Genomic DNA, 57,671 nt, shown 5'->3' on the forward strand with positions numbered 1-57,671 from the left:
AAACTGCTGGCTGACCAGGGAGAGATCGAGGGAAAAGAGCGAAGAGAGTGACTGGTTCAGATGAAAGGAAACCACCGCAAAAGCGTCCGGCGGCAGGCCGTCCACTTCCAGTGTGAAACGTAATCCGGTTGACATAGCAACCTCCAGTAAAATGAATAATGATCCGTACCGTACAACTGCGGATAATGTGATAAGCGGGACGACTTCAGACGTTATTAGGGAAGGAACAGAAAATGCTATGGTTATGTGAGAATTTTGTTTAAATATTACTTTACAGAAACGGGTGTCTGTTCAGTCAAAAAAATAATCACAAGCTCAACCTCTTGTTTCTTGGCGTTATTCAGGACAGGTACGCATATCACAACGAGTAACAAAAACGTAAAGTTAAACCAATATTCATAATATATTTTTATTCACAGCAATAAATAATCCAATTAACATTATTAAAATGAATGATTGCATAAGAAATATATGCTACCGCTCCACCCTGATAACATGATCTGCACATTGCACATCTTAACGTTGTTAAATACTGGCTCAATAGTGGATATTTTAAATTAGGAATTTATCAAATTCACTTGATAAATAGATTGAGTGAATAATATAACAATTAATGATGATTAATCGCGATTAAATTATTCATTGCTTTATATGATAGATGGCTTGTTTATAACGATGAAAATTTAGAAAGGGCATTGTGATCTACAATTGGAAGAAACACAGATTTAACTAAGTTTCATATACAAACATCTCGTGAAACTTTGAAAAATAAAAGCCTTCGATATTTCATATGTTTAATAAGTTTTTCTCTAATTTGTTGATCAACAATACCAGGAGGTGATGCACCACGCCCTGAATTTGAACTTAATAATCACTCTCTCTCCGGCAGCATAATCACAAACCTTGTCCCCCGCGCATCTGACGTTACTGCAACCGTGCCTTTATGCGCGACAACAATCGATTTCACTATCGCCAGCCCAATGCCGCTACCTTCGCCTTTTCGCTGGCGGGAAGGGTCAACGCGGTAGAAACGGTCAAACAATCGCGGTAAGTGCTCGGGCGCAATGGGCGTACCGGGGTTTTCGACGGTAACTTGCACCTGGTGATCGACCGTCTGGCAGCGCACTACAATTGCCTCTCCGGGCGGCGTATAACGCAGGGCATTAGAAAGCAGGTTGCTTAACGCCCGACGCAGCATCAGCGGATCGCCCGCAACCTGACATTCGTCGCCAACAAATCGCAACTCCACGCCGCGATCTTCCGCTAACGCCTCGAAAAAATCGAACACTTTGCCGACTTCATCCGCCAGGTTGAGCATTTTCTTTTCGGGGATTAGCTGGTTGTTATCGGCCTGAGCGAGAAACAGCATATCGCTGACCATTTTCGCCATTCGCGTCAGCTCTTCGAGATTAGAGTAGAGCACATCTTCCAGCTCCTTCTGGCTGCGAGACTGGCTGAGGGCGATTTCCGTTTGCGTGATGAGATTGGTAATCGGCGTGCGAATTTCGTGAGCGATATCCGCTGAGAAATTGGACTGGCGGGTAAAGACATCCTCAATACGCTCGATCATATGGTTGAACGACAGTACCAGCTGTTCCAGCTCAATGGGCACGGTCTGCGGGTCAAGGCGAACGTCGAGATCTTTCGAGGTGATATTCTGGATTTGACGGCTGACGCTGCGGATCGGCGCGTGACCTTTATGTACCGCCAACAGTACGATAAAGACGATCAGGATGCTGATTACCGATGCGGTCATAATAAGTTTATTCATCAAATCATTTATGTAATGAAGATGAAAATCGATCGAAAGCGCGATGTAGAGCGTATAAATCGGTTTGCCGTCCACCAACGGGCCAACCGACAAGTTAATCATCCGCCAGTTGCTGTGTTCCATATGCCCGTGACCGTGGCCTGGCATCATAATCGTCGGGCCGGAAAGGAGATACACCTCGCCACCCCGCGCGTCTTTATCGGGTATGGCATCACGTGCAAACTCGCGGATATCAGGCGCACCGGGGGAGTGATACACCGTTTTGCCGTGGCTATCTGCCAGGGAAATCAACACGTTGGAATAACCACTGACGATATCTTCCAGCGTCATTAAGCGTCGGGCTTGCGTTTCGTCAGGGTGATTAAGTACCCGTTCAAGCGTGGCGCTAATCTCTTTTAAATCATTAATATCCTGCTCGGCAAAATGCACTTTTACTGAGTGGATCATGATCCATGCAAAGGCGAAAAACGCCGCGATGGTGGCCAGGCTGATAAAAAAGGTCAGGCGGGTTGCCAGCGAAAACGGGCGCTGAAATGGCTTACTGACCATCCGGCACCTCAAGCATGTAGCCCACGCCGCGCACGGTCTGAATTAGCTTCGGCTCAAAGTCGTTGTCGATTTTGCCGCGCAGCCGCTTCACCGCTACATCAATGGCGTTAGTGTCGCTGTCGAAATTCATGTCCCACACCTGCGAGGCGATAAGCGAGCGGGGCAGCACTTCGCCCTGATGGCGGAGGAAAAACTCCAGCAGAGTAAACTCTTTACTGGTCAGAGTGATGCGCGTGCCGCTGCGGGTGACTTTGCGGCTGACGAGATCGACCATCAGATCGGCAACCTGAAACTGACTTTCGATAATCACCGCCGCCCCGCGCCGCAGGAGAGTGCGCACCCGCGCCAGCAGTTCAGCAAAAGCGAACGGCTTCACCAGATAGTCATCCGCCCCCAACTCCAGCCCCTTGACGCGATGTTCAATGGTGCCAAGCGCGGTAAGCAACAGAATCGGCATCCCTTTATTGGCGGAACGCAACATGCGCACGATATCCCAGCCGTTCACGTCCGGCAGCATAATATCGAGGATTATCAGATCATAATCACCGGTCATCGCCAGATGGTAGCCATTCAACCCGTTGTCGGCCAAATCGACCACAAAACCGGCTTCGGTTAACCCTTTGGTCAAGTATTCTCCGGTTTTCTTTTCATCTTCGACAATCAACAGTTTCATATTTCCTCCGCATGTTGCCCGGGCAATTCTAGAGTAGCGGGATCAGATGGCAATCGCTTATTGGCAAAATGACAATTTTGTCATTTTTCTGTCACCGGAAAATCAGAGCCTGGCGAGTAAAGTTGGCGGCATAAAATCACCAGAAATTATGAGCCTATGTCTCCTTGTAAACTTCTGCCATTTTGTGTGGCCCTTGCGCTAACCGGTTGTTCACTGGCACCGGATTATCAGCGTCCGGCAATGCCCGTGCCGCAGCAGTTCTCACTCAGCCAGAACGGCCTGGTTAACGCAGCAGATAACTATCAGAACGCGGGCTGGCGCACCTTTTTTGTTGATAATCAGGTGAAGACGCTGATTAGCGAGGCGCTGGTGAATAATCGGGATTTGCGCATGGCGACGCTGAAAGTGCAGGAGGCACGGGCGCAATATCGTCTGACCGATGCCGACCGCTACCCACAGCTCAATGGCGAGGGCAGCGGCAGCTGGAGCGGTAATCTTAAAGGGAATACCGCCACGACACGGGAGTTTTCGACCGGCCTTAACGCCAGCTTTGACCTCGATTTTTTCGGTCGCTTAAAGAACATGAGCGAAGCCGAGCGACAAAATTATTTAGCCACTGAGGAAGCTCAGCGCGCGGTGCATATTCTGCTGGTTTCTAATGTCGCGCAAAGCTATTTCAATCAGCAACTGGCGTATGCGCAATTGCAAATAGCCGAAGAAACGCTGCGTAATTATCAGCAGTCATATGCGTTTGTCGAAAAACAACTGTTGACCGGTAGCAGCAATGTTCTGGCGCTGGAACAGGCTCGCGGGGTGATAGAAAGTACCCGCAGTGACATCGCTAAACGTCAGGGGGAACTGGCGCAGGCGAATAATGCATTGCAACTGTTATTGGGAAGCTACGGCAAGCTGCCGCAAGCGCAGACAGTAAACAGCGACAGCCTGCAAAGCGTTAAATTACCGGCGGGCTTGTCGTCGCAAATCTTATTGCAGCGCCCGGATATTATGGAAGCTGAACACGCGTTAATGGCGGCTAATGCTAATATTGGTGCTGCGCGTGCGGCATTTTTCCCCTCTATCAGCCTGACCAGTGGAATATCAACCGCCAGTAGCGATCTATCCTCATTATTTAACGCCAGCAGCGGGATGTGGAATTTTATTCCTAAAATTGAGATCCCCATTTTTAATGCCGGACGCAACCAGGCCAATCTGGATATCGCCGAAATTCGCCAGCAGCAGTCGGTAGTGAATTATGAACAGAAAATCCAGAACGCCTTTAAAGAAGTGGCAGATGCGCTGGCATTACGTCAAAGCCTGAACGATCAAATCAGCGCCCAGCAGCGTTATCTGGCGTCGCTGCAAATTACTTTGCAACGGGCGCGGGCATTATATCAGCACGGCGCGGTAAGTTATCTGGAAGTGCTGGATGCCGAGCGTTCTTTATTTGCAACCCGACAAACCTTACTTGACCTGAATTATGCCCGTCAGGTCAACGAAATTTCTTTATATACCGCACTTGGTGGCGGTTGGCAGCAATAATTTTTAACTCCAGGAGAGAATAAATGAAAAAAGCACTGCAAGTCGCAATGTTCAGTCTGTTTACCGTTATTGGCTTTAATGCCCAGGCTAACGAACATCATCATGAAACCATGAGCGAAGCACAACCACAGGTCATTAGTGCCACCGGCGTGGTAAAAGGTGTTGATCTGGAAAGCAAAAAAATCACCATCCATCACGATCCGATTGCTGCCGTGAACTGGCCGGAGATGACTATGCGCTTTACCATCACTTCGCAGACGAAAATGAGTGAAATTAAAACTGGCGACAAAGTGGCGTTTAATTTTGTCCAGCAGGGCAACCTTTCTTTATTACAGGATATTAAAGTCAGCCAGTAACCCAGGTTTAATGAGATGAAAAAAATCGCGCTTATTATCGGCAGCATGATCGCGGGCGGTATTATTTCTGCGGCAGGTTTTACCTGGTTTGACCGGGCTGAACCGCCCGCAGAAAAAACGTCGACCGCAGAACGTAAAATCTTATTCTGGTACGACCCGATGTATCCCAATACGCGGTTCGATAAACCAGGTAAATCGCCGTTTATGGATATGGATCTGGTGCCGAAATATGCCGATGAAGAGAGTTCTGCGTCTGGTGTGCGCATTGACCCGACTCAGACGCAGAATCTGGGGGTGAAAACGGCTACCGTCACGCGCGGACCGCTGACTTTTGCCCAGAGTTTCCCGGCGAATGTCAGTTACAACGAGTATCAGTATGCCATTGTGCAGGCTCGCGCTGCCGGGTTTATCGACAAGGTGTATCCGCTTACCGTGGGCGATAAAGTACAAAAGGGCACACCGCTTCTCGACCTGACCATTCCCGACTGGGTGGAAGCGCAGAGTGAGTATTTACTGCTGCGCGAAACGGGCGGTACGGCGACCCAGACTGAAGGCATTCTTGAGCGGCTGCGACTGGCGGGAATGCCGGAGGCGGATATTCGCCGCCTGATCGCCACGCAAAAAATCCAGACTCGCTTTACGCTCAAAGCACCCATTGATGGTGTGATCACCGCGTTTGATCTGCGCGCGGGAATGAATATCGCCAAAGATAACGTGGTAGCGAAAATTCAGGGTATGGACCCGGTGTGGGTCACTGCTGCGATCCCGGAGTCTATCGCCTGGCTGGTGAAAGATGCCTCGCAGTTTACGCTCACCGTTCCGGCACGACCGGATAAAACACTCACCATCCGCAAATGGACGCTGCTACCCGGCGTGGATGCCGCGACCCGCACGCTGCAGCTGCGTCTGGAAGTCGACAACGCCGACGAGGCGCTAAAACCGGGAATGAACGCCTGGTTGCAACTCAATACCGCCAGCGAACCGATGCTGCTCATTCCGTCACAGGCGCTGATTGATACCGGCAACGAACAGCGGGTGATTACCGTTGATGCCGACGGACGCTTTGTACCGAAACGCGTTGCCGTTTTCCAGGCATCGCAAGGCGTCACCGCGTTACACTCTGGTCTGGCGGAAGGTGAAAAGGTGGTTTCCAGCGGCCTGTTCCTGATTGATTCCGAAGCCAATATTTCTGGCGCACTGGAGCGGATGCGCTCTGAAAGTGCTACCCATGCGCATTGAGGGAATAACCAATGATTGAATGGATTATTCGTCGCTCGGTGGCGAACCGTTTTTTGGTGCTGATGGGCGCGTTGTTTCTGAGCATCTGGGGCACCTGGACCATCATTAATACGCCAGTGGATGCGCTGCCGGATCTCTCCGATGTGCAGGTTATTATTAAAACCAGCTATCCCGGTCAGGCACCACAAATCGTTGAAAATCAGGTGACTTATCCGCTAACCACCACCATGTTGTCGGTGCCTGGCGCGAAGACTGTGCGCGGTTTCTCACAGTTTGGCGACTCTTATGTGTATGTCATTTTCGAAGATGGCACCGATCCGTACTGGGCGCGTTCGCGGGTGCTGGAGTACCTCAACCAGGTACAGGGTAAGCTGCCTGCGGGAGTCAGCGCCGAGCTGGGGCCAGATGCCACGGGTGTTGGCTGGATCTATGAATATGCACTGGTGGATCGCAGCGGTAAGCACGATCTGGCCGATTTACGCTCATTACAGGACTGGTTTCTCAAATATGAGCTGAAAACCATCCCTGACGTTGCGGAAGTGGCGTCGGTGGGCGGTGTGGTGAAAGAGTATCAGGTGGTTATCGATCCCCAGCGCCTGGCGCAGTATGGCATCAGTCTCGCCGAAGTAAAAAGCGCGCTGGATGCTTCAAACCAGGAAGCGGGCGGTTCGTCGATCGAACTGGCGGAAGCGGAATATATGGTGCGCGCCAGCGGCTATCTGCAAACGCTCGACGACTTTAATCACATCGTTTTAAAAGCCAGTGAAAATGGCGTGCCCGTTTATCTGCGCGATGTTGCGAAGGTCCAGATTGGCCCGGAGATGCGCCGGGGCATTGCCGAACTAAACGGCGAAGGCGAAGTGGCGGGCGGGGTGGTGATCCTGCGATCCGGCAAAAACGCCCGAGAAGTGATCGCCGCCGTGAAGGACAAACTGGAAACGCTGAAAAGTAGTCTGCCGGAAGGCGTGGAGATAGTTACAACATACGATCGCAGCCAGCTCATTGACCGCGCCATCGACAACCTCAGCGGCAAGTTGCTGGAAGAGTTTATTGTGGTGGCGGTAGTCTGTGCGCTGTTTCTCTGGCATGTGCGCTCGGCGCTGGTGGCGATTATTTCGTTGCCGCTGGGGTTGTGTATTGCTTTTATTGTCATGCACTTCCAGGGACTGAATGCCAATATTATGTCGTTGGGCGGCATTGCGATTGCCGTCGGGGCGATGGTCGATGCCGCTATCGTCATGATCGAAAATGCACATAAACGGCTGGAAGAGTGGCAGCACCAGCATCCTGACGCCACGCTGGATAATAAAACGCGCTGGCAGGTGATCACCGATGCGTCTGTTGAAGTGGGGCCGGCGCTGTTTATCAGTCTGCTGATTATCACGTTGTCGTTTATCCCGATCTTCACCCTGGAAGGGCAGGAAGGGCGTCTGTTTGGCCCGCTGGCGTTCACTAAAACCTATGCGATGGCGGGTGCGGCGCTGCTGGCGATCGTAGTGATCCCTATCCTGATGGGTTACTGGATCCGTGGCAAAATTCCGCCGGAAAGCAGTAACCCGCTCAATCGCTTTTTGATTCGTGTTTATCATCCGCTGTTGCTGAAAGTACTGCACTGGCCGAAAACCACGCTGTTGGTGGCAGCGCTTTCGGTGCTGACGGTTCTCTGGCCGCTCAATAAAGTTGGCGGGGAATTTTTACCGCAGATCAATGAAGGCGACCTGTTGTATATGCCATCGACGCTGCCGGGGATTTCCGCAGCAGAGGCGGCGAGTATGCTGCAAAAAACCGACAAGCTAATTATGAGCGTACCTGAAGTGGCGCGGGTATTTGGCAAAACCGGGAAAGCGGAAACCGCCACCGATTCTGCTCCGCTGGAGATGGTAGAAACGACCATCCAGCTTAAGCCGCAGGATCAGTGGCGGCCTGGCATGACGATGGACAAAATCATTGAGGAACTGGATAACACCGTGCGGCTGCCGGGGCTGGCGAATCTGTGGGTGCCGCCAATTCGTAACCGTATCGATATGCTCTCGACTGGCATTAAAAGCCCCATCGGCATTAAAGTTTCCGGCACTGTGCTGGCGGATATCGACGCGATGGCGGAGCAAATTGAAGAGGTGGCACGAACGGTACCAGGCGTGGCTTCTGCGCTTGCCGAGCGTCTGGAAGGTGGGCGCTATATCAACGTTGAGATTAACCGTGAAAAAGCCGCGCGTTACGGTATGACGGTGGCGGATGTGCAGTTGTTTGTGACTTCTGCGGTGGGCGGGGCGATGGTTGGCGAAACGGTGGAAGGGATTGCCCGTTATCCCATTAATCTGCGTTATCCGCAAAGCTGGCGCGATAGTCCGCAGGCACTGCGCCAGTTGCCGATCCTGACGCCGATGAAGCAGCAAATCACCCTGGCAGACGTGGCCGACGTTAAAGTCTCTACCGGACCGTCGATGCTGAAAACCGAGAATGCGCGCCCGACGAGCTGGATTTATATCGATGCCCGCGATCGTGACATGGTGTCGGTGGTTCACGATTTGCAAAAAGCGATAGCTGAAAAAGTGCAGTTAAAACCGGGCACCAGCGTGGCATTCTCCGGGCAGTTCGAGCTACTGGAGCGCGCCAACCATAAGCTGAAACTCATGGTGCCGATGACACTGATGATCATCTTCGTGCTGTTGTATCTGGCATTCCGTCGGGTGGGCGAAGCGTTGCTGATTATCAGCAGCGTACCGTTTGCGCTGGTGGGCGGCATCTGGTTGCTGTGGTGGATGGGCTTTCATCTTTCCGTGGCGACGGGTACTGGCTTTATTGCCCTTGCCGGGGTCGCCGCCGAATTTGGCGTGGTGATGCTGATGTATTTACGTCACGCCATAGAGGCCGAGCCGTCGTTGAATAATCCGCAAACATTCAGCGAGCAGAAGCTGGATGAGGCGTTATATCACGGCGCGGTCCTGCGCGTGCGCCCGAAAGCGATGACGGTGGCGGTGATTATCGCCGGTCTGCTGCCGATTCTGTGGGGAACGGGGGCTGGTTCAGAGGTGATGAGCCGGATTGCCGCGCCGATGATTGGCGGCATGATCACCGCACCTTTGCTGTCGCTGTTTATTATCCCGGCGGCGTATAAGCTGATGTGGCTGCACCGACATCGGGTACGGAAATAAAAGCAGGATACCCCGTTTAACCGTGTGGATTGTGTCTTGCGACGATGGGCACTAAATGTTAAAAGGTGCCCCTCAACAAAAAAGACACACAGGGGAAAGGCGTGAAAAACGCGTCAACCGTATCGGAAGATACTGCGTCGAATCAAGAGCCGACGCTTCATCGCGGATTACATAACCGTCATATTCAACTGATTGCGTTGGGTGGCGCAATTGGTACTGGTCTGTTTCTTGGCATTGGCCCGGCGATTCAGATGGCGGGTCCGGCTGTATTGCTGGGCTACGGCGTCGCCGGGATCATCGCTTTCCTGATTATGCGCCAGCTTGGCGAAATGGTGGTTGAGGAGCCGGTATCCGGTTCATTTGCCCACTTTGCCTATAAATACTGGGGACCGTTCGCGGGCTTCCTCTCTGGCTGGAACTACTGGGTGATGTTCGTGCTGGTGGGGATGGCAGAGCTGACCGCTGCGGGCATCTATATGCAGTACTGGTTCCCGGATGTTCCAACGTGGATTTGGGCTGCCGCCTTCTTTATTATCATCAACGCCGTTAACCTGGTGAACGTGCGCTTATATGGCGAAACCGAGTTCTGGTTTGCGTTGATTAAAGTGCTGGCGATCATCGGTATGATCGGCTTTGGCCTGTGGCTGCTGTTTTCTGGTCACGGCGGCGAGAAAGCCAGTATCGACAACCTCTGGCGCTACGGTGGTTTCTTCGCCACCGGCTGGAATGGGCTGATTTTGTCGCTGGCGGTAATTATGTTCTCCTTCGGCGGTCTGGAGCTGATTGGGATTACTGCCGCTGAAGCGCGCGATCCGGAAAAAAGCATTCCAAAAGCGGTAAATCAGGTGGTGTATCGCATCCTGCTGTTTTACATCGGTTCACTGGTGGTTTTACTGGCGCTCTATCCGTGGGTGGAAGTGAAATCCAACAGTAGCCCGTTTGTGATGATTTTCCATAATCTCGACAGCAACGTTGTAGCTTCTGCGCTGAACTTCGTCATTCTGGTAGCATCGCTGTCAGTGTATAACAGCGGGGTTTACTCTAACAGCCGCATGCTGTTTGGCCTTTCTGTGCAGGGTAATGCGCCGAAGTTTTTGACTCGCGTCAGCCGTCGCGGTGTGCCGATTAACTCGCTGATGCTTTCCGGAGCGATCACTTCGCTGGTGGTGTTAATCAACTATCTGCTGCCGCAAAAAGCGTTTGGTCTGCTGATGGCGCTGGTGGTAGCAACGCTGCTGTTGAACTGGATTATGATCTGTCTGGCGCATCTGCGTTTTCGTGCAGCGATGCGACGTCAGGGGCGTGAAACACAGTTTAAGGCGCTGCTCTATCCGTTCGGCAACTATCTTTGCATTGCCTTCCTCGGCATGATTTTGCTGCTGATGTGCACGATGGATGATATGCGCTTGTCAGCGATCCTGCTGCCGGTGTGGATTGTATTCCTGTTTGTGGCATTTAAAACGCTGCGTCGGAAATAAGGCATTCACGCTACATCCGACAAAACGATGTCCGCTCTCATCCATTCGATGAGAGCGGTTTTTTTAATTACTGCTTAAATGCACCCGCCAGAGAGCGAATATCATTGCCGGTTGGCGACTGATGAAGTCGCAGACCAAACTCTTCGACAATCGCAAATATGTGATCGAATATATCAGCCTGAATGCTTTCATATTCCAGCCACACCACGGTGTTAGTAAACGCGTAGATCTCGAGCGGTAAACCGTTATCACCTGGAGCCAGTTGGCGTACCATTAAGGTCATATCTTTACGAATCCGCGGATGGTTACGCAGATATTCGTTCAGATAGGCACGAAAGGTTCCAATATTGGTCATTCGGCGCAGGTTTAATATCGACTCCGTAGAACCTTGCTGGCGATTCCACTCATTAATTTCCTGATGGCGGCTGGTTAAATAAGGTTTTAACAAGTGCGCTTTATTCAGACGTTGCATTTCGTCTTCATCAAGAAAACGAATACTGGTGACATCAATACTGATACTGCGCTTAATACGTCGCCCGCCAGATGCTGACATCCCGCTCCAGTTTTTAAAGGAGTCAGAAACCAGAGACCAGGTGGGAATAGTGGTAATGGTATTGTCCCAGTTACGCACTTTGACGGTGGTTAACCCAATATCGATCACCGCGCCATCCGCGCCGTATTTCGGCATCTCCAGCCAGTCGCCCAGTTTCAGCATATCGTTCGCGGAAAGCTGAATACCTGCCACCAGACCAAGAATCGGATCTTTAAAAACCAACATCAGCACGGCAGCCATTGCACCAAGACCGCTGATCAGAATCGCTGGCGACTGACCAATCAGCAGCGAGATCATCAAAATGCCGACCAGGATTGCGCCGATCAGTTTAATCCCCTGAAATATCCCTTTCAGCGGTAACTGAGATGCCGCCGGGAATTTCTGCGCCAGATTCAAAATAACATCCAGCAACGAGAAGACTGAAAGCAGCGCATACATCATGATCCACAACTGCGCGCAGGTAGTCAGAATATCTGCCGCTTCGGTGCCTTTTTGCAGCCAGAATACCGCCTGAATATTGACGATAATCCCCTGCAGGGTAAAAGCTAAACGGTGGAAGAGTTTATTCTGGGTAATGATTTGCAACCAAAGCCGTGAACTGGCGATGGCACGTTTTTCGAAGGTCCGCAGTACCACCCAATGCAAAATAATATGCACCACGACGGCGGTCAGAAAAATAATACCGAAAATCATCACCATCGAGGTGGTGTGATCGATCTCAATACCCGCTAAATCTTCAACCTGGGATATTAAATCCTGCATAACGTCTCCTTTATACAACAGCAGCCTATGATGACGGCTGAAACAGGGTTATGCAAATCAGGAGAATCTGAGGGGAAATAGCCGGGCAGATGCCCGGCAAGAGAGAATTACACTTCGGTTAAGGTTATGTTTTGCGGCAGACGAGATTTCGGCAGCGTAGCGTTAAAATCTTCAACGCTGTGATGACCTACCGGAACAACCACCAGACTGGTGTAGCCTTTCTCTTTCAGACCAAATTCTGCATCGAGGATGGCGGCGTCAAAACCTTCGATGGGTACCGCGTCCAGACCCAGCGCCGCCACGCCGAGCAGGAAGTTACCGACGTTGAGATAAACCTGTTTTGCCATCCACTCTGCATCATCATGCAGATCTTTACGGTGCATATCAGCGAAGAACTTGCGACCTTTATCGTTCGCGGCTTTCGCTTCCGGCGTGGCAAAGCGGCCATCAGCATCTTCCTGGTCAACAACCAGCTTCAGCCAGGCATCGTCCATCGCGGTTTTTGCACAGAACACCACGACGTGCGAGGCATCAAGTATTTTACGTTCGTTGAACACATAATTACCGGCAGCGGATTTGGCAACACGCGCTTTACCTTCTTCCGTGCTGGCAACAATAAAATGCCACGGCTGGGAGTTGGTGCTGGATGGGCTGTATTGCAGGAGAGTTTTGATCTGCTCGGCCTGTTCCGGGGTAAGTTTTTTACTGGCATCAAATGCCTTAGTGGAATGACGCTTTAAGGCGACAGAAATGATATCCATAAAGACTCCATGTGAAAGTAATTTTGCGTGCCAGCAGATTACAAGGTTCAACGAGAAATGGTAAGCGAGAAAAATGCGCTATAGATTTCCGCTTTAGCCTGGACGCACTCTTTTTTGATCGCGTTTAGCCAGACCATCAACCACCAGATTCCACGAATCGTTGATCAGATCGCGAAGTAACGCTTCGGAGATTTCCTCGCCGGGATACACCGAAATCCAGTGCTTTTTATTCATGTGATACCCTGGCTTAATGCTCGGGTATATCTGCTGATTTAACAGGGATTTTTGTGGATCGGACTTCAGATTGATAAAGGGGACGCCGCGCAGCTCCGACGACAGCATAAAAATTTTGCCGCCAATTTTAAAAACATCGAACTCCGGGCCAAAAGGCCAGCAAAGCTCGACAAAGGGTAACTCAAGGGCCAGGCGTTTCGCCGTTTCGTGCAGTGATTGCTTATCCATAAACGTTCCTTTAGGCGAAGGAGAATAAGCAAAGTATGCCGCGAAGTACGGCGATAATCGACGTTTAATCCGCCAGCGAGAACCAGCGTCGCCAGATAAAGCGCAGAACAAAATACTCAATAGCGCCCAGCACTAAAAACCACAGACAAAACAATAAAGTGTAAAGCTGGCTAAGATCCATCAGATGGAACATGGTCACCAGTTTTTGTGCCAGCGTCAGCCCCAGTGCGGGGGCGGGCAGCAGCAGGCAAGAGAGGAAAGCCATCAGCAAAATGCCTGCTGCGGTAGTCAAGGTTTCTAAAGGGTGTTTCATAACATTGTTAAATGTAAGTTAAAACACCATTGTCAGGGATATTCTTCTGTAAGGCAATTCCCTACTTAGTCACCGGCCCAGATCTCACAATGCTTTTTCACCAGCCCAATCAGCGAGCCACCATCGGCGACGAAATCGCGCATCAGCTGCGCTTCATTCAGACCGCTGACGACCTGGCGATGCAGGGCCTCAATCGCGCTCGATGCACCCATTTTATGTGCGGAAGGGGCGATTTTTTCCAGCAATCGCAAGGTATCTTCCGTTAGCGGTCGACGATCGCCAGTGTGCGGATCGGTAATGACGCCTTCCAGCCCATAGCGGCAGGCCTGGAAACGGTTGAATTTATACAGCAGGTAATCTTTCTCCTGATGTTTAAACGGGCGTTCCGTCAGTAACCAGTGGGCGGTGGCCTGAATTAATCCCGCCATATTTACCGCGTGGCTAAGGGTTAACGGGGTATCCATCACCCGAACCTCCACCGTGCCAAAATGAGGACTGGGGCGAATATCCCAGTGCAGATCTTTAATGCTGTCGATCATCGTGGTGTAACTCAGGCAGCGAAACAGGGCTTCAAATTGTTGCCAGTTACTGACCCACGGCATCGGGCCATTATCGGGAAAGGCGGAAAAAATATTCGGTCGTGAGGAGGCAAAACGCGTATCCGTTCCCTGCATATACGGCGACGCGGCGGAAAGGGCGATGAAGTGCGGCACAAACCGTGACAGGCCGTGCAGCAAATAAATGGCGTCATCGCCACTGGCGCAGCCAACATGGACATGCTGACCAAAAACGGTCGCCTGCTGGATGAGATAGCCAAAGTTTTCCAGCGTTCGTTGATAGCGTTCGTTGTCGCATACCTCCTGACGCTGCCATTTCTGAAACGGGTGCGTGCCACCGCCGCAAATTTCCAGATGATGGTCTGCGGCTGCCTGCAATACGACTTTCTGCATCGCTGAAAACTGCCCGGCAGCCTGGTTGATATCACGGCAAACATCCGTCGCCAGCTCCAGCATACTTTCGGTGATATCGTGCTTTACCTCTCCGGCCGTGATCTTATTTTTAACCGCGTCAATCAGCATTGAAGAGTCCTGGCTTAAGTCATAGCCCGGCGGATTAACCACCTGCATTTCCAGTTCAATACCGAGGGTAAAAGGTTCAGAAACATGAAAATCGGGTAATGGCATAGGTTTCTCTTAAGTTGGCGTTTTCTATTCAGTATAGAAGTCGGAGCGGCTGGGCGAGATGCGGAAGTTCTGGAATGTTTCTTTTTTTGGTGATGGTGACTGAAGCAATTTGGCTACTTTTGCAATGTGACAAGTTATGGCACGGCTGGCTGGTGGCGAAGAATTTTGACGATTGAGGCATGCAGAAAAAAACGGGTTCAGCTTCAGTTGATCAAATGGGGAGTGAGAAGTCCGAAACAGGACTTGCTGTATAAATAAACAGCTATTTTGCTAAGCAAGGGTAAGATAACTGCGGGTGCCTGAAGCTTTCCGGTTTCAGGTTTACTCTGAGGTCTGGAAAGATGAAGCCCCAGGACGATATTTCTATCAACCCTGGGGCTACCTACCCAAACCTGAACAATTTGGATGGTAGTCCCTTCTTCGCATGGAGGCAATATAAACATGCTGACGAAATATGCCCTTGCGGCAGTCATAGTGCTGTGTTTAACGGTGCTGGGATTTACGCTTCTGGTCGGGGATTCGCTGTGTGAGTTCACCGTAAAGGAACGTAATATTGAGTTTAAGGTTGTTCTCGCTTACGAACCGAAGAAGTAGCCGTTGTGCGGGGAGCAATCCCCGCATATCCGGTTGTCAGGTCAGGATGGTAAGGCACCTGCTTTACACTTTCGCCCGCGGTCAGTGATGGCTGCGGGCGATTTCGTTTTAAGAGCAATGATGAGTTTTGCCGACAGAAGTCCGAAACAGGATTCACTGTATAAATAAACAGCTATTTTGTTGAGGAAGGGTAAGATAACGGCGGGTGCCTGAAGCTTTCCGGTTTCAGGTTAACTCTGAGGTCTGGAAAGATGAAGCCCCAGGAGATATTTCTATCAATCCTGGGGCTGCCACTCCGAGCCTCAACAACTCGGATGGTAGTCCCTTCTTCGCATGGAGGCAATATAAACATGCTGACGAAATATGCCCTTGTGGCAGTCATAGTGCTGTGTTTGACGGTACTGGGATTTACGCTTCTGGTCGGAGACTCGCTGTGTGAGTTCACCGTAAAGGAACGTAATATTGAGTTTAAGGCTGTTCTCGCTTACGAACCGAAGAAGTAGCCGTTGTGCGGGGAGCAATCCCCGCATATCCGGTTGTCAGGTCAGAGTGGTAAGGCACCTGCTTTACACTTTCGCCCGCGGTCAGTGATGGCTGCGGGCGAATCGTACCAGATGTTGTCAATTAATCGTGTTGGCACAGAGTTATGACTATTTTTTCTTTTATCTGCCAGTGCACAGCAAACATCTCATTCTCACGATGAATGATGACCTGCTGTTTATTCCAGCTAATTATCTGATAGTCCAGAAAACCTGCATCAGTTTGGATCTCACTTGCCTTAAATGCGCTCTCTTTGGCGGAAAATGCCAGTGTCAGCGCCAGAGAAAAGGCTAAACCGCAGTCTGCGAGTCGCTCGTGTTCTGCTGGTGTAATAATGTTGTCTGTCAATTCGGTCGCTGTTTGCGCAGAAAAAATTTCTTCGATATCAACGCCAATCGGTTGACGGGAAACCACGGCCAATGCCGTAGCCCCGCAGTGGCTAATACTGCCGTATACCTCCGCAGGCCACACCGGTTGGCGTAGCTCGCCGATTGCGGGCACACATTTATAGCCATATTCCCGCAGCGCATAAATTGCAGCGATCCGCCCGGCTAAATGTTCGGCTTTGCGCTTCCGTCCAGCGTGTTGCAGTTGCGCGTAATGCGGCAGCCAGAGTAAATCCTGCTCACAAAAATTCGCCGGATCGAACTCAACAAAATGCAGCGTATGTCCGGCAAAGGGGAGGGAGGTATGCGTAGTTTTCATGTCGACCATATTAGAGACTGATGACAAACGCTAAACTGCCTGATGCGCTACGCTTATCAGGCCTACATGGTCCTGCAATATATTGAATTGGCAAGATTTTTGTAGGCCGGATAAGGCGTTCACGCCGCATCCGGCATGAACGACGCGCACTTTGTCAACAATCTGACGTTAGCATCAGAAGTGAGTGTTTACGCTCATGTACCACGTACGTCCCGGCTCGTTATAGGTATACGCCCCGGCACCCGCGATATAGTTGGCCCCTGCCAGATCGCCCGTGGTCTGGGCATTACCCGCACGCCACAAACGTTTGTCGAACAGGTTGTCCACGCCGCCGGTCAGACTGACATTCTTCGTCACATCCCAGGTCGCGCTCAGACCCACAATGCTGTAAGGACTGATTTCTTTGGTTTCCGGGCCAACCGCTGGCTGACCTTTGTAGTTGTATTTTTTCGGCTGCTGCTTACCGTACCAGGTGAAGGTCGTTTGCATCGACAAATCTTCCCGCGCCTGCCAGCTCAGCGTTGAGTTCAACGTGTACTCCGGGATGATCGACAAACGGTCGCCCGTGGTTTTGTTTTCACTCTTCAGCATATAAGTGATGTTATTGGTCCACATCACCGTTTCGCTAACTGGTACGTTTAACGATCCTTCCAGACCTTCAACCACTGCTTTCGGCACGTTATCCCACTGATAGAGATCGGTGCCGACTGCGTTTTGCCCTACAGCCACATAGCCCGCTTCAATCTTATTGCGATAATCGTTACGGAACCAGGTGACGCCCGCCAGCCAGCCGTCGCGTTTGAACTCCAGACCAATCTCTTTGTTGATGCTGGTTTCTGCTTTCAGGTCATCGTTACCTTGCAGATAGCAGCCGCCCGCGCTGGCATAGCAGCCCTGACCTTTACTGTAGAGAATGTAGTTCGGGTTAGTCTGGTACAGGCTCGGTGCTTTATAAGCACGGGCAATGCCCATTTTGAGCGTGAAGTCATCGCCTAAACCTTGCGATATGTTCAGCGCCGGGCTCCAGTTATTGCCGACAATACTGTGATGATCGAAACGCAGCCCCGGCGTTACGATGGTGCTGTCAGTCAGCTCCATGTTGTTTTCGGCAAACAGCGAGAAAATTTCTGCTTTTGAATACGGGCTACGGTCGGTGGCACTCACACCATCAATAGCGCCGCCGGTGTTCGCCCCGGTCAGCGCCTGGGTATTGGAACTCAAGTCCTTCATCCGTTGCTGATTCCACTCCGTACCCAGCGTCAGCGTCTGGTTAACGAGGAAATCAATCGGCAGGTTAACTTCGCTGTGCAGCATCACGTCATCGAGATCGATATCGACGAAATCCTGTGTCGCTTTTTCGTTAAATTTCCCTTCGGTACCGCCCGCCAGACCTTCCGGAATACGCGAGTTACGGGTGTGTTCATACTGCACCCAGTTGCTGGTGGTCACGCCGTTATCCCAGCCACCGTTCCAGGTCAGCGCGTAGTTCTGGCGATACAGGCGGTTGGTTTCATCGCCATATTTCGAGCGAGTGTAAGCGTCAGAGTTGGTGTTCTGGGTATCGCCCGCATACAGGTTACCCTGGCGGCTGTAACCCGCTTCCAGTTCCAGCGATTGCAATGGTGCGAAGTCCCAGCGCACCACGCCGTTAATATCTTTATTGATCACCCCTTCGCGCCCGGCTGGTAACGTCGTGGCATACGTTCCGGCACGCGCGGACTGATGGCCCTGGTTGATATCCCACGCGTCAGCCTGGGTTTTGTCGAGGTTGCCATACAAGCGGAAGCTGAATTCGTCGCCCAGCGGACCGGTCAGGCTGAAGTTGGTGCGTTTAGTGGCACCTTCCTCTTTATGTTCTGGTGCATTGAAATAAGCGTCCCAGGAGCCGTGCCACTCACCGCTGCCTTTTTGGGTAATGATGTTAACCACGCCGCCCGCCGCGCCGTTGCCATAACGCGCAGCTGCCGGACCACGCAGAACTTCAATACGTTCAATCATTTCAGGTGGCACCCAGGAGGTATCACCACGGGTATCGCGCTCGCCACGCCAGCCCTGACGCACCGAGTTACGGCTGCTTACCGGCTTGCCGTCAATCAAAATCAGCGTGTTTTCCGGACCCATACCGCGAATATCAATCTGTCGGTTATTCCCACGCTGACCACTGGTGGAGTTACCGGTCAGGTTAACGCCTGGCATGGTACGGATGATCTCCGACACATCGCGGGCAACGGGGTTTTTGCGGATTTCATCTGCGGTGATGGTCGAAACGCCAGGCGCCTGTAAGTTCTGCTCGGCGGCGGTAACGACAATGGTATCGTCATGTGAAACAGGAGTATCGGTCGGCTCTTGTGCCTGCGCTACCCCATAAATCCCCAGATTGACCAACAAGGCCAGGGAATGAATCTTCTTGTTCATTGTTTTATTCCTGCATTTTTGCCACGAATTGCAACTGTCGGGCATGGTCGTCATCAACACGACGCATCCCGCTACCGCGAAAACCTTTGATCCTGAAAGACACGCAGTGCAGTTGGTTAATAAATGTCCGCGCTTCCCACGGCGCGCCATTACGCTATTGCAAATGCAAATAGTTATCAATAATATTATCAATATATTTCTGCAATCAATGAAAAATTGCACAGTAAACATGGGGTTATGGTGTGACGGCGTTAAAAGTAGGAAGTGAGAGCTGGTGGCAGTCGAAACATGGCCCGGAATGGCAGCGTCTGAATGACGAAATGTTTGAGGTCACTTTCTGGTGGCGTGATCCCCAAGGTTCTGAAGAATACTCGACGATAAAGCGCGTATGGATCTACATCACTGGTGTGACCGATCATCATCAGAACAGCCAGCCCCAGTCGATGCAGCGAATTGCAGGTACTGATGTCTGGCAGTGGACGACACAACTCAATGCCAACTGGCGCGGCAGCTACTGCTTTATTCCCACCGAACGCGATGACATTTTTTCTGCACCATCCCCCGATCGCCTCGAATTACGTGAAGGCTGGCGAAAACTATTACCCCAGGCAATAGCCGATCCGCTGAATCCACAAAGCTGGAAAGGCGGGCGAGGGCACGCTGTTTCTGCACTCGAAATGCCGCAAGCGCCTCTGCAACCGGGATGGGATTGTCCGCAAGCGCCAGAAATAGCAGCCAAAGAAATTATCTGGAAAAGTGAACGGTTGAAAAATTCACGTCGTGTATGGATTTTTACCACCGGCGATGCAACAGCAGAAGAACGTCCGCTGGCAGTTTTGCTCGATGGCGAATTTTGGGCGCAAAGTATGCCCGTCTGGCCTGTGCTGACTTCGCTGACCCATCGTCAGCAACTTCCTCCCGCCGTGTATGTGTTGATCGACGCTATCGACACCACGCACCGCGCCCACGAACTGCCGTGTAATGCGGATTTCTGGCTGGCAGTACAGCAAGAGTTATTACCCCTGGTGAAAGCTATTGCCCCTTTTAGCGATCGCGCCGATCGCACCGTGGTCGCCGGGCAGAGTTTTGGTGGGCTGTCCGCGCTGTATGCCGGACTGCACTGGCCTGAACGCTTTGGCTGTGTATTAAGCCAGTCAGGATCGTACTGGTGGCCGCATCGGGGCGGGCAGCAAGAGGGCGTGTTACTTGAAAAGCTTAAAGCTGGTGAAGTTAGCGCCGAAGGTCTGCGCATTGTGCTGGAAGCGGGTATTCGCGAGCCGATGATTATGCGGGCCAATCAGGCGCTGTATGCGCAATTACACCCCATAAAAGAATCCATTTTCTGGCGTCAGGTTGACGGCGGACATGATGCGCTTTGTTGGCGCGGTGGCTTGATGCAGGGGCTAATCGACCTCTGGCAACCACTTTTCCATGACAGGAGTTGAATATGGCATTCAGTAATCCCTTCGATGATCCACAGGGAGCGTTTTACATTTTGCGCAATGCGCAGGGGCAATTCAGTCTGTGGCCGCAACAATGCGCCTTACCGGCAGGCTGGGACATTGTGTGTCAGCCGCAGTCACAGGCGTCCTGCCAGCAGTGGCTGGAAGTCCACTGGCGTACTCTGACACCGGCCAATTTCACCCAGTTGCAGGAGGCACAATGAGCCAGCATTTACCTTTGGTCGCCGCACAGCCCGGCATCTGGATGGCAGAAAAACTGTCGGATTTACCCTCCGCCTGGAGCGTGGCGCATTACGTTGAGTTAACTGGAGATGTTGATGCGCCATTACTGGCCCGCGCGGTGGTTGTCGGACTAGCGCAAGCAGATACGTTGCGGATGCGTTTTACGGAAGATAACGGCGAAGTCTGGCAGTGGGTCGATGATGCGCTGATATTCGAACTGCCAGAAATTATCGACCTGCGAACCAATATTGATCCGCACGGTACTGCGCAGGTATTAATGCTGGCGGATTTGCAACAAGATTTGCGCGTCGATAGCGGTAAACCACTGGTCTTTCATCAGCTGATACATGTTGCGGATAACCGCTGGTACTGGTATCAGCGTTATCACCATTTGCTGGTCGATGGCTTCAGTTTCCCGGCCATTACTCGCCAGATCGCCAATATTTACTGCACATGGCTGCGTGGCGAACCAACGCCTGCTTCGCCGTTTACGCCTTTCGCTGATGTAGTGGAAGAGTACCAGCAATACCGCGAAAGCGAAGCCTGGCAGCGTGATGCGGCATTCTGGGCAGAACAGCGTCGTCAACTGCCGCCGCCCGCGTCACTTTCTCCGGCACCTTTAGCGGGGCGCAGCGCTTCGGCAGATATTCTGCGCCTGAAACTGGAATTTACCGACGGGGAATTCCGCCAGCTGGCTACGCAACTTTCAGGTGTGCAGCGTACCGATTTAGCCCTTGCGCTGGCAGCCTTGTGGCTGGGGCGATTGTGCAATCGCATGGACTATGCCGCCGGATTTATCTTTATGCGTCGACTGGGCTCGGCGGCGCTGACGGCTAGCGGACCCGTGCTCAACGTTTTACCGTTGGGTATTCACATTGCGGCGCAAGAAACGCTGCCGGAACTGGCAACCCGACTGGCAGCACAACTGAAAAAAATGCGTCGTCATCAACGTTACGATGCCGAACAAATTGTCCGTGACAGCGGGCGAGCGGCAGGAGAGGAACCGCTGTTCGGTCCGGTACTCAATATCAAGGTATTTGATTACCAACTGGATATTCCTGGTGTTCAGACGCAAACCCATACCCTGGCAACCGGTCCGGTTAATGACCTTGAACTGGCCCTGTTCCCGGATGAACACGGTGATTTGAGTATTGAGATCCTCGCCAATAAACAGCGTTACGATGAGCCAACGTTAATCCAGCATGCTGAACGCCTGAAAATGCTGATTGCCCAGTTCGCCGCGGATCCGGCGCTGTTGTGCGGCGATGTCGATATTATGCTGCCAGGTGAGTATGCGCAGCTGGCGCAGATCAACGCCACTCAGGTTGAGATTCCAGAAACCACGCTGAGCGCGCTGGTGGCAGAACAAGCGGCAAAAACACCGGATGCTCCGGCGCTGGCAGATGCGCGTTACCTGTTCAGCTATCGGGAAATGCGCGAGCAGGTGGTGGCGCTGGCGAATCTGCTGCGTGAGCGCGGCGTTAAACCAGGGGACAGCGTGGCGGTGGCACTACCGCGCTCGGTCTTTTTGACCCTGGCACTCCATGCAATAGTTGAAGCTGGCGCGGCCTGGCTACCGCTGGATACCGGCTATCCGGACGATCGCCTGAAAATGATGCTGGAAGATGCGCGTCCGTCGCTGTTAATTACCACCGACGATCAACTGCCGCGCTTTAGCGATGTTCCCAATTTAACAAGCCTTTGCTATAACGCCCCGCTTACCCCCCAGGGCAGTGCGCCGCTGCAACTTTCACAACCGCACCACACGGCTTATATCATCTTTACCTCTGGCTCCACCGGCAGGCCGAAAGGGGTAATGGTCGGGCAGACGGCTATCGTTAACCGCCTGTTATGGATGCAAAATCACTACCCGCTTACAGGCGAAGATGTCGTTGCCCAAAAAACGCCGTGCAGTTTTGATGTCTCGGTGTGGGAGTTTTTCTGGCCGTTTATCGCAGGGGCAAAACTGGTGATGGCTGAACCGGAAGCGCACCGTGACCCGCTCGCTATGCAGCAATTCTTTGCCGAATATGGCGTAACGACCACGCACTTTGTGCCGTCGATGCTGGCGGCATTTGTTGCATCGCTGACGCCGCAAACCGCTCGCCAGAATTGCGCGACGTTGAAACAGGTTTTCTGTAGTGGTGAGGCCTTACCGGCTGATTTATGCCGCGAATGGCAACAGTTAACCGGCGCGCCGTTGCATAACCTGTATGGCCCGACGGAAGCGGCGGTAGATGTCAGCTGGTATCCGGCTTTTGGCGAGGAACTGGCACAGGTGCGCGGCAGCAGTGTGCCGATTGGTTATCCGGTATGGAATACGGGTCTGCGTATTCTTGATGCGATGATGCATCCGGTGCCGCCGGGTGTGGCGGGTGATCTCTATCTCACCGGCATCCAACTGGCGCAGGGGTATCTTGGACGACCCGATCTGACCGCCAGCCGTTTTATTGCCGATCCTTTTGCCCCAGGTGAACGGATGTATCGTACCGGAGACGTCGCCCGCTGGCTGGATAACGGCGCGGTGGAGTACCTCGGGCGCAGTGACGATCAGCTAAAAATTCGCGGGCAGCGTATCGAACTGGGCGAAATCGATCGCGTGATGCAGGCGCTGCCGGATGTCAAACAAGCCGTTACCCACGCCTGTGTGATTAACCTGGCGGCAGCCACCGGTGGTGATGCGCGTCAGTTGGTGGGCTATCTGGTGTCGCAATCAGGTCTGCCGTTGGATACCAGCGCATTACAGGCACAGCTTCGCGAAACATTGCCGCCGCATATGGTGCCGGTGGTTCTGCTGCAACTTCCACAGTTACCTCTTAGCGCCAACGGCAAGCTGGATCGCAAAGCCTTACCGTTGCCTGAACTGAAGACACAAGCGTCGGGACGTGCACCGAAAGCGGGCAGTGAAAAGATTATCGCCGCGGCATTCGCGTCGTTGCTGGGTTGTGACGTGCAGGATGCCGATGCTGATTTCTTTGCGCTGGGCGGTCATTCGCTACTGGCAATGAAACTGGCAGCGCAGTTAAGTCGACAGTTTGCTCGTCAGGTGACGCCGGGGCAGGTGATGGTCGCGTCAACCGTCGCCAAACTGGCAACGATTATTGATGGTGAAGAGGACAGCTCCCGGCGCATGGGATTCGAAACCATTCTGCCGTTGCGTGAAGGTAATGGCCCGACGCTGTTTTGTTTCCATCCGGCATCCGGTTTTGCCTGGCAGTTTAGCGTGCTCTCGCGTTATCTCGATCCACAATGGTCGATTATTGGCATTCAGTCGCCGCGCCCTCATGGACCCATGCAGACAGCGACAAACCTGGATGAAGTCTGCGAAGCGCATCTGGCAACGTTACTTGAGCAACAACCGCACGGCCCTTATTACCTGCTGGGGTATTCCCTTGGCGGTACGCTGGTGCAGGGTATTGCGGCGCGACTGCGTGCCCGTGGCGAACAGGTGGCATTTCTTGGCTTGCTGGATACCTGGCCGCCAGAAACGCAAAACTGGCAGGAAAAAGAAGCTAATGGTCTGGACCCGGAAGTGCTGGCGGAGATTAACCGCGAGCGCGAGGCCTTCCTGGCGGCACAGCAGGGAAGTACTTCAACGGAGTTGTTTACCACCATTGAAGGCAACTACGCTGATGCTGTGCGCCTGCTGACGACTGCTCATAGCGTACCGTTTGATGGTAAAGCGACGCTGTTTGTTGCTGAACGCACGCTTCAGGAAGGTATGAGCCCCGAACGCGCCTGGTCGCCGTGGATTGCGGAGCTGGATATCTATCGTCAGGATTGTGCGCATGTGGATATTATCTCTCCAGGGGCGTTTGTAAAAATTGGGCCGATTATTCGCGCAACGCTAAACAGGTAAATTAATAATATCTATAAACCCATAATTACAGAAAATAATTATGGGTTTTTTTATTTGTTTGATTTATAGGTTTGATGAATATTTCTCTTAAATAGAGTGAATGTTGCATTCAGTGGAAGGAATTTACAAACTTCAGCTTCGGATAATTCTCACCAACTGGTAAAGTGAGCGCCGTGGAGATTTTCCCCTATTGGACTCATTTTCAGGTTATACCCCATGTCATCATTGAATATTAAACAGGGAAGTGACGCTCATTTTTCTGAGTATCCTCTGGCGTCGCCCAGTAATAATGAAATTGATTTACTTAATCTAATCGCAGTTTTATGGCGGGCCAAAAAAACGGTCATGGCGGTCATTTTTGCGTTTGCCTGCGCAGGCTTGCTGATCTCTTTCATCCTGCCGCAAAAATGGACCAGCGCGGCGGTTGTCACGCCTCCAGAACCTGTTCAGTGGCAAGAGCTGGAGAAAACATTCACTAAGCTTCGAGTGCTGGATCTGGATATCAAAATTGATCGTACAGAAGCATTTAACCTGTTTATCAAGAAGTTTCAGTCGGTTAGCTTGCTGGAAGAGTACCTGCGTTCATCACCTTATGTGATGGACCAATTAAAAGAGGCGAAAATCGATGAACTGGATTTGCATCGCGCTATTGTTGCATTGAGCGAAAAAATGAAAGCGGTTGATGACAATGCCAGTAAGAAAAAAGATGAACCGTCACTGTATACCTCCTGGACGCTAAGTTTTACCGCGCCAACCAGTAAAGAGGCGCAGACCGTTTTGAGCGGGTATATCGATTATATCTCTGCGTTGGTGGTGAAAGAGTCGATAGAAAACGTCCGTAATAAACTGGAGATCAAAACCCAGTTTGAAAAAGAAAAACTGGCTCAGGATCGCATTAAAACGAAAAATCAACTTGATGCAAACATTCAGCGCCTCAATTATTCACTCGACATTGCCAACGCGGCGGGAATTAAAAAGCCCGTATACAGTAATGGTCAGGCCGTTAAAGATGACCCCGATTTCTCTATTTCTCTCGGCGCAGACGGTATTGAACGCAAACTGGAAATTGAAAAAGCGGTCACTGACGTTGCGGAACTGAACGGTGAATTACGTAATCGTCAGTATCTTGTTGAGCAGTTAACAAAAGCAAATATCAACGATGTGAATTTTACGCCGTTTAAATATCAGTTAAGCCCGTCATTGCCAGTGAAAAAAGACGGTCCGGGTAAGGCGATTATTGTGATCCTTTCCGCGCTGATCGGCGGGATGGTGGCTTGTGGTAGCGTGTTATTGCGCTATGCGATGGCATCCAGAAAACAGGATGCCATGATGGCAGACCACTTAGTTTAACTATTTGCGGTTGAAGGTGCCGTTCGTCCGAGCGGCACCACAAGCGGCGTTCCGGCTACCGGATCGTCAATGATCATGCATCGCAGACCATAAATGCGCTCAATCAGTTCAGCAGTGACAATCTCCTTCGGCGCTCCCTGAGCAACAATTTTCCCTTCCCGCAATGCAATCAAATGGCTGGCGTAACGACAGGCCTGATTAAGATCGTGCAGCACCGCCGCCAGGGTATAGCCTTTCTCGCGGTTCAGTTCGCTTAACAGTTCCAGTAGATCAATCTGATGACTGATATCCAGCCAGGTCGTGGGTTCGTCGAGCAGCATAATTGCCGTTTCCTGGGCCAGCACCATCGCGATCCACGCTCGCTGGCGTTGTCCGCCAGAAAGGGTATCCACGCTTTGATCTGCCAGATGAGTTATTCCCGTGGCCTGCATCGCTTTCGTTACCGCTTCTTCATCCTCTTTGCGCCAGCGGGTAAACAGCGGTTGATGCGGATAACGTCCACGCGCCACCAGCTCCTGCACGGTGATATCGCCCGGCGTGGTAGCATTTTGCGCCAACAGACCAATCCGGCGTGCAACTTCTTTACTGGCGTAATGTTGAATGTGCTCGCCATCCAGCCAGACATGCCCGTGAGCAGGCGTCATCAGGCGGCTTAAAGTACGCAGTAAAGTGGATTTACCGCAGCCATTTGGCCCGATAATTGCCGTGAAGTGACCATCAGGTATTTCTACAGTCAGATTTTCCGCAACGGTATATTTGCCATATCCGAGGGTTAACTGTTCGCCGCGCAAACGGGCTACAGATTCGTTCATTTTTTGCGAGACTCCTGAATTAACAAGACGATAAGGTAAATACCGCCGAGGCTGACGGTAACGACGCCAACCGGAAGTTGATACGGCATAAACAGTTGTTGGGCGCAGAGATCGGCCGCCAGCAGTAACAGCGCCCCGCACAGCGCCGCCTGGGTCAGCCCCCAGCGAGCGGTGCCGCTAATGCGTCGGGCAATGTGCGGCGCGACTAAAGCAATAAAGGAAATCGGCCCGGCAAGCGCGGTTGCCGCAGCGGTAAGCACCACTGCAACCAGCATCATTAACAGACGCGAACGTTCGACGCTGACGCCCAGCGCACACGCGGTATCATCGCCCATTTCCAGCAAGCGCATCCGGCGTACCAGTAAGGCGGCGGCAATGAGCATCAATATAATGATGGGTGCGGAAGGCGAGGTTTTTGCCCACGTCAGGCCGTTGAGCGATCCTGCATTCCACAAACCCGCTGTTAGCGCCGTTTCTAAAGACGCTTTCAGCAACAGCCAGGTATTAAAGGCCACCAGCATGGCACGAACGCCGATACCGATAATAATCAACCGAAAGGTGTCGATGCCGTTACGCCAGGCGAGCAGCCAGACCAACAGCGAAGTGATAATGCCGCCCACCATTGCTGCCAGCGCGATAGCCGTCAGGTCCTGACCAAACAGCACCATCGCTACCAGCACGCCGCTCCACGCCCCGGTGTTAAAGCCCATTACGTCAGGGCTGCCGAGCGGGTTACGCATCAGCGACTGAAAAATCGCGCCGCTGACGCCCAGTGCCGCGCCAATCAACAGCGCCATCAGCACGCGTGGTAAACGCCATTCGGTGACCACCATCGTCATACTGCGCGGCGCATCGCCCATCAGCGCGGCGAATACCTGCGAGGTTTCCAGCGTGACGGCACCGCTGCGTAATCCCCAGATACCTGCAACCACACAGGCGGAAACCAACAGCAAACAGGTGATGATTAATCGGCGAGAGACGTAAATCATGCGCCACCTCGCGTTTTACGTCGCACGAGGAAGATCAGCACCGGTGCACCAATAAACGCACTGACCACAGAAACGCGCAGTTCGCCGGGCACAATCACCCGCCCGATGATATCGGCAAACAGCAGCAGGGCAGGGGTAGCAAGTAGCGTGACGGGCAGCGACCAGCGATGATCGGCACCTACCAGCCAGCGCGCCATGTGCGGCATCATCAGGCCGATAAAGGCAATCGGGCCAACTACCGCCGTCGCACTACCACAAAGCACGGTAATCGCCAGCAGACCAATTAACTGTGTGCGCGCCACGCGACTGCCCAGCGCCGTCGCGGTGTCGCTGCCGAGGCTTAAACTGTTCAGCGCGCGGCTCAGTAATAGCGCGGTTGCTCCGGCGATCAGCACCGGGATCAGCACCACTTTTAAGGTATGTAGATTGCGAATATCCAGCGAACCGGCTTGCCAGAAACGCAGTTGATCGTAGACATCAGGATTAAGCAGGGCGATGCCGCTGGTCAGCCCTTCCAGCACCGCCGCCAGCGCCACGCCCGCCAGGGTTAAACGCACCGGACTTAACTGCCCGCCGCCCTGACTGCCGGTAAAGGCAACAATCAATGAGGCCACCAGCGCCCCGGCGAAGGCCATCGCCAGTTGTTCCTGCGCGGATGAGTAACCAAACAGCGCCGCACCCAGCACAATGGCAAAGCTGGCTCCGGCATTCACGCCAAGCAAGCCGGGGTCGGCAAGTGGATTTCGGGTGAGGGTTTGCATCAACGCCCCGGCAAGGCCAAGCGCGCCGCCTGCAAGTAAACCGGCAAGGGTGCGCGGCAGTCGCGCGTCGAGCACGATGGTGCAGTCGGCGCTCTGGCAGGTGCCGGAGAGGGCCTCCAGCACTACGGAAGCGGGGAGTGATTTTGCCCCAATGAGCAGGCTTAATGCCGTCGCGATAATCAGTAATAACAGCAATCCGGGCACGGCAATGGCGCGTGTCACGGCAACAGAACCAGACATACGAACTTCCATGATAATGAAATTAATTATCGTTATCGATCTTATTTGGATATGTTAGCATGTGCAGCCTAAGAATAGGTATTTAAAATATTTGATGGCAAGGCATTGTAATGAATAAACAATCCTGGCTGCTTAACCTCAGCCTGTTGAAAACGCACCCGGCGTTTCGCGCAGTATTCCTCGCTCGTTTTATCTCAATTGTGTCTCTGGGTTTGCTCGGCGTCGCGGTGCCGGTGCAGATCCAGATGATGACGCATTCTACCTGGCAGGTGGGGCTTTCGGTGACGCTGACCGGCGGCGCGATGTTTGTTGGCCTGATGGTTGGCGGTGTGCTGGCGGATCGCTATGAGCGCAAAAAAGTGATTTTGCTGGCGCGCGGCACCTGTGGCATTGGCTTCATTGGACTGTGCCTTAATGCACTGCTGCCGGAGCCGTCATTGCTGGCAATCTATTTACTTGGTTTATGGGATGGTTTTTTCGCATCGCTTGGCGTTACGGCGCTATTGGCGGCGACACCAGCACTGGTAGGGCGTGAAAACTTAATGCAGGCCGGGGCGATCACCATGTTGACCGTGCGTCTGGGGTCGGTGATTTCGCCCATGATTGGCGGTTTATTGCTGGCGACCGGTGGCGTAGCCTGGAACTACGGGCTGGCGGCGGCGGGCACGTTTATTACCTTGCTACCGTTGTTAAGCCTTCCGGCGTTGCCACCGCCACCGCAGCCGCGTGAGCATCCGTTGAAATCATTACTGGCAGGATTTCGTTTTCTGCTTGCCAGCCCGCTGGTGGGCGGGATTGCGCTGCTGGGTGGTTTATTGACGATGGCGAGCGCGGTGCGGGTACTGTATCCGGCGCTGGCTGACAACTGGCAGATGTCAGCGGCACAGATTGGTTTTCTCTACGCGGCGATCCCGCTCGGCGCGGCTATTGGTGCGTTAACCAGCGGGAAGCTGGCACATAGTGCGCGACCAGGGTTATTGATGCTGCTCTCCACGCTGGGATCGTTCCTCGCCATTGGTCTGTTTGGCCTGATGCCGATGTGGATTTTAGGCGTGGTTTGTCTGGCGCTGTTCGGCTGGCTGAGCGCGGTTAGTTCGTTGCTGCAATATACAATGCTGCAAACGCAAACCCCGGAAGCGATGTTAGGGCGGATTAACGGTTTGTGGACGGCGCAGAACGTGACGGGCGATGCCATAGGCGCGGCGCTGCTGGGTGGTTTGGGCGCGATGATGACACCGGTTGCTTCCGCAAGCGCAAGCGGTTTTGGTTTGTTGATTATCGGCGTGTTGTTATTGCTGGTGCTGGTGGAGTTGCGACGTTTTCGCCAGACGCCGCCGCAGGTGACAGCGTCTGACAGTTAATGCTTAAAACAGCGCCTTAAGTCGTTCCAGCACTTGCGTGGCGCTGTAGTAATCCAGACGGAACGTCTCGGTTCCCAGCGCATAAACCTGCTTGTTTTGTACTGCGGGAAGGTGCGCGAGCAGTGGATTGGCATAAATCGCATCGGCATCTTTCTGATCACCGGCGAACAGGAATAGTGACTCGCCATTTAACCCAGCAGCCAGATTTTCCCCACCAAGCTGAATGATGTCATGGCGTTTGCCCTGGCTTTGGCTGGCGTTTAACCCTGCGGGCAACTTCGCCAGCGTAAAGCCGAGTTGTTCCAGCATCTGCCCTTGTGCTGATTCCGGCGTCCAGAGATTGGCACTGTGTGCAGCGGCGGTATAGACAATGGCAGTGACCGGCTGCGGCGGTAATTTGATTTGCTCTTTCGCCGCTGCCAGTTGCTTATCAAACTGTGCAATCCGCTCTGCCGCTTGTTTCTCATGCCCGGTAATTTCGCCAAGCTGCGTTAACAGCGACTGCCAGCTTTTGTCGTCGTAATTGATGATTAATGTCGGGGCGATGGTGGAAAGCTGATCATACAGTGCCAGCGCCGAATCCCCGCCGGTTGCGCTAATTAAAATCAGATCCGGCATTTGCGCGGCAACGGCTTCGGCGCTCGGTTCGCCGATATAGAGCCGTTGCAGTTTGCGTTCTTTCGCCACCTTGCTCCACTGGCGTAAAAAGCCCTGGTCATCCGCGACGCGGTTATTCGGCGTGGTCGCGCCGCTGGCGATCACCGGAGCATCAATCGCCAGCAGTGAGCCGGTCAGGGTGACGCTGGTGGAAACAATACGCTGCGGCTGGCTTTCCAGTGTATGTGTGCCACGGCTGTCAGTAATCTGACGCGGCCAGTCAGCGGCCTGAACTGCGGCTATTCCTGAAAGCAAAAGTCCTGTTAATAGAAGGGCGTTGCGGTAGAGCGGGGCGAGTCTCACAAATCAGCTTCCTGTTATTAATAAGGTTAAGGGCGTAATGACAAATTCGACAAAGCGCACAATCCGTCCCCTCGCCCCTTTGGGGAGAGGGTTAGGGTGAGGGGAACAGCCAGCACTGGTGCGAACATTAACCCTCACCCCAGCCCTCACCCTGGAAGGGAGAGGGGGCAGAACGGCGCAGGACATCATATTGCGCTTATGCGAATCCATCAATAATGCTTCTCATTTTCATTGTAACCACAACCAGATGCAACCCCGAGTTGCAGATTGCGTTACCTCAAGAGTTGACATAGTGCGCGTTTGCTTTTAGGTTAGCGACCGAAAATATAAATGATAATCATTATTAAAGCCTTTATCATTTTGTGGAGGATGATATGGATACGTCACTGGCTGAGGAAGTACAGCAGACCATGGCAACACTTGCGCCCAATCGCTTTTTCTTTATGTCGCCGTACCGCAGTTTTACGACGTCAGGATGTTTCGCCCGCTTCGATGAACCGGCTGTGAACGGGGATTCGCCCGACAGTCCCTTCCAGCAAAAACTCGCCGCGCTGTTTGCCGATGCCAAAGCGCAGGGCATCAAAAATCCGGTGATGGTCGGGGCGATTCCCTTCGATCCACGTCAGCCTTCGTCGCTGTATATTCCCGAATCCTGGCAGTCGTTCTCCCGCCAGGAAAAACAGACCTCAGCCCGCCGTTTTACCCGCAGCCAGTCGCTGAACGTGGTGGAACGCCAGGCAATTCCTGAACAAACCACGTTTGAACAGATGGTTGCCCGCGCCGCCGCACTTACCGCCACGCCGCAGGTCGACAAAGTGGTGTTGTCACGATTGATTGATATCACCACTGACGCCGCCATTGATAGTGGCGTATTGCTGGAACGGTTGATTGCGCAAAACCCGGTTAGTTACAACTTCCATGTCCCGCTGGCTGATGGTGGCGTCCTGCTGGGGGCCAGCCCGGAACTGCTGCTACGTAAAGACGGCGAGCGTTTTAGCTCCATTCCGTTAGCCGGTTCCGCGCGTCGTCAGCCGGATGAAGTGCTCGATCGCGAAGCGGGTAATCGTCTGCTGGCGTCAGAAAAAGATCGCCATGAACATGAACTGGTGACTCAGGCGATGAAAGAGGTACTGCGCGAACGCAGTAGTGAGTTACACGTTCCCTCCTCTCCACAATTGATTACCACGCCGACGCTGTGGCATCTCGCAACTCCCTTTGAAGGTAAAGTTAATTCGCAAGAAAACGCACTGACTCTGGCCTGTCTGCTGCATCCAACCCCCGCGCTGAGCGGTTTCCCGCATCAGGCCGCGACCCAGGTTATTGCTGAACTGGAGCCATTCGACCGCGAACTGTTTGGCGGCATTGTGGGTTGGTGTGACAGCGAAGGTAACGGCGAATGGGTGGTGACCATCCGCTGCGCGAAGCTGCGGGAAAATCAGGTGCGTCTGTTTGCCGGAGCGGGGATTGTGCCTGCGTCGTCACCGTTGGGTGAGTGGCGCGAAACAGGCGTCAAACTTTCTACCATGTTGAACGTTTTTGGATTGCATTAAGGAGCGAGGATGAGCATTCCATTCACCCGCTGGCCGGAAGAGTTTGCCCGTCGCTATCGGGAAAAAGGCTACTGGCAGGATTTGCCGCTGACCGACATTCTGACTCGCCACGCTGCGAGTGACAGCATCGCGGTTATCGACGGCGAGCGACAGTTGAGTTACCGGGAGCTGAATCAGGCGGCGGATAACCTCGCGTGTAGTTTACGCCGTCAGGGCATTAAACCTGGTGAAACCGCGCTGGTACAACTGGGTAACGTCGCTGAATTGTATATTACCTTTTTCGCGCTGCTGAAACTGGGCGTTGCGCCGGTGCTGGCGCTGTTCAGCCATCAGCGTAGTGAACTGAACGCCTATGCCAGCCAGATTGAACCCGCATTGCTGATTGCCGATCGCCAACATGCGCTGTTTAGCGGGGATGATTTCCTCAATACTTTCGTCACAGAACATTCCTCCATTCGCGTGGTGCAACTGCACAACGACAGCGGTGAGCATAACTTGCAGGATGCGATTAACCATCCGGCTGAGGATTTTACTGCCACGCCATCACCTGCTGATGAAGTGGCCTATTTCCAGCTTTCCGGCGGCACCACCGGCACACCGAAACTGATCCCGCGCACTCATAACGACTACTACTACAGCGTGCGTCGTAGCGTCGAGATTTGTCAGTTCACACAACAGACACGCTACCTGTGCGCGATCCCGGCGGCTCATAACTACGCCATGAGTTCGCCGGGATCGCTGGGCGTCTTTCTTGCCGGAGGAACGGTTGTTCTGGCGGCCGATCCCAGCGCCACGCTTTGCTTCCCATTGATTGAAAAACATCAGGTGAACGTCACCGCGCTGGTGCCACCGGCAGTCAGCCTGTGGTTGCAGGCGCTGACCGAAGGTGAAAGCCGGGCGCAGCTTGCCTCGCTGAAACTGTTACAGGTCGGCGGCGCACGTCTTTCTGCCACCCTTGCGGCGCGTATTCCCGCTGAGATTGGCTGCCAGTTGCAGCAGGTGTTTGGCATGGCGGAAGGGCTGGTGAACTACACCCGTCTTGATGATAGCGCGGAGAAAATTATCCATACCCAGGGTTACCCAATGTGTCCGGACGATGAAGTGTGGGTTGCCGATGCCGAAGGAAATCCACTGCCGCAAGGGGAAGTTGGACGCCTGATGACCCGCGGTCCGTACACCTTCCGTGGCTATTACAAAAGCCCGCAGCACAATGCCAGCGCCTTTGATGCCAACGGTTTTTACTGTTCCGGCGATCTGATCTCTATTGATCCAGAGGGGTACATCACCGTGCAGGGGCGCGAGAAAGATCAGATCAACCGTGGCGGTGAGAAGATCGCTGCCGAAGAGATCGAAAACCTGCTGCTGCGCCATCCGGCGGTGATCTACGCCGCACTGGTGAGCATGGAAGATGAGCTGATGGGCGAAAAAAGCTGCGCTTATCTGGTGGTGAAAGAACCGCTGCGCGCGGTGCAGGTGCGTCGTTTCCTGCGTGAACAGGGTATTGCCGAATTTAAATTACCGGATCGCGTGGAGTGTGTAGATTCACTTCCGCTGACGGCGGTCGGGAAAGTCGATAAAAAACAATTACGTCAGTGGCTGGCGTCACGCGCATCAGCCTGAAGGAGAGAACACGATGGCTATTCCAAAATTACAGGCTTACGCACTGCCGGAGTCTCACGATATCCCTAAGAATAAAGTCGACTGGGCCTTTGAACCGCAACGTGCCGCGTTGTTAATCCATGATATGCAGGACTATTTTGTCAGCTTCTGGGGCGAGAACTGCCCGATGATGGAGCAGGTGATCGCGAATATTGCTGCGCTGCGCGACTACTGCAAACAGCACAATATCCCGGTTTATTACACCGCCCAGCCGAAAGAGCAGAGCGATGAAGATCGGGCGCTGTTGAATGATATGTGGGGGCCGGGCCTGACCCGTTCGCCGGAACAGCAAAAGGTGGTGGATCGCCTGACGCCAGATGCCGACGACACGGTGCTGGTGAAGTGGCGCTACAGCGCGTTTCATCGTTCTCCGCTGGAGCAAATGCTCAAAGAGAGTGGACGTAACCAGCTGATTATTACCGGGGTATATGCCCACATTGGCTGTATGACCACCGCAACCGACGCATTTATGCGCGATATTAAACCGTTTATGGTGGCGGATGCGCTGGCCGATTTCAGCCGTGACGAGCATTTGATGTCGCTGAAATATGTGGCCGGGCGGTCTGGCCGGGTGGTGATGACTGAAGAATTACTGCCAGCACCTGTCCCCGCCAGCAAAGCGGCGCTGCGTGAGGTTATCCTGCCGTTGCTGGACGAGTCCGATGAACCGTTCGATGACGACAACCTGATCGACTACGGTCTGGATTCGGTGCGCATGATGGCGCTGGCGGCGCGCTGGCGCAAAGTGCATGGTGATATCGACTTTGTCATGCTGGCGAAAAACCCGACCATCGACGCCTGGTGGAAGCTACTCTCCCGCGAGGTGAAATAATGGATTTCAGCGGTAAAAATGTCTGGGTAACCGGCGCAGGTAAAGGTATCGGCTACGCCACGGCGCTGGCGTTTGTTGAGGCGGGAGCGAAAGTTACAGGTTTTGATCAAGCGTTCACTCAGGAGCAATATCCCTTTGCGACCGAAGTAATGGATGTTGCCGACGCCGGGCAGGTGGCGCAGGTATGTCAGCGACTGTTAGCTGAAACGGAGCGACTGGACGTGCTGATCAATGCGGCGGGAATTTTGCGCATGGGCGCGACCGATCAGCTCAGTAAAGAGGACTGGCAGCAGACTTTTGCGGTTAACGTCGGCGGTGCGTTTAACCTGTTCCAGCAAACCATGAACCAGTTTCGCCGTCAGCGGGGCGGGGCGATTGTCACTGTGGCGTCCGACGCCGCACACACGCCGCGTATTGGTATGAGTGCTTATGGCGCATCGAAAGCGGCGCTGAAAAGCCTGGCGTTGAGCGTCGGGCTGGAACTGGCGGGTAGCGGCGTGCGCTGTAATGTGGTTTCGCCTGGCTCCACCGACACCGATATGCAACGCACGCTGTGGGTGAGCGATGACGCCGAAGAACAGCGTATTCGCGGCTTTGGCGAGCAGTTTAAACTCGGCATTCCGCTGGGGAAAATCGCCCGTCCACAAGAGATCGCCAACACGATTTTGTTCCTCGCCTCTGACCTCGCCAGCCATATCACCCTACAGGATATTGTGGTCGATGGCGGCTCAACGCTGGGGGCATAAGCATGATCTGGAAACGCCATTTAACGCTCGACGAACTGAACGCCACCAGCGATAACACAATGGTGGCGCATCTGGGAATTGTGTATACCCGTCTGGGAGATGATGTGCTGGAAGCCGAAATGCCGGTTGATACCCGTACTCATCAGCCGTTTGGCCTGCTGCATGGCGGCGCGTCGGCGGCGCTGGCTGAAACGCTGGGATCGATGGCCGGATTTATGATGACCCGTGACGGGCAGTGTGTGGTGGGTACGGAACTTAACGCCACCCATCATCGCCCGGTGTCTGAAGGCAAGGTACGCGGCGTCTGCCAGCCGCTGCATCTTGGGCGGCAAAATCAGAGCTGGGAAATCGTCGTTTTCGATGAACAGGGGCGGCGTTGCTGCACTTGTCGGCTGGGTACGGCAGTTTTGGGATGAGCCCGACAGAATTAAATGAGATTGCAGGAAAACTCGGTTAACGGAGTGATCGAGTTAACATTGTTAAGTTAAATATTGGTTTCAACTCCGATTTACATGGTTACCGTGTTGTTAAATCGTACAAAGATGTTATAGAAACAAAATGTAACATCTCTATGGACACGCACACGGATAACAACTATGAACAAATCAGGGAAATACCTCGTCTGGACAGTGCTCTCTGTAATGGGAGCATTTGCTCTGGGATACATTGCTTTAAATCGTGGGGAACAGATCAACGCGCTGTGGATTGTGGTGGCGTCGGTCTGTATCTATCTGATCGCTTACCGTTTTTATGGGCTGTATATCGCCAAAAATGTGCTGGCGGTTGACCCGACGCGTATGACGCCAGCGGTGCGCCATAACGACGGGCTGGACTATGTGCCGACGGACAAGAAAGTGCTGTTCGGTCACCATTTTGCGGCCATTGCCGGAGCAGGTCCGTTGGTTGGGCCGGTACTGGCGGCGCAAATGGGTTACCTGCCAGGGATGATCTGGCTGCTCGCCGGGGTGGTTCTCGCTGGTGCGGTGCAGGATTTCATGGTGCTGTTTGTTTCTACGCGCCGTGACGGTCGATCGCTGGGTGAGCTGGTCAAAGAAGAGATGGGGCCAACTGCCGGGGTGATTGCGCTGGTAGCCTGCTTTATGATCATGGTCATTATCCTTGCAGTACTGGCGATGATCGTGGTGAAAGCCCTGACTCATAGCCCGTGGGGAACGTATACCGTTGCGTTCACCATTCCGCTGGCGATTTTTATGGGAATCTACCTGCGCTATCTGCGTCCGGGCCGCATTGGCGAAGTGTCAGTGATTGGCCTGGTGTTCCTGATTTTCGCCATTATCTCTGGCGGCTGGGTGGCAGAAAGTCCGACCTGGGCACCGTACTTTGACTTTACCGGCGTGCAGCTGACCTGGATGCTGGTGGGCTACGGTTTTGTGGCGGCGGTGCTGCCGGTGTGGTTGCTGCTGGCCCCGCGTGACTATCTCTCGACCTTCCTGAAAATCGGGACTATCGTCGGTCTGGCGGTAGGCATTTTGATTATGCGCCCGACGCTGACCATGCCTGCGCTGACCAAATTTGTCGATGGCACTGGCCCGGTATGGACCGGTAACCTGTTCCCGTTCCTGTTTATCACCATCGCCTGTGGTGCGGTGTCTGGCTTCCATGCGCTGATCTCTTCCGGCACCACGCCGAAGATGCTGGCGAACGAAGGGCAGGCGTGCTTTATCGGCTACGGTGGGATGTTGATGGAATCCTTCGTGGCGATTATGGCGCTGGTTTCTGCCTGTATCATCGATCCGGGCGTGTATTTTGCCATGAACAGCCCAATGGCGGTGCTGGCTCCGGCAGGGACGGCGGATGTAGTCGCTTCTGCCGCGCAGGTGGTGAGTAGCTGGGGCTTTAGCATTACACCAGATACGCTCAACCAGATTGCCAGCGAAGTGGGTGAACAGTCGATCATTTCCCGTGCGGGCGGTGCGCCGACGCTGGCGGTGGGGATGGCTTACATCCTGCACGGTGCGCTGGGTGGTATGATGGATGTGGCGTTCTGGTATCACTTCGCCATTCTGTTTGAAGCTCTGTTTATTCTGACGGCGGTAGATGCGGGTACGCGTGCTGCGCGCTTTATGTTGCAGGATCTGCTGGGCGTGGTTTCTCCGGGCCTGAAGCGGACCGATTCACTGCCTGCTAACCTGCTGGCAACAGCGCTGTGCGTACTGGCGTGGGGCTACTTCCTCCATCAGGGCGTGGTCGATCCGCTGGGCGGCATTAACACTCTGTGGCCGCTGTTTGGTATTGCCAACCAGATGCTGGCAGGGATGGCGCTGATGCTCTGTGCCGTGGTGTTGTTCAAGATGAAACGTCAACGTTACGCCTGGGTGGCGCTGGTACCAACGGCCTGGCTGCTGATTTGTACCCTGACCGCAGGCTGGCAGAAAGCGTTTAGCCCGGATGCGAAAGTCGGCTTCCTGGCCATTGCTAATAAGTTCCAGGCAATGATCGACAGCGGCAATATTCCGTCGCAGTATACTGAGTCACAGCTGGCGCAACTGGTGTTCAACAACCGTCTGGATGCCGGGTTAACCATCTTCTTTATGGTGGTCGTGGTGGTTCTGGCGCTGTTCTCGATTAAGACGGCACTGGCGGCATTGAAAGATCCGAAGCCAACGGCGAAAGAAACGCCGTATGAGCCAATGCCGGAAAATGTCGAGGAGATCGTGGCGCAGGCAAAAGGCGCACACTAAAGTCAGAGTGAGGGGGGATGTTGGCGAATGTTGGCATAGTGCCGAGGGTTCCTCCTCACCCTAACCCTCTCCCCGATGGGGCGAGGGGACTGACCGAGCGCGTTGATAGCATTTGTAGGCCGGATAAGGCGTTCACGCCGCATCCGGCACTCTTTCAGCAACATGGTTAGCGGAGGCCAAGATGTTTGATTCACTGGCAAAAGCCGGAAAATATTTAGGTCAGGCGGCGAAGCTGATGATTGGTATGCCTGATTACGACAACTATGTCGAACATATGCGGGTTAACCATCCCGATCAAACGCCGATGACCTACGAAGAGTTTTTCCGTGAGCGGCAGGACGCGCGCTACGGTGGAAAAGGCGGCGCGCGCTGCTGCTAAATTTGCACGTCAGGCTTTAAACGATTCCACTTTTTCGAACGCTGCACGCAACGTATCTGGTGTCAGCGTGACTGGCAGGTAATGAATGGATTCCACCGGACGCAGGGTGTGGGTAATCACTTTGTCGATCTCCGCATGATTATTGATATCCACTTCCAGCTCCGCCAGCGTGGTCGGCAGATGAAAACGCTGATACGCCCCGGTTAATTGCGCCAGCACATCATCCTGACCCAGCAAGGCGCTTTGTACCAGAATGCCATAAGCGACTTTGGTGCCGTGGAGAAATTTCTCGGTTTGCGGCAGGACAGTCAGACCGTTATGCACGGCATGAGCCGCCGCCACACGCGTAAAACGATCGCCCAGACCACCGACCATCCCACCACCAGCAATAATAGCATCCACCACATCGCAAAATGATTGCGTTAACTGTTGATTTTGCTGATCGCTCAGCGCCTGTTCGCTACTGTTTAACAATACGTCGCGAATGGCCTGCGCATTATTGATCCCCAGTCGCACGGTTAGCGGCAACGTTTCTGGTTGCGGAGCCAGCACCACCGCTTCATACCATTTCGCCAGCGTGTCACCGATCCCCGCCAGCAGATATTGTTGCGGTGCATTGAGGATAATCTCCGGTTCCACCAGCACCATAAAATTGGCGTCGTCGAAAATCTCATAATGCAGCGCCTGTCCGGCATCGTTATACCAGACGGAGAGCGGTGTCCAGGCTGCGCAGGTGGCGGCGATCGTCGGAGCGGCAACAAATGGCAGACCGAGACGGCGGGCGAGGGCTTTCGCGGTGTCGAGCAGTGCGCCGCCGCCGACGCCAATCACCACGCTGCGATCGTCACCGGACTCAGCCGCCAGTTGCTGTACATCGCTTTCGCTGCAATGACCACGAAACAAAATATGCTTTGCCCCTGGAAGTCCAAACGCTGGCGGAAGTTTGGTTTGCGCCGCAGCAATGGCGCGTTTGCCGTAGATCCACACCGCGCGAGAAAGTTGTTCATCAGTGAAAAAATCGTGCAGGTGATTGAAACTTCCTGGATGTGAAAAGTAGTTAGCCGGGCCGACGACCACGCGGATAGGATTGTGAGGCATGTTGTGTTGTCCTTATTGTTTTATTTAGACATCTAAACGTCTTGATTGCCAAATACTAGCATCGTGTTATAGTGCCTTCAACACGCAACTTCGTCAGGTACAATAAAAATGACAAATAACCCTCTGATTCCACAAAGCAAACTTCCACAACTTGGCACCACTATTTTCACCCAGATGAGCGCGCTGGCGCAGCAACACCAGGCGATTAACCTGTCGCAAGGCTTTCCTGATTTTGATGGTCCGCGCTATTTACAGGAGCGGCTGGCGTACCACGTTGCCCAGGGGGCAAACCAATACGCGCCCATGACCGGCGTGCAGGCCTTGCGCGAGGCGATTGCTCAGAAAACGGAACGTTTGTATGGCTATCAACCAGATGCCGATAGCGATATCACCGTAACGGCAGGGGCGACGGAAGCGTTATACGCGGCGATTACCGCACTGGTGCGCAATGGCGATGAAGTGATTTGTTTTGATCCCAGCTATGACAGTTACTCCCCCGCCATCGCGCTTTCTGGGGGAATAGTGAAGCGTATGGCACTGCAACCACCGCATTTTCGCGTTGACTGGCAGGAATTTGCCGCATTATTAAGCGAGCGCACCAGACTGGTGATCCTCAACACTCCGCATAACCCCAGTGCAACTGTCTGGCAGCAGGCTGATTTCGCCGCTTTGTGGCAGGCGATCGCCGGGCACGAGATTTTTGTCATTAGCGATGAAGTCTACGAGCACATCAACTTTTCACAACAGGGCCATGCCAGTGTGCTGGCGCATCCGCAGCTGCGTGAGCGGGCAGTGGCGGTTTCTTCATTTGGCAAGACCTATCATATGACCGGCTGGAAAGTGGGTTATTGTGTTGCGCCAGCGCCCATCAGCGCCGAAATTCGCAAGGTACATCAGTATCTGACCTTTTCGGTGAATACCCCGGCACAGCTGGCGCTTGCTGATATGCTACGTGCAGAACCTGAGCATTATCTTGCGTTACCGGACTTTTATCGCCAGAAGCGCGATATTCTGGTGAATGCTTTAAATGAAAGCCGGCTGGAGATTTTACCGTGTGAAGGTACATACTTTTTGCTGGTGGATTACAGCGAGGTTTCTACCCTGGATGATGTTGAGTTTTGCCAGTGGCTGACGCAGGAGCACGGCGTAGCGGCGATTCCGCTGTCGGTGTTTTGCGCCGATCCCTTCCCACATAAACTGATTCGTCTCTGTTTTGCCAAGAAGGAATCGACGTTGCTGGCAGCAGCTGAACGCCTGCGCCAGCTTTAGTTATTTAACCGTCCAGGCGCGGGAATATTGACGGTCGGCAAACAGCTCTTGCAGGCCGTTAATTTGCTTCAGGCGCAGCACTTCGTCGCTGTCCATTCCCAGCTCTTTGCCAATTTTATTATCGTCCCATCCCAACTGGCTAAGTTCACGGACGATTTCCGACATGGCGGTGATTTGATGGCGTCCACGAGCGCGATTATGACGAATAGTCGCGGCGATGCGTTGATTACGCGTACCTTCCAGACAGGTCACCGGCAAATAACCTTTTAAGCGTAATTTTAATGATGATGAGCCTTTACCAATTTCATGGCGGTGAAAACCATCCACGATTTCCAGGGCATTTTTATCCGTATGCGTGACCACAATGGGTTGGGTAAAACCATCTATTTCAATGGATTTTTTCAGCAGTTTTTTTTCGGGTGGTGCCACGTTGTTTGGGTTGTAATCATTAGGCATAAGTTGGCTGTTTTTAACCCACAGAACGCAATCCACTGGCTCTTCACGAAAGGGGCTAACCTGATGGATCGCCATGCGGATTTCATTAATCGCTTTGATGCGATCATCTTCCGGCAAGCTGGCGAGAAATTGCGTTAAATCCTGCGTTAATCGTTGTTGCATAGTATCCCCCATTCCTGACGTTTTCCTTTTATCCGTTCGTTATAACGCTGATAGTTCTTCGCTTTCGTAGGACTAAATGATAATGCTCGACACCAGTAATCGTTATTGAGTAAAACTTTGCATATCCGCCGCCAGGAGGGGATATCTTTCGCGCCAATGTCCCCTTGCTGGGTTTGTGGAACCTCGATGCCTTTTTTCTGATACCAGTGCAAATAAATGGCGATTTTATTGCGGTAATGCTCAGCTGTTTTTTCCGGCATGCTATTGAGCAGCAATAATGCATATTCTTGCCAGTCTAAATGTTCTGGCTTGAGGATTTTCCGATGCCCATAGAAATGATTATCATGTCCGGCGTAAATGCCGCCACTTTTTACCCCGCTGACTCGTGCGCACATAGCAGCCCAGCGATCCGGTTCGATAACGTGATAGAGCCATAATCCTTGTCGTTGCTCCGGGCCAAAAGGTTCGCAAATTCGCATATGACGCAGAGGAACGCCTGCCTGATACATTAGGTTATACAGTGGGTTGCAGAGACTTTGATGATTTGCATACCAGGTCCAGATATCAGCCACTTTCCAGTCGTAAATGGGGTAAATGTACCAGCTATGACCGCCTGGTGCGGCCGTAGTCCATGGTTTATCGTCGGCAAAACGTTGTTTATTTAAACTGGCGATGGCGACAAAACGGTTGTAGGACTCATCCGCACGGATGCCGATCATCATCGCCGCCGGACGTTTTTGTGAAAACCATTCGGCAAACTCACGTACAAATTGTTCGAAGGTCATGCCTGGCTGGTAAAAGCAGAAAAAGTCAGGATCGGTTATCGCATCTTGCGGGGGCTGACGCACCCATTCGACATCAGGTTCCCAGCACTGCCATTCGGGTTGGTATTGTGAAAGGGAATTTTGCGTCGTAAGCGGGAGCGCAACCCAGTAAAACTCTTCGATGACATCGGTGTACAACTCGCGCAGGGACTGAACATAGTTAATGGTGCAAGAGAATTGCGCCTCCCAGTCGATAAACAAAACGCAGATTTTTTTGCCCATTTGTCGGGCAAGTTCGGCTGTCAGATGCAGCATTAAACCAGAGTCTTTGCCGCCAGAAAATGAGACACAAACGCGGGGTAGGGTGTTGAGTGTCCAGGTAATACGCTCTCGTGCAGCTTCCAGAATATTGAGCGGAAGAGGAATTTTATAAATAGACATCTGAAGACGCTCTCTGAACGTTACAGGGTGATCAGTGAGATAAGTCTGTTAATTATAAAGTAAACACTGCAAAGCAGAGTGTTTTATTTTTCATTCGCGCTGTGAATAAATAGATGAAAGTTATAGTAGCTGTCTGTAGTTATATATCAAAAACTCTCATTTAGACGGTCAATAAATCGGGAGAACACCAAATTATTTAAAGAAGATTTATTATAGGAAATGTAAAGCTTTATTGAAGGTAACGGATGTTCTAGTTTTATCTCTTTTAAATTAAGAAAGTCACGGTAGGAATTATAAAGTTCATAGGGGACTATTCCCAGTAAATCTGTAACTGCAATGCTATTAATGATTGTCAGCAAAGAGGAACCACGAAATGAAATTTTGCGATTCATAAACTTCTCGTCTATTTCCATTTGAATATCATCAACTCCTGCTGATTTGGATATTAATTGGGTGAACTCTTCTGCCATAATTTGTTCATAAGTGCTATTGTCAGTAATTCGCGGATGCTTATTACTACAAATTAGAGTATTGCGAATTGTATGCAATGGCATGCAAATGACGGAACGGCTGATCACTGGCATTTGGGTGATCACCAGATCGGCTTTGCGGTGAACCAACAGTTCTTCAGCATTCTCTGCTGACATGAGGATATCATGGCACTCAATCTCGACAGAGGCATCTTGCCGTAGGCAGCGGATCAGCATACTATTATTAGAGCAAGAAATGAGCTGAGGGCCGTAGATAATAAAGTTTTTCTTTAGTTCGGACTTATTGACTATATTAATTGTTTGTTCAAGGCCTTTGAGGTTTTTCTCAAGATGGTGATGCAGATTCAACCCTGTTGTCGTCGGCGCGATACCTTTTCCTGAGCGAATGAATAAAGGGTCATTAAATTGCGCACGTAAGCGTTGTAACGACTGGCTCACGGCTGATGGGGTGATATATAGTGATTCAGCAGCTTTGCTAATGCTTAAATGCTGGTAAATACACTCAAATATGACAAGAAGGTTTAAGTCGAACTTTTTCAAGTCGTAGAGATTGGCCATACACTACTCCGGTTATATTTTTCTTCCATGGTATATTCACTTAATCAATGTTTTTTGCGTATATATTTTTATTGATTATATTTTTTTGCTTAACTCAGGATTAAGTTTTTCTAAAATAGCATAGCCACTTAGGGCAGAGCGAGCAATTCATGCTTTTTTAGGATGGTTGAAAAGCAGGGATGTATTTCAACCATCCATGAATTATCTTTTATTTATTCCCCATAATGATATTAAGCGTTTTCTGATCGGGCAACCCCACGGCCTGTTGCAGCGTATTTTCCTTACTCATGTAATAGATCGCTGGTGTGACATTTGCCCCCAGATCGTCCATGAGTTTCTCGTTGGCGCTTAACACTTTCATTTGTTCTGTACTTACGTTTGCAGGCACGTTTAGCTTAAGCTTGCCACCAGAGGATTCATATTCTTGCCAGGTTTTTGCGGGATCTTTGGAGGCAAGAATTGCCGCTGCTGTCGCCGGGCTTTCTGGCTTGATAACCCCAACCAACAATGTTCTTAATTGCACTTTGCCAGAATCTACCCACGGGCGCGCCTGCTGCCAGAACTGTTTACAATATGGGCAGAACGGATCGGCGAACACGTAGACAATGACCGGCGCATCTTTTTTACCGTCGAGGAGCCAGTGGGATTGTTCCATCCGTTGCCACATTTCGCGTCCGGCTGGTGCGTAAATTTCTTTTTCGATAAGTGTGTTACTCAGGTTTTCACCTTTCTCGTTGTACATGTAACCAGAGATAGCGTGCTTACCATCGGGAGTCAGGTAGATGGTGACGCCCATATCCTGATACTTTCCGAGATAACCTTTCATTCCTCCGGGGGCATCGAACGTTTTGATGATTGTAATGCCCTGTTTTTCAATCGCTTTTACTGGGGAAGGAAGTTCCTCTGCGAAGGCGATTGCAGGAAGCAGAGCCAGTAAAAGTATCTTTTTTAACATTAATTTGTCCTTTTCAGTCAGTGCAAAAGTCGAGTAAAAGGCATAACCTATCACTGTCATAGGTAAGAGCTTAGATCAGGTGATTGCCCTTTGTTTATGAGGGTGTTGTAATCCATGTCGTTGTTGCATTTGTAAGGGCAACACCTCAGCCTGCAGGCAGGCGCTGAAGATACCAAAGGGTAGTTCAGATTACACGGTCACCTGGAAAGGGGGCCATTTTACTTTTTATCGCCGCTGGCGGTGCAAAGTTCACAAAGTTGTCTTACGAAGGTTGTAAGGTAAAACTTATCGATTTGATAATGGAAACGCATTAGCCGAATCGGCAAAAATTGGTTACCTTACATCTCATCGAAAACACGGAGGAAGTATAGATGTCCTTGATTAACACCAAAATTAAACCTTTTAAAAACCAGGCATTCAAAAACGGCGAATTCATCGAAATCACCGAAAAAGATACCGAAGGCCGCTGGAGCGTCTTCTTCTTCTACCCGGCTGACTTTACTTTCGTATGCCCGACCGAACTGGGTGACGTTGCTGACCACTACGAAGAACTGCAGAAACTGGGCGTAGACGTATACGCAGTATCTACCGATACTCACTTCACCCACAAAGCATGGCACAGCAGCTCTGAAACCATCGCTAAAATCAAATATGCGATGATCGGCGACCCGACTGGCGCCCTGACCCGTAACTTCGACAACATGCGTGAAGATGAAGGTCTGGCTGACCGTGCGACCTTCGTTGTTGACCCGCAGGGTATCATCCAGGCAATCGAAGTTACCGCTGAAGGCATTGGCCGTGACGCGTCTGACCTGCTGCGTAAAATCAAAGCAGCACAGTACGTAGCTTCTCACCCAGGTGAAGTTTGCCCGGCTAAATGGAAAGAAGGTGAAGCAACTCTGGCTCCGTCTCTGGACCTGGTTGGTAAAATCTAAGTTCCGCAATCGCGTAATTAATCGGGTGCTGCGGCACCCGATTTTCTTCCCCGCACCATGATGCAAGCTGCATCCAGGTAGCCGCAGAGGCCGCTTGCATGATGATGTTTAAAGCCCAGGAGATAAACATGCTCGACACAAATATGAAAACTCAACTCAAGGCTTACCTTGAGAAATTGACCAAGCCTGTTGAGTTAATTGCCACGCTGGATGACAGCGCTAAATCGGCAGAAATCAAGGAACTGTTGGCTGAAATCGCAGAACTGTCAGACAAAGTCACCTTTAAAGAAGATAACAGCTTGCCGGTGCGTAAGCCGTCTTTCCTGATCACCAACCCAGGTTCCAACCAGGGGCCACGTTTTGCAGGCTCCCCGCTGGGCCACGAGTTCACCTCGCTGGTACTGGCGTTGCTGTGGACCGGTGGTCATCCGTCGAAAGAAGCGCAGTCTCTGCTGGAGCAGATTCGCCATATTGACGGTGATTTTGAATTCGAAACCTATTACTCGCTCTCTTGCCACAACTGCCCGGACGTGGTGCAGGCGCTGAACCTGATGAGCGTACTGAACCCGCGCATCAAGCACACTGCAATTGACGGCGGCACCTTCCAGAACGAAATCACCGATCGCAACGTGATGGGCGTTCCGGCAGTGTTCGTAAACGGGAAAGAGTTTGGTCAGGGCCGCATGACGTTGACTGAAATCGTTGCCAAAATTGATACTGGCGCGGAAAAACGTGCGGCAGAAGAGCTGAACAAGCGTGATGCTTATGACGTATTAATCGTCGGTTCCGGCCCGGCGGGTGCAGCGGCAGCAATTTACTCCGCACGTAAAGGCATCCGTACCGGTCTGATGGGCGAACGTTTTGGTGGTCAGATCCTCGATACCGTTGATATCGAAAACTACATTTCTGTACCGAAGACTGAAGGGCAGAAGCTGGCAGGCGCACTGAAAGTTCACGTTGATGAATACGACGTTGATGTGATCGACAGCCAGAGCGCCAGCAAACTGATCCCGGCAGCGGTTGAAGGTGGTCTACACCAGATTGAAACAGCTTCTGGCGCGGTACTGAAAGCACGCAGCATTATCGTGGCGACCGGTGCAAAATGGCGCAACATGAACGTTCCGGGCGAAGATCAGTATCGCACCAAAGGCGTGACCTACTGCCCGCACTGCGACGGCCCGCTGTTTAAAGGCAAACGCGTAGCGGTTATCGGCGGCGGTAACTCCGGCGTGGAAGCGGCAATCGACCTGGCGGGTATCGTTGAGCACGTAACTCTGCTGGAATTTGCGCCAGAAATGAAAGCCGACCAGGTGCTGCAGGACAAACTGCGCAGCCTGAAAAACGTCGACATTATTCTGAATGCGCAAACCACGGAAGTGAAAGGCGACGGCAGCAAAGTCGTTGGTCTGGAATATCGAGATCGTGTCAGCGGCGATATTCACAACATCGAACTGGCCGGTATTTTCGTCCAGATTGGTCTGCTGCCGAACACCAACTGGCTGGAAGGCGCAGTCGAACGTAACCGCATGGGTGAGATTATCATTGATGCGAAATGCGAAACCAACGTCAAAGGCGTATTCGCAGCGGGTGACTGTACGACGGTTCCGTACAAGCAGATCATCATCGCCACTGGCGAAGGTGCCAAAGCCTCTCTGAGTGCTTTTGACTACCTGATTCGCACCAAAACTGCATAAGAAGAAGTAAGATTCACCTGCAATTGCTTAGCCGCCGGGGTCAAACCTGGCGGCTTTTTTATGGCATTAAAAAGCCCTGCCGGGATGGCTCCGGGCAGGGCGGGATATTTATTCTGGCAATTAACGCACAACCAGCACCGGCAGATTGGCATGGCGGATCACGCTCGAGGCGTTAGAACCTAACAGATGGGTCGAAATCGATGGGTTGCGAGAACCAATAACTACAACATCAGCCCCCAGTTCTTCTGCCAACTCATTGACTTCATCCCGCACGCTACCAAAACGGACATGTTGTTTAATGCGGGAAGGATCGATGGTGAAGTGGCTGACCATCGTTTGCAGACGTTCTTCTGCTTCATGTTGCAGATGCTCTTCAAAACGACGCACATCAGCGGCAAAACGGTGCAGGCTCAGGCTGGCTGACCCGGGTAGTACGTGAAGTAGATGAATAACTCCGTCATCCTGGGCGAGGAATTCAGCGTGGCGAACAGCTTTGTCGCTCAATTCCATTTCAAATACATCAACTGGCATAATGATTGTCTTATACATAACCCTTTCTCCCTGTTAATCATGAACAAATCATTCGCCATGATTATAATATTTATCCCTGATATTTGTCTGGTTCTTTTTCCTTACGAACGGTTTCTGTGATTAATATATTCTCACTGAACACCAGGAATTCTCCCAAAACCTGCGGTACCGCCCGTTTTCCCGCTGTGATAGCTACCCTTAAAGACTGACTCTTTTTTGAACTGTCTCTGGAGGTTGCATGAAAGCATTGACTTATCACGGCCCACATCACGTTCAGGTAGAAAATGTTCCCGATCCGGGCATTGAACAGGCAGATGATATTATTCTGCGTATTACGGCAACGGCGATCTGTGGCTCTGACCTCCATCTTTATCGAGGCAAAATACCCCAGGTTAAACATGGCGATATTGTTGGTCATGAATTTATGGGGGAAGTCGTTGAAACCGGAAAGGACGTAAAAAATTTGCAAAAAGGCGACCGGGTGGTAATTCCGTTTGTCATTGCTTGTGGCGACTGTTTTTTCTGTCGATTACAGCAATATGCCGCCTGCGAAAATACCAATGCGGGTAAAGGCGCTGCGCTCAATAAAAAACAGATACCAGCTCCCGCGGCATTGTTTGGTTATAGTCACCTGTATGGCGGCGTTCCTGGTGGGCAGGCGGAATATGTCCGCGTCCCTAAAGGGAATGTGGGGCCGTTTAAAGTACCGCCTTTGCTTTCAGATGATAAAGCCCTTTTCCTTTCTGATATTCTGCCAACGGCATGGCAGGCAGCAAAAAATGCGCAGATCCAACAAGGTTCAAGCGTTGCAGTCTATGGTGCCGGTCCAGTGGGATTGTTGACAATCGCCTGTGCACGGTTGCTCGGTGCGGAACAGATTTTTGTTGTTGATCATCATCCCTACCGCTTGCGTTTCGCCGCTGACCGCTACGGCGCGATCCCGATTAATTTCGATGAAGATAGCGATCCGGCACAGTCAATTATTGAACAAACGGCAGGCCACCGGGGCGTGGATGCAGTAATAGACGCCGTCGGTTTTGAAGCGAAAGGCAGCACCACGGAAACGGTGCTGACTAACCTGAAACTGGAGGGCAGCAGCGGTAAAGCGTTGCGCCAGTGTATTGCGGCGGTCAGGCGTGGCGGCATTGTTAGCGTACCGGGCGTCTACGCTGGATTTATTCACGGTTTCCTGTTTGGCGACGCCTTTGATAAAGGGTTGACGTTTAAAATGGGACAGACCCACGTTCACGCATGGCTGGGAGAATTATTACCGTTAATTGAGAAAGGATTACTGAAACCAGAAGAAATTGTTACCCACTATATGCCGTTTGAAGAGGCCGCCCGGGGATATGAGATTTTCGAAAAACGTGAAGAGGAGTGCCGTAAGGTGATTCTGGTACCCGGTGCACAAAGCGCAGAGGCGGCGCAGAAGGCGGTTTCAGGTCTGGTGAATGCGATGCCGGGGGGAACAATATGATCGTCAGGAGTGGTTTTCGAGGTAAAGGACAGCCATGACGATAATCGCCGCCATAATCAGAAATCCTATCAGGATGTAAAATGCTTCTGCCATGGTTATTCCCACAAACGAAACGGAATAATTTTGCAGCAAAAGTGAACAGTGAGAACCAGGAAAAATTGCTGATTTTGCGTAAAGAGGATGCGAGTGCATCCTCTGGGCAAAGCGAGTTATCGCTTGTGCAGATGGGATTAAAGCAGGTAGTCGCCAGCAGCTTCTGGCTGGTATTCGAGTTCCAGCACTTCAAGGTGGGTTGCAACGCCGCCCGGAAGTTCCCAGTGAATGGAATCGCCAACGCGCAGCCCCAGCAGTGCGGCACCTACCGGAGCCATAACGGAAAGCTGAGTATTGCTATCGGTCATTTTTGCCGGATACACCAGCGTGCGCACACGCACTTCGCCATCGCTAAGATTGCGGAATTTAACCCGGCTGTTCATTGTCACCACGTCGTGTGGCATCTCTTCTGGCGAACACATTTGGGCGCGATCCAACTCTGCGTTTAACGCGTCGGCGATTGGCAAACCAGCATAGGCGGGTTGCTCCAGCAGAATATCGATGCGTTCGGCATCCAGGTCGTTAATGATGATAGTTGGTCTGGACATTTTTACTCCATGTCGTCGGTACTGCGAGTGTCGCAGATAAACATACCCAAAAGAAAACCCTCACCGTCAGGCGGCGAGGGTTTAACTCACATGATGATACTGACTGTTGCTCACTCTTTGAAGTGATTTGCGTCACATTCAGGGAATTCCTCAATGCAGCGCATTATGTATAATTCTTAATCGTCACGGTTTATGGAAGACGAATTAGCGTGTTTTGTAAATCAGATGATTAATAACCCACTTTATCAATCACAAAGGTTTTGCCACAGTTGCCTGGGTGTGGTTGTGGCAAGAATGAGTTTGCAGAAAGCGGAGCGTTGATGGCGTCAGCTTTGATCGAGATCTGAATTTCAGTCAAATACGCAGGGTTACCCTGGCACGTTAGCTTAACTGCTTTCACGTTCTCTTTTCCCCAGCTTTTGGCAAAGGCGGCGTCAAAGTCACGGCGGCTCACTGTTTTACCGTAATTATCCGCAAGGAATTTTCCGGCTTCGCTCTCTTTAATTTCTTGATTCAGGCGTACCATCGTACCGAAGTATGCGTCCGGATCAAAACCAAAGCAGGCACCGTGTTTGGCATATTCGTAGCGTTCCAGGCAGGAACGTCCGCCAGCTCCTGGCATGACTTCACTTAGTTTAGCGGCCGTTTCCAGTGATAATCCGGTTTCCGGCGATGAACACATCCGGCTGGCGTGCGCTTCTGGTAGATTCGGGATTGGGCGAGTAGCGCAACCGAAGCGCATCCAGCGGCGTTCATCAACACCACGGGCAGCAACCGATTTAGGCAATCCTGGCCACAGACCATGTACGGTCAGAAAATCAGCTTTGTTGGTCGTTTCGGTTTGCAGGCGACATTCATCTCGTTCGTTACGATTTCGATCGTGTTGACTCTGGCAAAATCCGGTTTGCCAGGAGAGGGCCAGGACATAGCGATCAAAATCGCCATACTGTTTTGCCTGCAACGCTAAGGCGTTGGCAGAAGAGAAGGGAAGCAGAGAAACCGCGAGCAACGCGGCGTTACGCCAGAATGCTTTCATAATGGGTGTGGAACTCATACATACACTGAATACTATCTATTAAATCATAAAAAAGCCCGCCAGGTGGGCTTACCTGGCGGGCGTGATGATTTATTCAGCGTTTGGCGAACGTATTAGTTCCACATGGCGAGAATCGGCCAGCCAACCAACAGCAACATAGAGATGTAAATCACCCCGAAGATTGCGCCAAGACGCCAGTAATCTTTTGATTTCACATAGCCACAGCCGTAAATAATCACCCCAGGACCGGTTGCATACGGCGTCAGACAGCCCATGATACCGATAGACAGCACCAGCAGGATACACAGTTGTTCCATTGGTACGCCCGGAATACCTTTACCGACGGCCAGAATAACCGGCAGCATGGTTGCGGTGTGCGCAGACAGGCTGGCAAACAGGTAGTGTGCAAAGTAGAACACCAGAACCAGTACAATCACCGTTGCGTTTGGTGAGAATCCTTCCAGGTGCGTACTCATGGTACCGGCGAACCAGTCAATAAAGCCAGAACGAGTCAGGCCGTTAGCCATCACAACCAGAGTTGCCAGGTTGACCAGCGTGTTCCATGCGCTGTTATAGCGGGTAATATCTTTCCAAGGCACAACGTGCAGGGCCAGCATTAGCGAAACTGCCAGCAGACCAACTGCAGTAGCATTAATGACTTCACTGCCAAAAACCCACAAACCTAAGCTGAGCAATACAAGGCCAATCAGTGTCCACTCTCTGCGTGTCAGCGCACCCATGGTTTTCAGTTCATCACCCGCCCAGGTTGCCACTTCTTCACTGTGTGTGATTTCCGGTTTGTACAGCACGTAGGAAAGCCACGGCGCAATGATAAGCAAGATAACCCCAACCGGCAGGAAGCAGAGGAACCACTGCAACCAGCTAATCTGGATACCGGCAATTTTGCTGACGAACTCCAGACCCAGCACGTTTGGTGCCGCACCGGTGACAAACATGGACGAACTCAGACTGGTACTAATGACCATCATCCACATCAAATAGCCGCCAATACGACGCGCGGACGGATCGTTGGGGAATGATTTAAACAACGGTGGCAGGTTTTTAATGACCGGAAAAACCGTACCCCCGGTACGCGCGGTGTTGGACGGTGTAAACGGTGCCAGCAGAATGTCGATAATGACAATCGCATAACCCAACGTCAGCGTGCGTTTGCCCATGAATTTCACCAGGAAAAGGGCAATGCGACGACCTAACCCGGAAACTTCATACCCTAATGCAAAAATAAATGCGCCAAATACCAGCCATACCGTGGTGCTGGAAAAACCAGCCAGACCCCATTTCAGCGCCTGTTTTTGCGCATTAAACGCTGGGTCAGCTAATTCTTTGGCATCAAAGAGCAGGTAATTACTGCCAATAACGCAAATAGTAACCGCAATAAAACTGATCGCTGTTGCCGGAATTGGCTCGAGGATCATGCCGACAATCATTGCCACAAACACAGCGAAGTAATGCCATGCCTGTGGTGGCATACCGTCGGGGACAGGGATAAGAAACATGACACCCATCACCACCAGTGGGGCCAATAGTTTCCATATATTATCTTTTGCTAAAGACATACGGGTTCTCCGAAAATTAATATTTTCAAATTTATCAAGTGCTTAAATAATTAAATCTGTGCTAAAAACCAGGTAAGGATCAGCAGGTCGGCACTGCCGCCTGGACTGAGATTTCGTTCGATACACTCCCTGTCGAACTGCCGGAGATAATCGAGATCGGCGGGGGTTCGAATGCCCCCTTTTTGCAATAATGTTTGCGCCTCGCGCTGTAGCCAGCGCAGGCCCCCCTCGCCACCGCGCGAAGCAACGTTGGTATCGCCGTTGATCGCCATCAGTAGGAGCAAGGTATCGAGCAATGCCAGTTCAGGATCTAACCCCTGATCCAGCAGAGTGAGGTAATGCGGCAAGGCGTGGTTGATCACCAGTGGATAACCCGCTTCGGCTTCACCGCGTGCGCCGGTAAGGCCAAGCTGCTGGTACAACCGTTGACCTGCCGTCAGTTGTGAATTATTGGTACGCAGTTCGCGATCGGTCAGACCACGGCAGAAACTTGCCGCCGTAGAACAAACGGTTGTTGGCGTTACCGGCTGGTTGAGCTGAAGCAAACGGCCAATTGCCGCACATAGCAGCCCTAAAGAAAAAATGCTGCCTTTATGCGTGTTTACGCCCGCAGTGGCGCGGAACATATCACCTTCGCAAGCCATACCAATTGGGCGTAATCCGTGGAGTACCGCTTCCGGTGCCATTTCTGCACTACAGGCACCAAATTCAATGAAACGGGGTAACCAGCCCTGAATCGCCAGCGCGCTGCGGTGGAAATCTTCCAGCGCCATATCTTTGTGCGCACCGCAGTTAATGCGATCCACGAGGCCTGGTTTCGGTGACAGATTGACTTCAGTCAGCATGGCGCGCCAGCCCAGCAGGGCGTACTCATCGATTAATGACGTCGCAAGCTTTGTGGTTTTAGTTGACGTTGCAGGCATCGACATCGTTCAGCAGTGCCTCCATGCGGTTGAGTAAATCGGTCAGTTGATGGGTTTTTCCACGCGCGCAGACGGCTGCGCTTTGCTCGCACAACAGGCAGCGGCGAGGCGGCAGTGAATAGTCGCGGCGGGAGAGAATTTCGCCTTCGGGCGTCAGGACATCGATATCCCATAACCGCCCGAGAGGATGACTATGTTCAAGCTCAATGGTGGCGAGCTTGAGGTCGCGAGCCGGGGCGGCAATGCTCAACATGCCCTCCGGCCCGCTGGCGGAAACCAGTGCAGCCTGCTCCTGAATTTGCCAGCCCTGTTTTGCGGCTAAGGCACGCAAGGCTGTCACGCCATGATTAAAAATTCGGCGTGTGACCTCGCTGTCTTTAATCGGCCCAGGCGCAACCACGGTAAAGGAGACCAGTGGAACAGGATGGCGCTTGAGCCAGACGTGTTGCCGTGCTTGCCTTTCATCCCGGCTGACGAGCAGCTCGGGAATTGACACCGCATGGTGGCTGGCGAGTTCAGGAAGCAGGTGCATGGCTTATTCCTTCACCTGATGCACAACATCGATCACCGAGCCATCGCGGTAACGCACAACGGCAACGACGCGGTCGGTGAATTCAATCGGCTGTGGTTCACCGGTCAGCAGACGCGCACGTTCGCGCAGCCACTCAATGGAAACCACTTTAATGCCCGCTTCCTGCAGACGTTCTGCCAGTTCCGGACGTGCCGGGTTAACTGCGATACCGTGGTCTGTGACCAGAATATCGACACTGGAGCCCGGGGTGATGCAGGTCAGCACGTTATCCACCAGAGTCGGAATACGACCGCGTACCAGCGGCGCGACGATGATGGAAAGCGCAGAGGCAATCGCGGTATCGCAGTGACCACCGGAAGCACCACGCAGTACGCCGTCAGAGCCGGTCAGCACGTTAACGTTGAACTGGGTGTCAATTTCCAGCGCGCTCAGTACCACCACGTCGAGACGATCAACCGATGCGCCTTTCGAACCCCAGTTAGCGTACTGGTTGGCGCTGATTTCGATGTGATTGGGGTTACGGGCCAGCGATTGCGCAGCATGGCTGTCAAAGCTCTGCACATCCAGCAGTTTGCGGATCAGACCTTTTTCGTGCAGGTCAACCATCGTCGCGGTAATACCGCCAAGGGCGAAGTCGGCGCGAATATCGCGGCTACGCATTTTGTCTTCCAGGAAACGGGTTACCGCCAGCGATGCGCCGCCGGTGCCGGTTTGCATGGAGAAACCTTCTTTGAAGTAGCCTGAGTTGACAATCACATCCGCAGCGCTACGGGCAATAAGCAGTTCGCGCGGGTTAGTGGTCATACGGGTCGCGCCAGCGCCGATTTTTGCAGCATCGCCAACGCGGTCAACTTTGACGATCAAATCAACCTGATCTTGCTCAATGCTTGCCGGATTATGCGGATAAGGCAGCAGTTCTTCGGTAAGCATCACGACCTGCTTTGCGTTGTCGGCATCAACCATTGCATAGCCGAGGGAGCCGCAGCAGGCTTTACCGGTGTAGCCGTTGGCATTACCGAATTCATCGCAGGACGGGACGCCGAGGAAAGCCACGTCGATATTCAGTTCGCCGCTCTGTACCAGATGCACGCGACCGCCGTGAGAGTGGATTTGCACCGGTTCTGCCAGCAGACCACGGGAGATCTCTTCCGCCAGTGGACCGCGCAGGCCGGAGGTATAAATGCGGGTAACCACGCCCTGGCGAATGTGTTCTACCAACGGCGCATGGCAATCACTCAGGGAGCTGGACGCCAGGGTCAGGTTTTTAAAGCCCATCTTCGCGATGACGTCCATCACCATATTGACGGTCAGGTCACCGCCACGGAAAGCGTGATGGAAGGAAACCGTCATGCCGTCCTGTAAACCAGAGCGACGAATCGCTTCTTCCAGGTTGGCGCACAGTTTGCGATCGCGCGCTTTTTCAGCCTGGTAGGTTTGCTTTGGCGAGTTCTGGAAAGCGGCAAGATCGCATTCAGCGCGACGATTCCAGGCCGCTACCCGTTCTTGTCGTTGAGATTGTTCAATTTTCTGCGTCATTTTGATTGCCTTATTCTTCGCGGATGCCGGAAAGTTCTGCACGAGAGAGCACCAGACGGGCGCGATCGATAACCGGACCGTCCACCATCTTGCCGTTCAGGGAAACCACGCCGAGGCCTTCGCGAGCGGCGGCTTCAGCGGCTTCTACGACGCGGCGGGCGTGATCCACTTCTTTCTGGGTTGGTGCGTAGAGGTTGTGCAACAGATCAATCTGACGCGGGTTGATCAGCGATTTGCCGTCAAAGCCCAGCTGTTTGATGTGGGCGGCTTCTTGCAGGAATCCGGCTTCGTTGTTAGCGTCGGAATAGACGGTATCGAACGCCTGAATACCCGCAGAGCGCGCGGCCTGCAAAATGGAACAGCGTGCGAACAGCAGTTCAGTTCCTTCCGGGGAGCGTTCTGTACGCAGGTTGCGCACATAGTCTTCTGCACCGAGGGCGATACCGATCAAACGCTCGGAAGCGTGAGCGATTTCCACTGCGCGGGTAATGCCCAGCGGAGATTCAATCGCCGCCAGCAGGCCGGTGCTGCCGGGTTCACGACCACAGGCTTTTTCGATACGCAGGATCTCTTTTTCAATATCCAGAACATCCTGAGCGGTATCGGTTTTCGGCAGACGCACAACGTCCGCACCACCGCGAACGACGGCTTCCAGGTCGTTAACACCCCATTCGGAATCCAGCGCGTTGACACGCACAATGGTTTCAATATCGCGATACAGCGGATGTTGCAGCGCGTGATATACCATGCGGCGGGCGGTGTCTTTTTCACGTAATGCCACGGAGTCTTCGAGGTCAAACATCAGGGCATCAGCCGGGTAGATGAAGGAGTTGCTGACCATCGCGGCATTGGCACCAGGCACAAACAACATGCTGCGGCGGGTGCGAGTTTTACGTTGTTGCAGCGAAGCGGAAATCATTGGCAATCCTCCCATGGCAGAGCCGGGATACCGCTGGCGCGTGCCAGCAGGGCTTCCAGTCGTGCACGTAAAATGAAGTCCAGTGCGCCTTTGTCATCGACATTCAGCTGTACGCCGCGCACGTTGTAGCGGGCGAGAACGTCCAGAATGGTGGTGCGAATTGCATCGCCAAACTGTTTCTCAACGCTGCTATTGATTTGCAGGTCGATATCCTGCGTATCGAGTGGGGCGATGCGTATCATCACATCCCCAGACTCAAGGGTGCCTGCAACGGCGGGCTGGTTTATTTTCATTTTTCACCTGTTTCTCATGCGGGGGTCTTTTGACGAGCTGCCGCGTCCTGGCGGGAGTGCTCAAGCAGGTTCTGCAAATAATGCAGCGTGACTGCAGGGACCAGCGGCGCGATAGCCGTGAGATCGTTTTTCGCCAGCAGTTGACGTACCCGGGAAGCGGATATCGGCATCTCCTGGTAACGCAGCCGCTCAATTTCAACCAGTTCGATGGGCGGTGCGGAGATAGTCGGCGTTTCCAGCCAGTAGCGCATATCCTGGTTGTACTGGGCGGTAACGCGACAAAAGGGTTCAGTACCGACAAAGCGGTGAGTTACACCCAGCGCGGGAGCGAGGTACTGACGGAAAATCTTCAGATCAATTTCGGTGTAACAATGGTTAATGACGCTCTGTTCTTTAATGAAGTAGCAAGGGAACGTAGCGCGGGAGATGATGTATTCGGAGCCGCGATG

54 protein-coding genes (1 of these 54 running past the window's edge) are annotated in these 57,671 nt (G+C 52.5%); 23 read left to right on the forward strand and 31 right to left on the reverse strand.

Translation table 11 applies throughout. The features are described 5' to 3' along the window. The 3 genes from FTE26_RS10360 to cusR all read right to left on the reverse strand — a co-directional run. Positions 1-135: hypothetical protein (locus tag FTE26_RS10360; protein ID WP_001639463.1), on the reverse strand; the 135-nt coding region annotated here is incomplete at its 3' end. Positions 136-871: 736 nt separating this feature from the next. Continuing rightward, positions 872-2,320: a Cu(+)/Ag(+) sensor histidine kinase CusS gene (cusS, locus tag FTE26_RS10365; protein ID WP_000253805.1), complete on the reverse strand. Its 1,449-nt coding sequence runs from the start codon at positions 2,318-2,320 to the stop codon at positions 872-874. Further along, positions 2,310-2,993: a copper response regulator transcription factor CusR gene (cusR, locus tag FTE26_RS10370; protein WP_000770953.1), complete on the reverse strand. Its 684-nt coding sequence runs from the start codon at positions 2,991-2,993 to the stop codon at positions 2,310-2,312. The genes cusS and cusR overlap by 11 nt, the downstream gene beginning before the upstream one ends. 156 nt (positions 2,994-3,149) lie before the next feature. Between cusR and cusC the strand changes: the two genes are divergently transcribed. The 5 genes from cusC to pheP all read left to right on the forward strand — a co-directional run bounded on the left by cusC (position 3,150) and on the right by pheP (position 10,760). Then, positions 3,150-4,532, forward strand: coding sequence for a Cu(+)/Ag(+) efflux RND transporter outer membrane channel CusC (cusC, locus tag FTE26_RS10375; protein ID WP_000074237.1), 1,383 nt, complete (start codon positions 3,150-3,152; stop codon positions 4,530-4,532). A 23-nt stretch (positions 4,533-4,555) separates the two neighbouring features. After that, on the forward strand, positions 4,556-4,888 hold the full coding sequence (gene cusF, locus FTE26_RS10380) for a Cu(+)/Ag(+) efflux RND transporter periplasmic metallochaperone CusF (RefSeq protein ID WP_000709875.1): 333 nt from the start codon (positions 4,556-4,558) through the stop codon (positions 4,886-4,888). Positions 4,889-4,903: 15 nt separating this feature from the next. Next, the gene (gene cusB / locus FTE26_RS10385) at positions 4,904-6,127 is read left to right on the forward strand and encodes a Cu(+)/Ag(+) efflux RND transporter periplasmic adaptor subunit CusB (protein ID WP_000717147.1); all 1,224 of its coding nucleotides are present in this window, start codon (positions 4,904-4,906) and stop codon (positions 6,125-6,127) included. Positions 6,128-6,138: 11 nt separating this feature from the next. Beyond that, positions 6,139-9,282: a Cu(+)/Ag(+) efflux RND transporter permease subunit CusA gene (gene cusA / locus FTE26_RS10390; protein WP_000573940.1), complete on the forward strand. Its 3,144-nt coding sequence runs from the start codon at positions 6,139-6,141 to the stop codon at positions 9,280-9,282. A 101-nt stretch (positions 9,283-9,383) separates the two neighbouring features. After that, positions 9,384-10,760, forward strand: coding sequence for a phenylalanine transporter (pheP, locus tag FTE26_RS10395; RefSeq protein ID WP_000786320.1), 1,377 nt, complete (start codon positions 9,384-9,386; stop codon positions 10,758-10,760). Between the two features lie 67 nt (positions 10,761-10,827). On the opposite strand, the gene ybdG is transcribed toward pheP, so the two are convergent. The 6 genes from ybdG to FTE26_RS20095 all read right to left on the reverse strand — a co-directional run bounded on the left by ybdG (position 10,828) and on the right by FTE26_RS20095 (position 15,268). Further along, positions 10,828-12,075: a mechanosensitive ion channel YbdG gene (ybdG, locus tag FTE26_RS10400; protein WP_001153146.1), complete on the reverse strand. Its 1,248-nt coding sequence runs from the start codon at positions 12,073-12,075 to the stop codon at positions 10,828-10,830. Positions 12,076-12,182: 107 nt separating this feature from the next. Then, the gene (gene nfsB / locus FTE26_RS10405) at positions 12,183-12,836 is read right to left on the reverse strand and encodes an oxygen-insensitive NAD(P)H nitroreductase (RefSeq protein WP_000351464.1); all 654 of its coding nucleotides are present in this window, start codon (positions 12,834-12,836) and stop codon (positions 12,183-12,185) included. A gap of 93 nt (positions 12,837-12,929) precedes the next feature. Beyond that, positions 12,930-13,298: an MmcQ/YjbR family DNA-binding protein gene (locus tag FTE26_RS10410; RefSeq protein ID WP_000360951.1), complete on the reverse strand. Its 369-nt coding sequence runs from the start codon at positions 13,296-13,298 to the stop codon at positions 12,930-12,932. A 64-nt stretch (positions 13,299-13,362) separates the two neighbouring features. Next, positions 13,363-13,611, reverse strand: a complete 249-nt coding sequence (locus tag FTE26_RS10415; protein WP_000682518.1) for a DUF1158 domain-containing protein — start codon at positions 13,609-13,611, stop codon at positions 13,363-13,365. Positions 13,612-13,676: 65 nt separating this feature from the next. After that, on the reverse strand, positions 13,677-14,795 hold the full coding sequence (locus FTE26_RS10420) for a YbdK family carboxylate-amine ligase (RefSeq protein ID WP_001130639.1): 1,119 nt from the start codon (positions 14,793-14,795) through the stop codon (positions 13,677-13,679). A gap of 203 nt (positions 14,796-14,998) precedes the next feature. Next, positions 14,999-15,268, reverse strand: coding sequence for a hypothetical protein (locus tag FTE26_RS20095; protein ID WP_009008364.1), 270 nt, complete (start codon positions 15,266-15,268; stop codon positions 14,999-15,001). Between FTE26_RS20095 and hokE (FTE26_RS10425) the strand changes: the two genes are divergently transcribed. Then, complete coding sequence (gene hokE, locus FTE26_RS10425; protein ID WP_000956456.1) at positions 15,237-15,389, forward strand: type I toxin-antitoxin system toxin HokE; 153 nt, start codon at positions 15,237-15,239, stop codon at positions 15,387-15,389. The genes FTE26_RS20095 and hokE (FTE26_RS10425) overlap by 32 nt on opposite strands. Positions 15,390-15,739: 350 nt before the next feature. After that, complete coding sequence (gene hokE / locus FTE26_RS10430; RefSeq protein ID WP_000956465.1) at positions 15,740-15,892, forward strand: type I toxin-antitoxin system toxin HokE; 153 nt, start codon at positions 15,740-15,742, stop codon at positions 15,890-15,892. Positions 15,893-16,013: 121 nt separating this feature from the next. On the opposite strand, the gene entD is transcribed toward hokE (FTE26_RS10430), so the two are convergent. Together entD and fepA are read right to left on the reverse strand one after the other, a co-directional pair. Next, positions 16,014-16,634, reverse strand: a complete 621-nt coding sequence (gene entD / locus FTE26_RS10435; protein WP_001298903.1) for an enterobactin synthase subunit EntD — start codon at positions 16,632-16,634, stop codon at positions 16,014-16,016. A gap of 174 nt (positions 16,635-16,808) precedes the next feature. Further along, positions 16,809-19,049 carry a siderophore enterobactin receptor FepA gene (gene fepA / locus FTE26_RS10445; protein ID WP_001034941.1) on the reverse strand — a complete coding sequence of 747 codons (2,241 nt, stop codon included), beginning with the start codon at positions 19,047-19,049 and terminating at the stop codon, positions 16,809-16,811. A gap of 242 nt (positions 19,050-19,291) precedes the next feature. Between fepA and fes the strand changes: the two genes are divergently transcribed. From fes to wzz(fepE), 4 genes are all read left to right on the forward strand, one after another. Next, the gene (gene fes, locus FTE26_RS10450) at positions 19,292-20,494 is read left to right on the forward strand and encodes an enterochelin esterase (RefSeq protein WP_000125810.1); all 1,203 of its coding nucleotides are present in this window, start codon (positions 19,292-19,294) and stop codon (positions 20,492-20,494) included. A gap of 2 nt (positions 20,495-20,496) precedes the next feature. Beyond that, positions 20,497-20,715 (forward strand): enterobactin biosynthesis protein YbdZ, encoded by a 219-nt coding sequence (gene ybdZ / locus FTE26_RS10455; RefSeq protein WP_000885781.1) that lies wholly within the window; start codon positions 20,497-20,499, stop codon positions 20,713-20,715. Next, entirely contained in the window at positions 20,712-24,593 is a 3,882-nt protein-coding gene (gene entF, locus FTE26_RS10460; RefSeq protein WP_000077725.1) for an enterobactin non-ribosomal peptide synthetase EntF, read from the forward strand. The genes ybdZ and entF overlap by 4 nt, the downstream gene beginning before the upstream one ends. 216 nt (positions 24,594-24,809) lie before the next feature. After that, positions 24,810-25,943: an LPS O-antigen length regulator Wzz(fepE) gene (wzz(fepE), locus tag FTE26_RS10465; RefSeq protein WP_000096738.1), complete on the forward strand. Its 1,134-nt coding sequence runs from the start codon at positions 24,810-24,812 to the stop codon at positions 25,941-25,943. Here wzz(fepE) and fepC read toward each other — a convergent pair. The 3 genes from fepC to fepD are packed head-to-tail and all read right to left on the reverse strand — an operon-like array spanning position 25,940 to position 28,745. Beyond that, positions 25,940-26,755 (reverse strand): iron-enterobactin ABC transporter ATP-binding protein, encoded by an 816-nt coding sequence (gene fepC / locus FTE26_RS10470; protein WP_001005919.1) that lies wholly within the window; start codon positions 26,753-26,755, stop codon positions 25,940-25,942. The two genes, wzz(fepE) and fepC, sit on opposite strands and share 4 nt — an antisense overlap. Next, positions 26,752-27,744, reverse strand: coding sequence for an iron-enterobactin ABC transporter permease (fepG, locus tag FTE26_RS10475; RefSeq protein WP_000640948.1), 993 nt, complete (start codon positions 27,742-27,744; stop codon positions 26,752-26,754). The genes fepC and fepG overlap by 4 nt, the downstream gene beginning before the upstream one ends. Further along, on the reverse strand, positions 27,741-28,745 hold the full coding sequence (fepD, locus tag FTE26_RS10480; protein WP_001295314.1) for a Fe(3+)-siderophore ABC transporter permease: 1,005 nt from the start codon (positions 28,743-28,745) through the stop codon (positions 27,741-27,743). Before fepD ends, fepG begins: the two co-directional genes overlap by 4 nt. A 110-nt stretch (positions 28,746-28,855) precedes the next feature. Here fepD and entS point away from each other — a divergent pair, with 110 nt between their 5' ends. Further along, positions 28,856-30,106, forward strand: coding sequence for an enterobactin transporter EntS (entS, locus tag FTE26_RS10485; RefSeq protein ID WP_001041789.1), 1,251 nt, complete (start codon positions 28,856-28,858; stop codon positions 30,104-30,106). 3 nt (positions 30,107-30,109) lie between these two features. On the opposite strand, the gene fepB is transcribed toward entS, so the two are convergent. Beyond that, positions 30,110-31,066, reverse strand: coding sequence for a Fe2+-enterobactin ABC transporter substrate-binding protein (fepB, locus tag FTE26_RS10490; protein WP_001234314.1), 957 nt, complete (start codon positions 31,064-31,066; stop codon positions 30,110-30,112). 374 nt (positions 31,067-31,440) lie between these two features. On the opposite strand from fepB, the gene entC reads away from it, so the two are divergent. The 7 genes from entC (at position 31,441) to FTE26_RS10525 (ending at position 38,934) form a co-directional block, all read left to right on the forward strand. After that, positions 31,441-32,616: an isochorismate synthase EntC gene (gene entC, locus FTE26_RS10495; RefSeq protein ID WP_001297274.1), complete on the forward strand. Its 1,176-nt coding sequence runs from the start codon at positions 31,441-31,443 to the stop codon at positions 32,614-32,616. A 9-nt stretch (positions 32,617-32,625) separates the two neighbouring features. Then, positions 32,626-34,236, forward strand: a complete 1,611-nt coding sequence (entE, locus tag FTE26_RS10500; RefSeq protein ID WP_000026805.1) for a (2,3-dihydroxybenzoyl)adenylate synthase EntE — start codon at positions 32,626-32,628, stop codon at positions 34,234-34,236. A 13-nt stretch (positions 34,237-34,249) separates the two neighbouring features. After that, positions 34,250-35,107 carry an enterobactin biosynthesis bifunctional isochorismatase/aryl carrier protein EntB gene (gene entB, locus FTE26_RS10505; RefSeq protein WP_001007122.1) on the forward strand — a complete coding sequence of 286 codons (858 nt, stop codon included), beginning with the start codon at positions 34,250-34,252 and terminating at the stop codon, positions 35,105-35,107. Beyond that, complete coding sequence (gene entA, locus FTE26_RS10510) at positions 35,107-35,853, forward strand: 2,3-dihydro-2,3-dihydroxybenzoate dehydrogenase EntA (protein ID WP_000347664.1); 747 nt, start codon at positions 35,107-35,109, stop codon at positions 35,851-35,853. The genes entB and entA overlap by 1 nt, the downstream gene beginning before the upstream one ends. Before the next feature lie 2 nt (positions 35,854-35,855). After that, on the forward strand, positions 35,856-36,269 hold the full coding sequence (entH, locus tag FTE26_RS10515; protein WP_000637953.1) for a proofreading thioesterase EntH: 414 nt from the start codon (positions 35,856-35,858) through the stop codon (positions 36,267-36,269). Between the two features lie 180 nt (positions 36,270-36,449). Continuing rightward, positions 36,450-38,555 (forward strand): pyruvate/proton symporter CstA, encoded by a 2,106-nt coding sequence (gene cstA / locus FTE26_RS10520; protein ID WP_001043134.1) that lies wholly within the window; start codon positions 36,450-36,452, stop codon positions 38,553-38,555. Positions 38,556-38,736: 181 nt separating this feature from the next. Continuing rightward, on the forward strand, positions 38,737-38,934 hold the full coding sequence (locus tag FTE26_RS10525) for a YbdD/YjiX family protein (RefSeq protein WP_000460431.1): 198 nt from the start codon (positions 38,737-38,739) through the stop codon (positions 38,932-38,934). A gap of 9 nt (positions 38,935-38,943) precedes the next feature. On the opposite strand, the gene hcxA is transcribed toward FTE26_RS10525, so the two are convergent. Further along, positions 38,944-40,032: a hydroxycarboxylate dehydrogenase HcxA gene (gene hcxA, locus FTE26_RS10530; protein ID WP_001120434.1), complete on the reverse strand. Its 1,089-nt coding sequence runs from the start codon at positions 40,030-40,032 to the stop codon at positions 38,944-38,946. Between the two features lie 108 nt (positions 40,033-40,140). Between hcxA and ybdL the strand changes: the two genes are divergently transcribed. After that, entirely contained in the window at positions 40,141-41,301 is a 1,161-nt protein-coding gene (ybdL, locus tag FTE26_RS10535) for a methionine-oxo-acid transaminase (protein WP_000183940.1), read from the forward strand. Here the strand turns inward: ybdL and FTE26_RS10540 are convergent, their stop codons facing one another. From FTE26_RS10540 to dsbG, 4 genes are all read right to left on the reverse strand, one after another. Continuing rightward, positions 41,302-41,931, reverse strand: coding sequence for an IbrB-like domain-containing protein (locus FTE26_RS10540; RefSeq protein WP_000502941.1), 630 nt, complete (start codon positions 41,929-41,931; stop codon positions 41,302-41,304). Beyond that, positions 41,904-43,124: a phosphoadenosine phosphosulfate reductase gene (locus tag FTE26_RS10545; RefSeq protein WP_000029813.1), complete on the reverse strand. Its 1,221-nt coding sequence runs from the start codon at positions 43,122-43,124 to the stop codon at positions 41,904-41,906. Before FTE26_RS10545 ends, FTE26_RS10540 begins: the two co-directional genes overlap by 28 nt. A 146-nt stretch (positions 43,125-43,270) precedes the next feature. Then, positions 43,271-44,173 (reverse strand): DNA-binding transcriptional repressor CitR, encoded by a 903-nt coding sequence (gene citR / locus FTE26_RS10550; RefSeq protein ID WP_000002446.1) that lies wholly within the window; start codon positions 44,171-44,173, stop codon positions 43,271-43,273. Positions 44,174-44,381: 208 nt separating this feature from the next. Next, positions 44,382-45,128, reverse strand: coding sequence for a thiol:disulfide interchange protein DsbG (gene dsbG, locus FTE26_RS10555; protein ID WP_000913832.1), 747 nt, complete (start codon positions 45,126-45,128; stop codon positions 44,382-44,384). A gap of 371 nt (positions 45,129-45,499) precedes the next feature. Here dsbG and ahpC point away from each other — a divergent pair, with 371 nt between their 5' ends. Beyond that, the gene (gene ahpC / locus FTE26_RS10560) at positions 45,500-46,063 is read left to right on the forward strand and encodes an alkyl hydroperoxide reductase subunit C (RefSeq protein WP_000052796.1); all 564 of its coding nucleotides are present in this window, start codon (positions 45,500-45,502) and stop codon (positions 46,061-46,063) included. 128 nt (positions 46,064-46,191) lie between these two features. Beyond that, entirely contained in the window at positions 46,192-47,757 is a 1,566-nt protein-coding gene (gene ahpF / locus FTE26_RS10565) for an alkyl hydroperoxide reductase subunit F (RefSeq protein ID WP_000887629.1), read from the forward strand. Between the two features lie 120 nt (positions 47,758-47,877). Here the strand turns inward: ahpF and uspG are convergent, their stop codons facing one another. Further along, a complete protein-coding gene (uspG, locus tag FTE26_RS10570) occupies positions 47,878-48,306 on the reverse strand; it encodes a universal stress protein UspG (protein WP_000278505.1) in 429 nt (142 codons plus the stop codon). Positions 48,307-48,526: 220 nt separating this feature from the next. On the opposite strand from uspG, the gene FTE26_RS10575 reads away from it, so the two are divergent. Next, positions 48,527-49,765, forward strand: a complete 1,239-nt coding sequence (locus FTE26_RS10575; RefSeq protein WP_000646163.1) for a zinc-dependent alcohol dehydrogenase — start codon at positions 48,527-48,529, stop codon at positions 49,763-49,765. Between the two features lie 3 nt (positions 49,766-49,768). Here the strand turns inward: FTE26_RS10575 and yldA are convergent, their stop codons facing one another. The 10 genes from yldA to citC form a co-directional block, all read right to left on the reverse strand. After that, positions 49,769-49,858, reverse strand: a complete 90-nt coding sequence (yldA, locus tag FTE26_RS10580) for a small membrane protein YldA (protein ID WP_000796528.1) — start codon at positions 49,856-49,858, stop codon at positions 49,769-49,771. Between the two features lie 137 nt (positions 49,859-49,995). Further along, positions 49,996-50,406: a nucleoside diphosphate kinase regulator gene (rnk, locus tag FTE26_RS10585; protein WP_000089731.1), complete on the reverse strand. Its 411-nt coding sequence runs from the start codon at positions 50,404-50,406 to the stop codon at positions 49,996-49,998. 229 nt (positions 50,407-50,635) lie between these two features. After that, the gene (gene rna / locus FTE26_RS10590) at positions 50,636-51,442 is read right to left on the reverse strand and encodes a ribonuclease I (RefSeq protein WP_001297277.1); all 807 of its coding nucleotides are present in this window, start codon (positions 51,440-51,442) and stop codon (positions 50,636-50,638) included. Between the two features lie 113 nt (positions 51,443-51,555). Beyond that, on the reverse strand, positions 51,556-53,019 hold the full coding sequence (gene citT / locus FTE26_RS10595; RefSeq protein WP_000050323.1) for a citrate/succinate antiporter CitT: 1,464 nt from the start codon (positions 53,017-53,019) through the stop codon (positions 51,556-51,558). 50 nt (positions 53,020-53,069) lie between these two features. Beyond that, entirely contained in the window at positions 53,070-53,948 is an 879-nt protein-coding gene (gene citG / locus FTE26_RS10600; RefSeq protein WP_000062457.1) for a triphosphoribosyl-dephospho-CoA synthase CitG, read from the reverse strand. Continuing rightward, a complete protein-coding gene (citX, locus tag FTE26_RS10605; RefSeq protein WP_000550422.1) occupies positions 53,923-54,474 on the reverse strand; it encodes a citrate lyase holo-[acyl-carrier protein] synthase in 552 nt (183 codons plus the stop codon). The genes citG and citX overlap by 26 nt, the downstream gene beginning before the upstream one ends. Positions 54,475-54,477: 3 nt before the next feature. Next, positions 54,478-56,010: a citrate lyase subunit alpha gene (gene citF, locus FTE26_RS10610; protein ID WP_000192245.1), complete on the reverse strand. Its 1,533-nt coding sequence runs from the start codon at positions 56,008-56,010 to the stop codon at positions 54,478-54,480. A gap of 10 nt (positions 56,011-56,020) precedes the next feature. Then, complete coding sequence (gene citE / locus FTE26_RS10615) at positions 56,021-56,929, reverse strand: citrate (pro-3S)-lyase subunit beta (protein ID WP_000622357.1); 909 nt, start codon at positions 56,927-56,929, stop codon at positions 56,021-56,023. Beyond that, a complete protein-coding gene (citD, locus tag FTE26_RS10620; RefSeq protein ID WP_000700704.1) occupies positions 56,926-57,222 on the reverse strand; it encodes a citrate lyase acyl carrier protein in 297 nt (98 codons plus the stop codon). Before citD ends, citE begins: the two co-directional genes overlap by 4 nt. Before the next feature lie 14 nt (positions 57,223-57,236). Next, positions 57,237-57,671, reverse strand: the end of a protein-coding gene (gene citC, locus FTE26_RS10625) for a [citrate (pro-3S)-lyase] ligase (protein ID WP_000467705.1). Its footprint extends 624 nt past the window's final position; the window shows 435 of its 1,059 coding nt (coding positions 625-1,059); the start codon falls outside the window, past its right edge; its stop codon occupies positions 57,237-57,239.

Origin of the sequence: Escherichia sp. S10b (genome assembly GCF_028421345.1) — a bacterium.
Classification (GTDB): Bacteria; Pseudomonadota; Gammaproteobacteria; order Enterobacterales; family Enterobacteriaceae; genus ECMA0423.

What these genes read in the sequence shown, in the direction of transcription:
- cusS (WP_000253805.1), bottom strand. Translation starts at nt 2,320, where the DNA reads ATGGTCAGTAAGCCATTTCAGCGCCCGTTTTCGCTGGCAACCCGCCTG.
- cusR (WP_000770953.1), bottom strand. Translation starts at nt 2,993, where the DNA reads ATGAAACTGTTGATTGTCGAAGATGAAAAGAAAACCGGAGAATACTTG.
- cusC (WP_000074237.1), top strand. Translation starts at nt 3,150, where the DNA reads ATGTCTCCTTGTAAACTTCTGCCATTTTGTGTGGCCCTTGCGCTAACC.
- cusF (WP_000709875.1), top strand. Translation starts at nt 4,556, where the DNA reads ATGAAAAAAGCACTGCAAGTCGCAATGTTCAGTCTGTTTACCGTTATT.
- cusB (WP_000717147.1), top strand. Translation starts at nt 4,904, where the DNA reads ATGAAAAAAATCGCGCTTATTATCGGCAGCATGATCGCGGGCGGTATT.
- cusA (WP_000573940.1), top strand. Translation starts at nt 6,139, where the DNA reads ATGATTGAATGGATTATTCGTCGCTCGGTGGCGAACCGTTTTTTGGTG.
- ybdG (WP_001153146.1), bottom strand. Translation starts at nt 12,075, where the DNA reads ATGCAGGATTTAATATCCCAGGTTGAAGATTTAGCGGGTATTGAGATC.
- nfsB (WP_000351464.1), bottom strand. Translation starts at nt 12,836, where the DNA reads ATGGATATCATTTCTGTCGCCTTAAAGCGTCATTCCACTAAGGCATTT.
- FTE26_RS10410 (WP_000360951.1), bottom strand. Translation starts at nt 13,298, where the DNA reads ATGGATAAGCAATCACTGCACGAAACGGCGAAACGCCTGGCCCTTGAG.
- FTE26_RS10415 (WP_000682518.1), bottom strand. Translation starts at nt 13,611, where the DNA reads ATGAAACACCCTTTAGAAACCTTGACTACCGCAGCAGGCATTTTGCTG.
- FTE26_RS10420 (WP_001130639.1), bottom strand. Translation starts at nt 14,795, where the DNA reads ATGCCATTACCCGATTTTCATGTTTCTGAACCTTTTACCCTCGGTATT.
- hokE (WP_000956456.1), top strand. Translation starts at nt 15,237, where the DNA reads ATGCTGACGAAATATGCCCTTGCGGCAGTCATAGTGCTGTGTTTAACG.
- FTE26_RS20095 (WP_009008364.1), bottom strand. Translation starts at nt 15,268, where the DNA reads ATGACTGCCGCAAGGGCATATTTCGTCAGCATGTTTATATTGCCTCCA.
- hokE (WP_000956465.1), top strand. Translation starts at nt 15,740, where the DNA reads ATGCTGACGAAATATGCCCTTGTGGCAGTCATAGTGCTGTGTTTGACG.
- entD (WP_001298903.1), bottom strand. Translation starts at nt 16,634, where the DNA reads ATGAAAACTACGCATACCTCCCTCCCCTTTGCCGGACATACGCTGCAT.
- fepA (WP_001034941.1), bottom strand. Translation starts at nt 19,049, where the DNA reads ATGAACAAGAAGATTCATTCCCTGGCCTTGTTGGTCAATCTGGGGATT.
- ybdZ (WP_000885781.1), top strand. Translation starts at nt 20,497, where the DNA reads ATGGCATTCAGTAATCCCTTCGATGATCCACAGGGAGCGTTTTACATT.
- entF (WP_000077725.1), top strand. Translation starts at nt 20,712, where the DNA reads ATGAGCCAGCATTTACCTTTGGTCGCCGCACAGCCCGGCATCTGGATG.
- fepC (WP_001005919.1), bottom strand. Translation starts at nt 26,755, where the DNA reads ATGAACGAATCTGTAGCCCGTTTGCGCGGCGAACAGTTAACCCTCGGA.
- fepG (WP_000640948.1), bottom strand. Translation starts at nt 27,744, where the DNA reads ATGATTTACGTCTCTCGCCGATTAATCATCACCTGTTTGCTGTTGGTT.
- fepD (WP_001295314.1), bottom strand. Translation starts at nt 28,745, where the DNA reads ATGTCTGGTTCTGTTGCCGTGACACGCGCCATTGCCGTGCCCGGATTG.
- entS (WP_001041789.1), top strand. Translation starts at nt 28,856, where the DNA reads ATGAATAAACAATCCTGGCTGCTTAACCTCAGCCTGTTGAAAACGCAC.
- entC (WP_001297274.1), top strand. Translation starts at nt 31,441, where the DNA reads ATGGATACGTCACTGGCTGAGGAAGTACAGCAGACCATGGCAACACTT.
- entE (WP_000026805.1), top strand. Translation starts at nt 32,626, where the DNA reads ATGAGCATTCCATTCACCCGCTGGCCGGAAGAGTTTGCCCGTCGCTAT.
- entB (WP_001007122.1), top strand. Translation starts at nt 34,250, where the DNA reads ATGGCTATTCCAAAATTACAGGCTTACGCACTGCCGGAGTCTCACGAT.
- entA (WP_000347664.1), top strand. Translation starts at nt 35,107, where the DNA reads ATGGATTTCAGCGGTAAAAATGTCTGGGTAACCGGCGCAGGTAAAGGT.
- entH (WP_000637953.1), top strand. Translation starts at nt 35,856, where the DNA reads ATGATCTGGAAACGCCATTTAACGCTCGACGAACTGAACGCCACCAGC.
- cstA (WP_001043134.1), top strand. Translation starts at nt 36,450, where the DNA reads ATGAACAAATCAGGGAAATACCTCGTCTGGACAGTGCTCTCTGTAATG.
- FTE26_RS10525 (WP_000460431.1), top strand. Translation starts at nt 38,737, where the DNA reads ATGTTTGATTCACTGGCAAAAGCCGGAAAATATTTAGGTCAGGCGGCG.
- hcxA (WP_001120434.1), bottom strand. Translation starts at nt 40,032, where the DNA reads ATGCCTCACAATCCTATCCGCGTGGTCGTCGGCCCGGCTAACTACTTT.
- ybdL (WP_000183940.1), top strand. Translation starts at nt 40,141, where the DNA reads ATGACAAATAACCCTCTGATTCCACAAAGCAAACTTCCACAACTTGGC.
- FTE26_RS10540 (WP_000502941.1), bottom strand. Translation starts at nt 41,931, where the DNA reads ATGGGGGATACTATGCAACAACGATTAACGCAGGATTTAACGCAATTT.
- FTE26_RS10545 (WP_000029813.1), bottom strand. Translation starts at nt 43,124, where the DNA reads ATGTCTATTTATAAAATTCCTCTTCCGCTCAATATTCTGGAAGCTGCA.
- citR (WP_000002446.1), bottom strand. Translation starts at nt 44,173, where the DNA reads ATGGCCAATCTCTACGACTTGAAAAAGTTCGACTTAAACCTTCTTGTC.
- dsbG (WP_000913832.1), bottom strand. Translation starts at nt 45,128, where the DNA reads ATGTTAAAAAAGATACTTTTACTGGCTCTGCTTCCTGCAATCGCCTTC.
- ahpC (WP_000052796.1), top strand. Translation starts at nt 45,500, where the DNA reads ATGTCCTTGATTAACACCAAAATTAAACCTTTTAAAAACCAGGCATTC.
- ahpF (WP_000887629.1), top strand. Translation starts at nt 46,192, where the DNA reads ATGCTCGACACAAATATGAAAACTCAACTCAAGGCTTACCTTGAGAAA.
- uspG (WP_000278505.1), bottom strand. Translation starts at nt 48,306, where the DNA reads ATGTATAAGACAATCATTATGCCAGTTGATGTATTTGAAATGGAATTG.
- FTE26_RS10575 (WP_000646163.1), top strand. Translation starts at nt 48,527, where the DNA reads ATGAAAGCATTGACTTATCACGGCCCACATCACGTTCAGGTAGAAAAT.
- yldA (WP_000796528.1), bottom strand. Translation starts at nt 49,858, where the DNA reads ATGGCAGAAGCATTTTACATCCTGATAGGATTTCTGATTATGGCGGCG.
- rnk (WP_000089731.1), bottom strand. Translation starts at nt 50,406, where the DNA reads ATGTCCAGACCAACTATCATCATTAACGACCTGGATGCCGAACGCATC.
- rna (WP_001297277.1), bottom strand. Translation starts at nt 51,442, where the DNA reads ATGAAAGCATTCTGGCGTAACGCCGCGTTGCTCGCGGTTTCTCTGCTT.
- citT (WP_000050323.1), bottom strand. Translation starts at nt 53,019, where the DNA reads ATGTCTTTAGCAAAAGATAATATATGGAAACTATTGGCCCCACTGGTG.
- citG (WP_000062457.1), bottom strand. Translation starts at nt 53,948, where the DNA reads ATGTCGATGCCTGCAACGTCAACTAAAACCACAAAGCTTGCGACGTCA.
- citX (WP_000550422.1), bottom strand. Translation starts at nt 54,474, where the DNA reads ATGCACCTGCTTCCTGAACTCGCCAGCCACCATGCGGTGTCAATTCCC.
- citF (WP_000192245.1), bottom strand. Translation starts at nt 56,010, where the DNA reads ATGACGCAGAAAATTGAACAATCTCAACGACAAGAACGGGTAGCGGCC.
- citE (WP_000622357.1), bottom strand. Translation starts at nt 56,929, where the DNA reads ATGATTTCCGCTTCGCTGCAACAACGTAAAACTCGCACCCGCCGCAGC.
- citD (WP_000700704.1), bottom strand. Translation starts at nt 57,222, where the DNA reads ATGAAAATAAACCAGCCCGCCGTTGCAGGCACCCTTGAGTCTGGGGAT.